General features: G+C 72.4%; 47 protein-coding genes and 1 pseudogene (1 of these 48 running past the window's edge). 17 read left to right on the top strand and 31 right to left on the bottom strand.

The annotated features are described in order from the left end of the window. A protein-coding gene (locus LG634_RS12540; RefSeq protein WP_226733832.1) for an MFS transporter crosses the window boundary here: on the bottom strand, positions 1-623 show its 5' end (the start). Its footprint begins 1,063 nt before the window's first position; only the first 623 of its 1,686 coding nucleotides appear in the window; its start codon is at positions 621-623; the stop codon falls past the left edge of the window. A 288-nt stretch (positions 624-911) separates the two neighbouring features. Between LG634_RS12540 and LG634_RS12535 the strand changes: the two genes are divergently transcribed. Next, positions 912-1,346 (top strand): enediyne antibiotic chromoprotein, encoded by a 435-nt coding sequence (locus tag LG634_RS12535; protein WP_226733831.1) that lies wholly within the window; start codon positions 912-914, stop codon positions 1,344-1,346. Between the two features lie 119 nt (positions 1,347-1,465). Here the strand turns inward: LG634_RS12535 and LG634_RS12530 are convergent, their stop codons facing one another. Next, positions 1,466-2,857, bottom strand: a complete 1,392-nt coding sequence (locus LG634_RS12530) for an FAD-binding oxidoreductase (protein ID WP_226733830.1) — start codon at positions 2,855-2,857, stop codon at positions 1,466-1,468. Further along, positions 2,854-4,407: a class I SAM-dependent methyltransferase gene (locus LG634_RS12525; RefSeq protein ID WP_226733829.1), complete on the bottom strand. Its 1,554-nt coding sequence runs from the start codon at positions 4,405-4,407 to the stop codon at positions 2,854-2,856. The genes LG634_RS12530 and LG634_RS12525 overlap by 4 nt, the downstream gene beginning before the upstream one ends. A gap of 705 nt (positions 4,408-5,112) precedes the next feature. Between LG634_RS12525 and LG634_RS12520 the strand changes: the two genes are divergently transcribed. Together LG634_RS12520 and LG634_RS12515 are read left to right on the top strand one after the other, a co-directional pair. Next, positions 5,113-6,276 carry an epoxide hydrolase family protein gene (locus LG634_RS12520; RefSeq protein ID WP_226733828.1) on the top strand — a complete coding sequence of 388 codons (1,164 nt, stop codon included), beginning with the start codon at positions 5,113-5,115 and terminating at the stop codon, positions 6,274-6,276. A gap of 28 nt (positions 6,277-6,304) precedes the next feature. Then, positions 6,305-7,711 carry an extracellular solute-binding protein gene (locus LG634_RS12515; protein ID WP_226733827.1) on the top strand — a complete coding sequence of 469 codons (1,407 nt, stop codon included), beginning with the start codon at positions 6,305-6,307 and terminating at the stop codon, positions 7,709-7,711. A 203-nt stretch (positions 7,712-7,914) separates the two neighbouring features. On the opposite strand, the gene LG634_RS12510 is transcribed toward LG634_RS12515, so the two are convergent. After that, positions 7,915-8,697: an alpha/beta fold hydrolase gene (locus LG634_RS12510; protein ID WP_226733826.1), complete on the bottom strand. Its 783-nt coding sequence runs from the start codon at positions 8,695-8,697 to the stop codon at positions 7,915-7,917. A gap of 206 nt (positions 8,698-8,903) precedes the next feature. Between LG634_RS12510 and LG634_RS12505 the strand changes: the two genes are divergently transcribed. After that, positions 8,904-9,284, top strand: coding sequence for a DUF1801 domain-containing protein (locus LG634_RS12505; RefSeq protein WP_226733825.1), 381 nt, complete (start codon positions 8,904-8,906; stop codon positions 9,282-9,284). A 79-nt stretch (positions 9,285-9,363) separates the two neighbouring features. On the opposite strand, the gene LG634_RS12500 is transcribed toward LG634_RS12505, so the two are convergent. Both LG634_RS12500 and LG634_RS12495 read right to left on the bottom strand, forming a co-directional pair. After that, a complete protein-coding gene (locus tag LG634_RS12500; RefSeq protein WP_226733824.1) occupies positions 9,364-10,665 on the bottom strand; it encodes an acyltransferase family protein in 1,302 nt (433 codons plus the stop codon). A gap of 133 nt (positions 10,666-10,798) precedes the next feature. Then, positions 10,799-11,827 carry a carboxymuconolactone decarboxylase family protein gene (locus LG634_RS12495; RefSeq protein ID WP_226733823.1) on the bottom strand — a complete coding sequence of 343 codons (1,029 nt, stop codon included), beginning with the start codon at positions 11,825-11,827 and terminating at the stop codon, positions 10,799-10,801. Between the two features lie 313 nt (positions 11,828-12,140). Here LG634_RS12495 and LG634_RS12490 point away from each other — a divergent pair, with 313 nt between their 5' ends. After that, positions 12,141-13,145 (top strand): class I SAM-dependent methyltransferase, encoded by a 1,005-nt coding sequence (locus LG634_RS12490; RefSeq protein ID WP_226733822.1) that lies wholly within the window; start codon positions 12,141-12,143, stop codon positions 13,143-13,145. 118 nt (positions 13,146-13,263) lie between these two features. Beyond that, entirely contained in the window at positions 13,264-14,925 is a 1,662-nt protein-coding gene (locus tag LG634_RS38205) for a thiamine pyrophosphate-binding protein (RefSeq protein WP_226733821.1), read from the top strand. 60 nt (positions 14,926-14,985) lie between these two features. Here the strand turns inward: LG634_RS38205 and LG634_RS12480 are convergent, their stop codons facing one another. After that, on the bottom strand, positions 14,986-16,563 hold the full coding sequence (locus LG634_RS12480) for a 4-hydroxyphenylacetate 3-hydroxylase family protein (protein ID WP_226733820.1): 1,578 nt from the start codon (positions 16,561-16,563) through the stop codon (positions 14,986-14,988). Between the two features lie 250 nt (positions 16,564-16,813). Here LG634_RS12480 and LG634_RS12475 point away from each other — a divergent pair, with 250 nt between their 5' ends. The 3 genes from LG634_RS12475 (at position 16,814) to LG634_RS12465 (ending at position 19,893) form a co-directional block, all read left to right on the top strand. Next, a complete protein-coding gene (locus tag LG634_RS12475) occupies positions 16,814-17,995 on the top strand; it encodes an acyl-CoA dehydrogenase family protein (protein ID WP_226733819.1) in 1,182 nt (393 codons plus the stop codon). Between the two features lie 79 nt (positions 17,996-18,074). Next, a complete protein-coding gene (locus LG634_RS12470) occupies positions 18,075-18,500 on the top strand; it encodes an SgcJ/EcaC family oxidoreductase (RefSeq protein WP_226733818.1) in 426 nt (141 codons plus the stop codon). A gap of 31 nt (positions 18,501-18,531) precedes the next feature. Beyond that, positions 18,532-19,893, top strand: a complete 1,362-nt coding sequence (locus tag LG634_RS12465) for an FAD-dependent oxidoreductase (protein WP_226733817.1) — start codon at positions 18,532-18,534, stop codon at positions 19,891-19,893. A gap of 64 nt (positions 19,894-19,957) precedes the next feature. On the opposite strand, the gene LG634_RS12460 is transcribed toward LG634_RS12465, so the two are convergent. The 3 genes from LG634_RS12460 to LG634_RS12450 all read right to left on the bottom strand — a co-directional run bounded on the left by LG634_RS12460 (position 19,958) and on the right by LG634_RS12450 (position 21,364). Further along, complete coding sequence (locus tag LG634_RS12460) at positions 19,958-20,140, bottom strand: NUDIX hydrolase (RefSeq protein ID WP_226733816.1); 183 nt, start codon at positions 20,138-20,140, stop codon at positions 19,958-19,960. A gap of 119 nt (positions 20,141-20,259) precedes the next feature. Further along, on the bottom strand, positions 20,260-20,679 hold the full coding sequence (locus LG634_RS12455; RefSeq protein ID WP_226733815.1) for a hypothetical protein: 420 nt from the start codon (positions 20,677-20,679) through the stop codon (positions 20,260-20,262). Beyond that, complete coding sequence (locus tag LG634_RS12450; RefSeq protein ID WP_226733814.1) at positions 20,672-21,364, bottom strand: hypothetical protein; 693 nt, start codon at positions 21,362-21,364, stop codon at positions 20,672-20,674. The genes LG634_RS12455 and LG634_RS12450 overlap by 8 nt, the downstream gene beginning before the upstream one ends. A 997-nt stretch (positions 21,365-22,361) precedes the next feature. Here LG634_RS12450 and LG634_RS12445 point away from each other — a divergent pair. Beyond that, a complete protein-coding gene (locus LG634_RS12445) occupies positions 22,362-22,811 on the top strand; it encodes a helix-turn-helix domain-containing protein (protein WP_226733813.1) in 450 nt (149 codons plus the stop codon). 42 nt (positions 22,812-22,853) lie between these two features. After that, on the top strand, positions 22,854-23,429 hold the full coding sequence (locus LG634_RS12440; RefSeq protein ID WP_226733812.1) for a VapC50 family PIN domain-containing toxin: 576 nt from the start codon (positions 22,854-22,856) through the stop codon (positions 23,427-23,429). Between the two features lie 224 nt (positions 23,430-23,653). Here the strand turns inward: LG634_RS12440 and LG634_RS12435 are convergent, their stop codons facing one another. The 9 genes from LG634_RS12435 to LG634_RS12395 form a co-directional block, all read right to left on the bottom strand. After that, a complete protein-coding gene (locus LG634_RS12435; protein WP_226733811.1) occupies positions 23,654-24,889 on the bottom strand; it encodes a cytochrome P450 family protein in 1,236 nt (411 codons plus the stop codon). A 99-nt stretch (positions 24,890-24,988) separates the two neighbouring features. Next, complete coding sequence (locus tag LG634_RS12430; RefSeq protein WP_226733810.1) at positions 24,989-26,224, bottom strand: acyl-CoA dehydrogenase family protein; 1,236 nt, start codon at positions 26,222-26,224, stop codon at positions 24,989-24,991. Positions 26,225-26,359: 135 nt separating this feature from the next. Next, positions 26,360-27,736: a condensation domain-containing protein gene (locus LG634_RS12425; protein WP_226733809.1), complete on the bottom strand. Its 1,377-nt coding sequence runs from the start codon at positions 27,734-27,736 to the stop codon at positions 26,360-26,362. Between the two features lie 86 nt (positions 27,737-27,822). After that, complete coding sequence (locus tag LG634_RS12420; protein WP_226733808.1) at positions 27,823-29,577, bottom strand: non-ribosomal peptide synthetase; 1,755 nt, start codon at positions 29,575-29,577, stop codon at positions 27,823-27,825. A gap of 103 nt (positions 29,578-29,680) precedes the next feature. Next, complete coding sequence (locus tag LG634_RS38430; RefSeq protein ID WP_226733807.1) at positions 29,681-30,877, bottom strand: prephenate dehydrogenase/arogenate dehydrogenase family protein; 1,197 nt, start codon at positions 30,875-30,877, stop codon at positions 29,681-29,683. Positions 30,878-31,031: 154 nt separating this feature from the next. Then, complete coding sequence (locus tag LG634_RS12410; protein ID WP_226733806.1) at positions 31,032-31,841, bottom strand: TIGR03084 family metal-binding protein; 810 nt, start codon at positions 31,839-31,841, stop codon at positions 31,032-31,034. A gap of 209 nt (positions 31,842-32,050) precedes the next feature. Continuing rightward, entirely contained in the window at positions 32,051-32,524 is a 474-nt protein-coding gene (locus LG634_RS12405) for an acyl-CoA thioesterase (protein WP_226733805.1), read from the bottom strand. Between the two features lie 352 nt (positions 32,525-32,876). Beyond that, entirely contained in the window at positions 32,877-34,535 is a 1,659-nt protein-coding gene (locus LG634_RS12400; protein ID WP_226733804.1) for an FAD-dependent oxidoreductase, read from the bottom strand. Further along, positions 34,532-35,062 (bottom strand): DUF5987 family protein, encoded by a 531-nt coding sequence (locus LG634_RS12395; RefSeq protein WP_226733908.1) that lies wholly within the window; start codon positions 35,060-35,062, stop codon positions 34,532-34,534. The genes LG634_RS12400 and LG634_RS12395 overlap by 4 nt, the downstream gene beginning before the upstream one ends. 322 nt (positions 35,063-35,384) lie before the next feature. On the opposite strand from LG634_RS12395, the gene LG634_RS12390 reads away from it, so the two are divergent. Next, positions 35,385-36,458 carry a ParB/RepB/Spo0J family partition protein gene (locus LG634_RS12390; RefSeq protein WP_226733803.1) on the top strand — a complete coding sequence of 358 codons (1,074 nt, stop codon included), beginning with the start codon at positions 35,385-35,387 and terminating at the stop codon, positions 36,456-36,458. Positions 36,459-36,483: 25 nt separating this feature from the next. Beyond that, a complete protein-coding gene (locus LG634_RS12385; RefSeq protein ID WP_226733802.1) occupies positions 36,484-37,254 on the top strand; it encodes a helix-turn-helix domain-containing protein in 771 nt (256 codons plus the stop codon). Between the two features lie 156 nt (positions 37,255-37,410). Here LG634_RS12385 and LG634_RS12380 read toward each other — a convergent pair whose 3' ends face one another. From LG634_RS12380 to LG634_RS12340, 9 genes are all read right to left on the bottom strand, one after another. Beyond that, on the bottom strand, positions 37,411-38,763 hold the full coding sequence (locus tag LG634_RS12380) for a cytochrome P450 (RefSeq protein ID WP_226733801.1): 1,353 nt from the start codon (positions 38,761-38,763) through the stop codon (positions 37,411-37,413). Beyond that, positions 38,760-39,308 carry a flavin reductase family protein gene (locus tag LG634_RS12375; protein WP_226733800.1) on the bottom strand — a complete coding sequence of 183 codons (549 nt, stop codon included), beginning with the start codon at positions 39,306-39,308 and terminating at the stop codon, positions 38,760-38,762. Before LG634_RS12375 ends, LG634_RS12380 begins: the two co-directional genes overlap by 4 nt. Further along, positions 39,305-39,793: an acyl-CoA thioesterase gene (locus LG634_RS12370; RefSeq protein ID WP_226733799.1), complete on the bottom strand. Its 489-nt coding sequence runs from the start codon at positions 39,791-39,793 to the stop codon at positions 39,305-39,307. Before LG634_RS12370 ends, LG634_RS12375 begins: the two co-directional genes overlap by 4 nt. After that, on the bottom strand, positions 39,790-45,594 hold the full coding sequence (locus LG634_RS12365) for a type I polyketide synthase (protein ID WP_226733798.1): 5,805 nt from the start codon (positions 45,592-45,594) through the stop codon (positions 39,790-39,792). The genes LG634_RS12370 and LG634_RS12365 overlap by 4 nt, the downstream gene beginning before the upstream one ends. Next, positions 45,591-46,808, bottom strand: coding sequence for an enediyne biosynthesis protein (locus tag LG634_RS12360; protein WP_372482415.1), 1,218 nt, complete (start codon positions 46,806-46,808; stop codon positions 45,591-45,593). The genes LG634_RS12365 and LG634_RS12360 overlap by 4 nt, the downstream gene beginning before the upstream one ends. 5 nt (positions 46,809-46,813) lie before the next feature. Beyond that, a complete protein-coding gene (locus tag LG634_RS12355; RefSeq protein ID WP_372482416.1) occupies positions 46,814-48,682 on the bottom strand; it encodes a CRTAC1 family protein in 1,869 nt (622 codons plus the stop codon). Positions 48,683-48,741: 59 nt separating this feature from the next. After that, entirely contained in the window at positions 48,742-49,722 is a 981-nt protein-coding gene (locus LG634_RS12350) for a DUF1702 family protein (RefSeq protein WP_226733796.1), read from the bottom strand. Between the two features lie 118 nt (positions 49,723-49,840). Next, positions 49,841-50,827 carry a DUF1702 family protein gene (locus tag LG634_RS12345; protein WP_226733795.1) on the bottom strand — a complete coding sequence of 329 codons (987 nt, stop codon included), beginning with the start codon at positions 50,825-50,827 and terminating at the stop codon, positions 49,841-49,843. Between the two features lie 156 nt (positions 50,828-50,983). Further along, on the bottom strand, positions 50,984-51,427 hold the full coding sequence (locus tag LG634_RS12340) for a winged helix-turn-helix transcriptional regulator (protein WP_226733794.1): 444 nt from the start codon (positions 51,425-51,427) through the stop codon (positions 50,984-50,986). Between the two features lie 142 nt (positions 51,428-51,569). On the opposite strand from LG634_RS12340, the gene LG634_RS12335 reads away from it, so the two are divergent. The 3 genes from LG634_RS12335 (at position 51,570) to LG634_RS12325 (ending at position 53,309) form a co-directional block, all read left to right on the top strand. Then, positions 51,570-52,133: a hypothetical protein gene (locus tag LG634_RS12335; protein ID WP_226733793.1), complete on the top strand. Its 564-nt coding sequence runs from the start codon at positions 51,570-51,572 to the stop codon at positions 52,131-52,133. 19 nt (positions 52,134-52,152) lie between these two features. After that, positions 52,153-52,593 (top strand): hypothetical protein, encoded by a 441-nt coding sequence (locus LG634_RS12330; protein WP_226733792.1) that lies wholly within the window; start codon positions 52,153-52,155, stop codon positions 52,591-52,593. Between the two features lie 140 nt (positions 52,594-52,733). Continuing rightward, a complete protein-coding gene (locus LG634_RS12325; protein WP_226733791.1) occupies positions 52,734-53,309 on the top strand; it encodes a dihydrofolate reductase family protein in 576 nt (191 codons plus the stop codon). Here LG634_RS12325 and LG634_RS12320 read toward each other — a convergent pair. From LG634_RS12320 to LG634_RS12310, 3 genes and pseudogenes are all read right to left on the bottom strand, one after another. Beyond that, a pseudogene (locus tag LG634_RS12320) lies at positions 53,275-54,542 on the bottom strand (RNA polymerase sigma factor). The gene LG634_RS12325 and the pseudogene LG634_RS12320 overlap by 35 nt on opposite strands. After that, the gene (locus LG634_RS12315) at positions 54,539-54,931 is read right to left on the bottom strand and encodes a YciI family protein (RefSeq protein WP_226733790.1); all 393 of its coding nucleotides are present in this window, start codon (positions 54,929-54,931) and stop codon (positions 54,539-54,541) included. Before LG634_RS12315 ends, LG634_RS12320 begins: the two are co-directional and overlap by 4 nt. Positions 54,932-55,041: 110 nt before the next feature. Continuing rightward, positions 55,042-56,241, bottom strand: coding sequence for an IS701 family transposase (locus LG634_RS12310; RefSeq protein WP_226733789.1), 1,200 nt, complete (start codon positions 56,239-56,241; stop codon positions 55,042-55,044). 208 nt (positions 56,242-56,449) lie between these two features. Here LG634_RS12310 and LG634_RS12305 point away from each other — a divergent pair, with 208 nt between their 5' ends. Further along, positions 56,450-57,283 (top strand): ScbR family autoregulator-binding transcription factor, encoded by an 834-nt coding sequence (locus tag LG634_RS12305; protein ID WP_226733788.1) that lies wholly within the window; start codon positions 56,450-56,452, stop codon positions 57,281-57,283. The last annotated feature ends 61 nt before the right edge of the window (positions 57,284-57,344 follow it).

Here is a 57,344-nt window from a genome sequence, read left to right as displayed (position 1 = left end):
AGCACGCTGACCGGGTCGAGCCGGCCGGCGTTCTCGCTCTTGAACTCGGGCAGCAGCTTGGGACCCGCGACCAGCAGGATCGCCATGGCGGGCACGCCGAGCAGGAACACCGAGCCCCACCAGAAGTGCTCCAGCATCACGCCGCCGACGATCGGGCCGAAGATGGCGCCGAGCGGGAAGACGCTGGCCCAGACGGCGATCGCGACGGAACGCTGCTTGGGGTCCTTGAAGATGACGCTGATCAGGGACAGCGTCGAGGGCGTCAGGGTGGCGCCGGCGATGCCCAGCAGCACGCGGGCGGTGATCAGCATGCCGGGGCTGGTGGAGAACGCGGCGAGCACCGAGGCCGCGCCGAAGGCGGCGGCGCCGATGAGCAGCAGTTTGCGGCGGCCGATGCGGTCGCCGAGGGTGCCCATGGTGACCAGGAAGCCGACGATCATGAACCCGTAGACGTCCATGATCCACAGCTGCTGGGTGGCGTCCGCTTGCAGGTCGACGGCCAGGTGCGGCAGCGCCAGGAGGAGAACGAAGACGTCCAGGGCCACGAGCAGGGTCGGCAGGGCAAGGACGACGAGCCCCAGCCACTCCTTCCGCCCGGCCCTCTGTCCTTCGCCAACAGTCATCTTCCTCAACTTTCCACGTGAGGTCGGCGGGCCGGCCGCCTGGCGCCCGGCACGCAGGAATGTCCGGAGCGTTCCATCCCCGCGCGCGCGAGCTCATCTCGCATCGTGCTGTCTTCCCGGAAACGGGAACTCACCAGCGCTTTGCCGGATAGCAATTTGGAAGATGATGACGACTTAGGCAAGTCGATAACGTTTCACTTGAACGAGGCCGGACTGGCTGATTCCTTTTCATCGGGGGTCGATTTCCGGCTATGTCCTCATCTAACTGACCGAAATCAGGAGTTCATCATGCTGAAGAACAAGACCCGCTTCCTCGCCCGCGCCGGTGCCACCACTGCCATGGCTGCCGGTCTGGCGTTTGCATTCGGGCCGAGCGCAATGGCCGCGCCCGGTGTGACGGTCACCCCCGGCACCGGTCTGACCGACGGTCAGACGATCACGGTGTCCGCCACGGGGCTGACCCCGGGCACCGTCTACCACGTGGGCCAGTGTGCGGTCGTCGAGCCGGGCACCATCGGCTGCAACGCCGCCACCGCGGTCAACGTGACGGCCGACGCGGCCGGCAAGGCCACCGCCCAGCTGAAGGTCAACACGTCCTTCCAGGCCGTCGTCGGCGCGAACGGCACCCCCTGGGGCACCGTGAACTGCAAGGTCGTCTCCTGCTCCGCCGGCCTCGGCGACGCCACGGGCGCCGGCGCCGCCCAGGTCATCACCTTCGCCTGAGGCGCGGGCATGGACGGCCACGGCAGAAGGCGGGCCGGCCGCATCCCCTCGGATACAGCCGGCCCGCCTGATGTCATGCACCTGACAGCACCATCCAGTGGGCCCGGAGGCCCGCGGTGTCACGCCGGAGGCAGCGCCCCCAGGGCGATGTCCCCCGCGAACCGCCCCTCCGGGTCCACGCCCGCCCGGATCCGGGCCACGGCGGCCGCATCGGCCGCGTCGAGGTGGCGCTGCGGGCGGTGGTGGTTCTCCACCAGGCTCGGCAGCGTCCGCCCCGTGTCCCACGGGGTGAGCGCCGCTCTCACCCGAGTGCAGTGCTCTTCCAGCGCCGCCACGGTGACCGGACCGAACGGCGGCCCCGAGCCCATGTACGCGTACGGGGCGTCCACCCGGCTCAGCACCCCGCCCGCCGGATCCGCCTCCGCGAAGGCCCCGCCCAGCTGCCGCAGCGAGGCCACGACCAGCGGAGAGCCCGAACCCTCGCCCACCGCGCCCAGGAAGGCCTGCGCACCGGCCCCGTCCAGGGCGCCGAGCAGCAGGTGGTCGCCGACGAACGGCACCGGATCCGCCGGGTCCATGTGGGCGTGCAGCACCGCCGCCGGCTCCGCCGCGTGCCAGGTGTCGATCAGCGGCTTGCCGATCGCCCGCAGCGGTCCCAGCAGGTCGTCGGCGTCGCGCAGGGCGCCCGCCAGACCGGTCTCGTCGGCCGCGTGCACCGCACCGTCGACGGCCAGCACCGGGCCCGCCGCCAGCTCCGCCGGCACGCCCGGCAGCGGCGGCAGGTTCATCAGCCGCAGCGAGGTCGTCGCCGACCGCGGCGCGTCCGCGCACCAGCGCAGCCAGGCTTCGAGCAGCGGCTCCGCCAGCGACGCGGGCCAGTAGGCGCCGCCGGTGACCGTCCGGTGCACCGGGAACAGGGCGACCTCGACGGCCGTGACCACGCCGAAGCCGCCGCCCCCGCCGCGCAGCGCCCAGAACAGCTCGGCGTCCTGCCCGGCGTCCGCGCGGACCACCGTGCCGTCCGCGGTGACCAGTTCGACCGCGCGCACCAGGTTGGCGGCCAGGCCGGTGGTGCGCCCGTAGAAGCCGGCACCGCCGCCGAGCGCGTAGCCGACCACGCCGACGCCGCCGGACGAGCCGTGCGGTGCGGCCAGCCCGTACGGGGCGGCCGCCTCGACGACCTCGGCCCAGCGGGTGCCGGCGGGCACCCGGGCCACCCGCCGCTGCGGGTCGATCTCGACGCCGCCCGCGAGCCGGGTGCGGATCAGCAGCGCGCCGTCCATCGGGCGGGCCGCGCCCGACGCATGGCCGGTGCCGATCACCCGGACCGGCAGGCCGGCGTCCGCGGCGTGGCGCAGCGCGGCCCGGATGCCGTCGATGCCGTCGACGGTCACCGCGGCTTCCGGGTGCGCGGGCGCCGCCAGGTTGAAGACCCGGCTGGCCTCTTCGTACGCGGGACTGCCGGGCCGGGCGATGCCCGCGGGGCCCGGGGCTCCGGTGGACGCCGTCACGAGCCGGCCCCCTCGCGGACCGCGGTGATGAAGACGAACGTGCCGGGCCCGGACTCCTCGCGGACGGTCAGGCCCGCGCCGGCCAGCCAGCCCTTGAGCTCGGCGAGGTCGAACACGTCGAGGCCGCCGGTGTGCTGCGGGAACCGGTGGGCGTGCACGAAGTACGCGTAGACCGGGTCGTCGGAGCGGCGGAACGTCAGGAAGGTGAAGGTGCCGCCCGGCTTGAGGCAGCGCCCGACCTCGGCGATGGCGGCGGCCGCGTGGTGGTAGAAGGCCTGGAGGGCGTTCCAGCAGACGACGGCGCCGAGCGAGGCGTCGGCGAACGGCAGGTCGCTCGCGCTGGCGAGGACCGACGGCACCTCGGGGAGGCGGCCGCGCAGCGCGGTCAGCATCGGCAGGCCCATGTCGAGGGCGACGAGCCGGTCGGCGCCGACGGTGTCCGCGATGACCTCGGTCCAGCGGCCGGCGCCGGCCCCGAGGTCGAGCACCGGCCCGTCGACCGGGGCGATGTTCCGGGCGAGGTAGCCGTCCTCGGTGGCGAGGCTGATGCCGGCGTCCCAGTTCTGGCCGCACAGCTGGAGGAACGCGGGCCGGGCCACGGCCTCGTAGAACAGGCCCATGCTGGGCACCTGGGAGAGCTTCTCCAGGAAGTCGGCGCTGCCGCCGGCCGCGGGTGCGGGCGCGGTCAGGTCGAGGATGCCGCCGGCGACCGGGAAGGCGCTGCCGCAGGAAGTGCAGCCGATGCCGCCGCCGTCGGCGGCGAGCGGCGCCGCGCAGGACGGGCAGCGCAGCGCGCCGAAGTGCGGGGCGAACAGGTGCGTGGCGTCGGCGCGGGCGGCCTCGGCGCCGGTGGCGGTGCGGCCCTCGACGGTGGCGGTGGGCGGGATGTCGGGGGTCCCGTTGCAGACCGCCCAGTACGCCTTCGCGCCGATGAAGCCGAGGACGGTGCGGGTGTCGTTCTCCCAGTTGGCGACGAGCTGCTCGGACGTCAGCCCCTTGATCCAGCTCTGGTCGAAGGCGAGTTCGTCGGCGTTGAGGGTCCAGGCGGCGGGCGAGGGCCAGACCCGGCCGAGGTCCGGCTCGTCCGAGTCGAGGGTGCGCAGGGCCCGGTCGAGCCGCGAGTGGTCGTCGGGGTTCAGGCCGAGGCCGTCGGCGGCCGCCAGGATCCGGTCGCGGTCGCCCGGGAAGTGCGCGAGGAGGTAGAGCGCGGCGAGGGTGAGGGGCGCATCGGCGGCGGCGCCCGGCAGCAGCCCGAGGACGAGGTCGAGGTGGGGGCGGACCGCGGTGGCCGCCGGGCCGTCGAGCGCCGGGTACTCGGCCTCGGCGAGCAGGCCGAGGAGCACCAGGAGGCGGCCGAGGTGCTCGGGTCCGGCCTTCGGCAGCTGCTCGGCGATCACCGGGACGGCGGCCGCGGCCGCGTCGGTCGGCGTGCCCGCGTCCCACAGCGCGTCCACCAACTGCCGGTACGGGGCGGCGCAGTCCTGCGGGGCGGCCTGCAGGAAGGCGCCGACCAGGTCGGCGACGCCGGGGTGAGCGGTGGGAACCTTCATGTGTGCGCGTCCTCTCCGGGGTCCTGCGGACGGGGTGCAGCGGGCGGCTGCGGCGGTCGGGTACGGCGGGTACGGCGGTCGCTGCGGCGGCGCCGGGACCGGCCCGGGCCGGCGGCCCCGGCGCCCGGCACGCCCGGACCGGATGCTGTCAGCGGCCGCCCGGCGGCTGCATCTTCTGGACTGCCCTGTGCCGGAGCGGCGGGCCCCGGCCGGTCGGAACGGGCCCGCGCAGGGCCGTTGGGGGCCCGCGCAGGCCTCGGGGAGCGCGCCCGCGCGGAACCACTCGGGACCGGTACGGGCCGGTACGAGCCCTGCGGACCGGACCGAGCCCAGGTGGCACCGGTCCGCGCCGCGCGGAACCGGCGCGTAACCCCTGCGGGACCGGAACGAACCCCCGCCGGGCCGGTGCAGGCCCAGCCCTGCCCGGCTCACGTCCCGGCTGGGGTCCCGGCTCAGGTCCCGGCTCGGCGGATCAGGCCGGACGGACCGCGGCACGCGGGGCCCCGCCCCCCACCTCACCCCGCAGGCCCGGCGCCGGCGGACGCGTACGCATGAAGCAATTCCAAAGATGCGTCCGGATCCGGTGGCGGCACAGGATGCAGCGGGGCGGGACACGTGTGTTCTCGGCCCGTTCGTCCTGGTGGGCGCCTGCCCATCCGGCCCGCCGACCTCCCCGGCCCACGGTCCGAAGCATCCGGAGTGCGCATGCAACCCTTCCGCATTGACATCCCGCAGGCCGACCTCGACGACCTGCACCGCCGGCTCGACGCAACCCGCTGGCCGGACGAGCTGCCCGGCGTCGGCGCCACCCGCGGGGTGCCGCTGGCCCAGGTCAAGGAGCTCGCCGCGTACTGGCGCAACGGCTTCGACTGGCGAGCCGCCGAGGCCCGGCTGAACGCCCACCCGCAGTTCACCGCCGAGATCGACGGTGCGGACATCCACTTCCTGCACGTGCGCTCCCCCGAGGCGGACGCCACGCCGCTGCTGCTGACGCACGGCTGGCCGGGCGCGGTCGCCGAGTTCCTCGACGTCATCGGCCCGCTGACGGACCCGCGGGCGCACGGCGGCGACCCGGCCGACGCCTTCCACCTGGTGATCCCCTCGATCCCCGGGTACGGCTTCTCGACGCTGCGCGACGCCGGCTGGGACGCGCCGCGGATCGCCCGCGCCTGGGCCGAGCTGATGAGCCGGCTCGGCTACGACAAGTACATCGCGCAGGGCGGCGACGCCGGTTCCGTGATCTCGCAGGAGCTGGGCCGGGTCGACCCCGACCACGTGCTCGGCGTGCACGTGAACATGCTGATGACGTTCCCGTCCGGGGACCCCGCGGAGCTGGCCGCGCTCGACGAGAACGACCAGGGCCGACTCGGCAAGCTGGTCCGCTTCGACGGCGAGCTGTCGGGCTACATGAAGGTGCAGGCCACCCGCCCGCAGACGCTCGCGTACGGGCTGACGGACTCGCCCGTCGGCCAGCTGGCGTGGATCGCCGAGAAGTTCATCGAGTGGACCGACCCGGACCGCAGCGAGCCGGAGCACGTGGACCGGGACCTGCTGCTGACGATCGTCTCCATCTACTGGCTGACGGCGACGGCCGGCCCCTCCGCGAACTTCTACTACGAGGGCGCCGAGGGAGTCCGCAAGGTCGCCGCCGGCATCCTGCCGCCGCCTCTGACCGTGCCGGTGGGCGTGGCGGTCTTCCCGCACGACATCTTCGTGCCGATCCGCAGCCTCGCCGACCGCGACATCCCGACCATCACGCACTGGACGGAGTTCGGGAGCGGCGGTCACTTCGCGGCGCTGGAGGAGCCGGCGCTGCTGACGCAGGACATCCGCGCGTTCGCCCGGTCGCTGAAGGCCGACGCGGCCTGACCCGCCCACGACGAGAAGGAGGACCGGCATGACCGGCAAGACCGTCATCGACGTCTGGGTCGCCGACCTGACGTTCCCGGGCTACATGGACCGCTGGCACGCGCTGGCCGCGGACTTCGAGAAGCTGCACCCCGAGTTCACCGTCAACGTCGAGGGCCGCGACTTCCGCAACCTGTCGGTGGAGATCGCCGAGGCCGCGGCGGCGGGCCGGCCGCCGGCCGTCGCCGAGTACTACTTCGCGGTGACGCGGGCCGCCCGCGACTCGCAGAACGACAAGGGCGAGCCGCTGTTCACCTCGGTGGAGCGGGCGATCGCCGGCCGCACCGAGATCCTCGGCGAGCCGGTCGTCATCGACGACATCCACCCGGCGGTGCGCGAGTACTACACGTACGGCGGCGACCTGACGTCGATGCCGACCGTGGCCACGGCCATGCTGACGTACGGGAACGCCGACGTGCTGAAGGCGGCCGGCGTCGAGGAGCTGCCCCGCACCTGGGACGAGCTGCGGCAGGCGTGCGAGAAGGTCGCGCAGCTCGACGGCGGGCCCTCGCACGGCGTGACCTGGTCCAACCACGGGCTGTTCTTCCAGCAGGCCATCGCCGTCCAGTCCGGGCAGCTGGCCGACCGGGACAACGGCCGCGCCGGGGAGGCCCGTACGGTCGACCTGTCGACGCCGGAGATGCTGGCGTTCGCCGAGTGGTGGCAGCAGCTCCACGCGGCCGGCCACTACCTGTACACGGGCCAGATCCCGGGCTGGGAGGCCAACCTCAAGGCCTGGGCCGGCCAGGACGTGGCGCTGCGCATCACCTCGTCGAACGACCTGAACTACATGGCGCAGGCGGCGGAGAACGCCGGCTTCGACATGGTCGTCGGCCGGTTCCCGCGGCGCGACGGCCTGCCGTACGGCGGGAACATCATCGCCGGCACCTCGCTGTGGCTGACCGGCGGCCTGGACACGGTCGTCGAGGACGGCGCGCTGGCCTTCCTGCAGTTCATCAACAACCCGCGCAACGCGGCCGACCGGCACAAGGCGAGCAGCTTCGTGCCGCTGACCCGGTCCGCGTTCCGTCTGCTGGAGGAGGAGGGCTGGTTCGACGAGCACCCGTGGCACCGGCTGGCCTCGGAGCAGCTGGGCTCGTACCCGGAGGACTCGCCGGGTGAGGGTGCGCCGCCGTGCGTGGGCGCCCTGTTCGGCGACTTCGCGGGCGTGCAGGACGTGATGACGCGGGCCATGGGCGACGTGATGACCGAGGGCGCCGACATCACCGGGCGTTTCGCCGAGGCGACCGCGGAGGCCCAGCGGCTCCTGGACGCCTACCATGCGGACGCCGCGGTGGCCGGTCCCCGGAACCCGGCCAGCCTGCGCGTCGAGTACTTCCGCGACGCGGAGCTGTACACGGGCGCCAACCTGGAGAACGCGGTCCGCGCCGACTGACCCACGCCCTTGGGGCTCCGCCCCAAACCCCGCTCCTCAATCGCCGGAGGGGCTGGTTTTCCCCCGCCGGGGCACTCCAGCCCCGCCGGCGTTTGAGGCGCGGGCGTCCGGGGCGGAGCCCCGGGAACGACAGAGGCCCCCGACCGCCGGTGCTTGCGCACCCGCCGGCCGGGGGCCCTTCGGTGTCCGGGGAGACGACCGGCTCAGGCGCCCAGGAAGTTCTTGAGCTCCGGAGCAAGCGCGGCCGGGTCCACCGCGATGTCCTGGCCGGGCAGGGCGTGGTGCTTGGCGTCGGTCAGGGTCTCGGCGACCTTCTGCGCCGAGTTGGCGAGCCACGGCGCGACGTTCTCGCCGTAGACGACCAGCGTGGGCACCTCGACCTTGGCCAGCTCGTCGGTGGGCAGCGAGAAGTCGCCCATGATCGCCGAGTCGTAGGGCAGGGTGTGGGCCAGGGCCTCCAGGCCCGCCCAGAACGGGGCGAAGCGCATGCCCGCGACGGCCTCGGCCGGCGCGCCCATGCCCTGCACCATGAAGAACTCCACGGCGTCACCGCGGTCCGCGGCGGCCTTCTCGCGCAGCTGCTCGGTGAAGTCGGCCGGCGGGGTCGGGCCGGTCTCGTCGGTGACGAACGGCGTGTCGTAGAGCGCCAGCTTCGTGATGGGCAGACCGCTGGCCGCGGCCTTGAGCGCCAGGACGCCGCCCGCGGAGAGCCCGAACACCTTCGCCGAGCCGCCGGCCTCGGTGATGAGCGCGGCCAGGTCCTCGATCTCGCGCTCCACCGCGTACTCGTCGGCGTCACCGCTGTCACCGCGGCCACGGCGGTCGTAGTTGTAGACGGTGAAGTGGGCCGCCAGCTCGTCCGCAAGCTGCGCCATGGTCGGGTGCGCGCGCTCGCTGAACGACCCGCCCACGAGGATGAGCGGCTCGCCCTCGCCGGACTTGGTGTAGGCGATCGTCGTACCGTCGGCGGACTGGACTGTAGTCATGGTTCTCCTGCCACTGATGAGCCGTGTGAGGTCGCAGAACGCTGTGGTTCTGCCGGAATCAGCCTGGGGCGTGCGGGTCCGGGGCGCATCTTCAGGAATGCTCGATTCTGGATACGCGGAGGTGACAGGGCAATCCTGAAGATGCTCCGGTGGTTTGGCCGTGCCAGGCTGACCGGAGGCCCGTCTACAGGAACTGAGGGAGAGACATGGGTAAGTTCGCGCCCATCGAGGAGTATGTGGCCGGTCTCGCGGACCATCCGCTGCGTGAGGTCGTCGAGAAGCTGGTCCCGGTCATCAACGCGGCGCTGCCGGAGGCTTCCACGGGCGTCTACCACCAGGCCCCGACGTGGAGCGTCGGCGACGCCCTCGGCAAGGGGAACGTCACCTACGTCCGCGCCTTCGGCAAGTACGTGACCTTCGGCTTCTGGAAGGGCCAGGAGCTGACCGACCCGTCCGGCCGCATGCAGCCCGGTGCCCGGGAGATGGGGCAGGTCAAGCTGACCTCCGTCGACGAGATCGACCCGGAGCTGTTCACGGGCTGGCTGCACCAGGCCCGCGACCTGGAGATCGCCGCCCTCGGCAAGTGATCCGGGGCGCATCGCGCACACGCCGGTGGCCCGGCCGATTCCCATCGGCCGGGCCACCGGCTTTCTGCGGTACGGGCGGTCAGCGGCCGGCCGGTGCGCCCTCGCGCACGGAGCCGGCGGTGCTGCCGGTGGTGCCGTCGGCCCCGGGGCGCGGCGGCGGGACCTGGCCGCGGGCCCGCTCCCGGCGTTCGAGCACCCGGTGCACGGCCTTGAGGATGGGCTGTTCGAACAGGTAGTGGCTGAGGGTGGAGATGACGATCGTGCCGACCATGACGGCGGTCATCAGCTCGAAGAAGCCGATCTGGCCGCGCAGCACGTTCATCAGGGCGGGCGGCTCACCGAAGATGCTGCCGCTCTCGAAGTAGAAGTACATGACGGCGAAGTGCCACAGGTAGATGCCGTACGAGATGCGGCCGAGGAACCGCGAGACCGGGTTGGCCGTGACGGCCTCCAGCAGGCGGGACTTGGTCTCGGGCACGGTCAGCGGCATGACCAGGGCGTACGAGAAGGCGAGCAGCAGGAAGTACTGGATGAGCGCGGTCTTCGACGGCTCGTAGTCGCCGTAGCCGGGACGGCCGAACGGCTGGATGCAGTTGACGATGTAGACGACGAAGGCGCCGAGCCACAGCAGGTTGGGGCGCTTGCCCGCGAGGCGGTACAGGTACGGCTTCTTCGCGGGGTCGATCTCCACCTGCACGTGCATGATCGCCATCCACATGCCGAGGGCGAAGGCACCGCCGACGGCCAGCGGCCACCAGTACTGCTTGGGGAAGGGGCCCATCTCGGCGCGGTGGATGTAGAAGGTCCAGCAGGCCGAGAAGACGACCAGCACCGCGGGGGCGACGAGCATCCGCCGCACCTTGGCCTCGGTGGTACGGGCGCCCTTGGCCAGGAAGTGCCCGATGACGGCGAGGACCGGCAGGGCGAGGTAGTACTGCATCTCGGCGGGGACGGTCCAGGCCGGGTCCATGCCGGGTATCCAGGTGTAGTCGTAGACCTGGAGCATCAGGATCGGCCGGAGCACGTACCAGGGACCGTCGATGGAGTCGTAGTTCAGCAGGAACACGCAGGTCAGCGACAGCAGGATGTACGCCGGCCAGAGCCGGGCCAGCCGCTTGACGAGGAAGGGGCCGACGGCGGGGCGGCGGCTGCCGGTCAGGGTCCAGCGGGCGAACGGGCGGTACAGCAGCATGCCCGAGAGCACGAAGAACGGCCCGAGGAAGATGGGCCGGAGGCCGGCGAGGAAGAAGGCTCCCACATCGTTGCTGGGGGCGTCCGTGTAGGCGCCCATGACACCGGCGGTGAACGAGACGTGGACGGCCGTCACCGCGATCGCGCAGATCGCCCGGATGCCGTCGAGCCCGGGGACCCGGTTTCTCACATGGGCCGGTGTCCCCGACCGGTTGGCAGTCACCACTTCGAGCTCCTTCTGTCGACGCCGAGATGGCTCGTTCAGCATCGCGATGGCTCAAATTGGCGGCATCCTCTGGATTGCGGTGTTAAAAATCAGATCATCAGTCTCCGCATATCGTGTCGGGGACGGGGAAACGCCCCGCCAGGTGCACCGCCGCGGACAGGCTCGCCCACGAGGTCAGTTCGATCAGCTCCCGGTCCCCCGCCGACCGCGCCCGCAGCTGCGCCACGTCGGCGGCGGTGACCTGGTACGGGGCGAAGGCCGTCAGCAGCGCCACGGCCGCGGCCGGCCGGTCCGCGGCCGCCACCCCCTCGCTCGCCTCGGCCAGCCAGGCCCGGCTCGGCCCGGGCGCGGTCCCGTCCCACTCCGCCAGCCGGCCCTGCACGCACTCCCGCACCCCGTCGGGGATCCAGGCCCCGGCCGCCTCGACGGCGGCGACCGCCCGGGCCACCGCTCCGGCCACCGACGGGTTCCCGGCCGCCCAGGCCAGTGCGTCCGGCAGCGGCGCCTCCGGCAGCAGCCCCAGCGAGGTGCCCGGCGCCAGCGGGCCGCGCTCGGGGCGCATGGTCCGGGCCACCGTGCGCATCACCGGACCGCGGATCGCGGCCGGCGACTGCGCGGGCATCGGCGAGTCCTCCAGGAACACCGTCACCATGCGGTTGAGGTAGTGGAAGGTGAGCGCCGTCCCGCAGATCTCGGGCGCCGCGTTGGCGCCAAACGGCACGGCGGGCGCGGCCTCCCCGGTCCGCCGGCCGGCCGCCGCGGCCCAGTCGGCCAGGCCGCGGGCCGCACTGCCGGCGCTCGGCAGCACCTCCATGGCGGCCCGGTGCACCTCCACGCAGTACGGGCAGCGGTTCGCCTCGGAGACGGCGGTGGCGACGAGTTCCTTCTCGGCGCGCGACGCCCGGCCCTCCACCAGCAGCGTCTCCCGCAGCAGCAGCCAGCCCGCCGTCAGCGGGCCCGGTGCCGGCGAGTGCAGGGCGAGCGGCGGGGCCAGCACGCCGAACTCCCGCTGCGCCTGGTCGTACACCCGGGCCACGGTGCCCTCGGCCTCGCCCGGACGCACCGCACGCACGTACCGGATCTGCCCCAGCGAACCGCGCAGCACTGCCCGCACGATCGGCCTCACGGCCACCACCTCCTCTGCCGGCGGGCCGCCGGCCGGCGGTCCCGGGCCCGTTTCCGGATCACGTCACAGCCTGTCCGGCCCGGGCCTGACCTCGCATCTTCTGGGCTGCTGGAGCGGCCCTGCGGGCATGTGGCGGGCGCCTCACCGCACTCGACAGCACGTCAGAAGATGCAAGCCCGGCGTCGCAGACACGACGATTTCGGGAAGTAGCCGGGGGCGTTCGCTCCCTCTCAAGGAAGTGCACGGCTCATACCGCCGCCCCGGCAGGCCGGGGTGACAGCCGGAAACACCCTCCAGATGGGATGGGAAAGACATGACCGTTGACCTCTCGCACGCCCCCACCGCCACCACCCACGTCGCGTCGATCTACAACTCGGCGGTCGCCGCCTGGGCGGTCTCGGCGGCCTGGGAGCTGGGTGCCCTGGATGCGCTGTACGAGGCCAGAACGCTGGATGCCGAGGAGTTCGCCGTCACGCACGGCCTCGATCCCGCGGGCACGACCGGCATGTTCCGCGCCCTGTCGGCCGTCGGCCTGGTCGAGCGCATCGGCGCCCGCGTCACCGCCAACGACGCCTTCGACGCGGTCTACCACAACAAGTCGTTCTTCCACTGGCTCAGCATCGGCAGCGCCGAGCTGTTCCGCGAGATGCCGTCCGTCCTGCGCAACGAGAACCGCAAGGGCGACTACTACCGGCGTGACGCCGCGGCCATCGCGTACGCCTGCCGGGAGATCGACCACGTCACGTACGCGCCCACCTTCTGGTCGGCGCTGGACCGCGTCGACTTCGACGTCACGCACGTCGCGGACCTGGGCTGTGGCAGCGGCGGCCGGCTGATGGACCTGATGCGCCACTTCCCCGGTGCCCGCGGCATCGGCGTGGACATCGCCCCGCCGTCCATCGAGGTCGCCAAGCAGGAGGTCGCCGCCAACGGGCTGGCCCCGCGCACCGAGTTCTTCGTCGGCGACGTGCTGCGCCTGGAGCGGCGGCCGGAGTTCGACGAGGTCGAGCTGCTGACCTGCTTCATGATGGGCCACGACTTCTGGCCGCGGGAGAACTGCATCGCCACCCTGCGCCGGCTGCGCGAGGTCTTCCCGAAGGCCAAGCGGTTCCTGATCGGCGACGCCACCCGCACCGCGCTGCCGGACACGCAGCTGCCGGTGTTCACGCTCGGCTTCGAGCTGGGCCACGACCTGATGGGCACCTTCATCCCGACCATCGAGAACTGGGAGTCGGTCTTCGCGGCCGGCGGCTGGGACCTGGTGCGCACCAACCGCATCGAGATGACCGTGGGCGAAGTCATCTTCGAACTGGCCTGACACCGGGGGCGCACCCCCTTCCGGGGGCGTTGACGGCGTTAACGGCGTTAACGCCGTCAACGCCCCCGGAAGGGGCGGGCACGGCAGGATCCGAGAACCGGTCCGAGGGAGCGACGAAGTGACAGCACTTGCCGCGGGGGTCGCCAAGGCCCTCGCCGACAGCGGTATCCGGCACGCGTTCGGCGTGGTGGGGGGCGGCAACATCCTGGCGACGGCCGCCCTGACGGAACACGGCGTGCACTACACCCCCGCCCGCCACGAGGGCGGTGCGATGGCCATGGCCGATGCCTATTACCGGGTGTCGGGCGAGGTCGCGGTGTGCACCACGACGCACGGCCCGGGGCTCGCGAACATCGCCACCCCGCTGGCCGAAGCGGTCAAGAACCGCAGCGCGGTCGTCCTGCTCTGCGGGGACGCCCCGGTGGCGGGACCCCGTCCGCACGACATCGACCAGAGCGCGTTCGCCGCCTCCCTCGGAGTGCCGGTGGTCCGGCTCACCGACCCGGCGACGGCCGTCGAGCAGGCCGCGCAGGCGGTCCGGCGGGCGGCCGCCGAGCAGCGGCCCGTCGCCGTGTTCCTGCCCGGCGACCTGCTGGCCGCGCCGCTGCCGCAGCCGCAGCCGCCCGGCACCGCGGCGGGGCAGCAGCCGCAGGCCCCGTCGCTGCGGCAGCCGGCGGACCCGGAGTCGGTGCACCAGGTGGTCGACATCCTCGCGGGCGCCCGGCGCCCGCTGCTGCTGGCCGGCCTGGGCGCGTGGCGCTCCCAGGCAGGGAAGATCATCACCGAGCTGGGCGACCGGCTCGGCGCCCTGTACGCGACGACGGTGATGGCCAGCGGCCTGTTCCACGACACCCCGTGGTCCCTGGGGGTGTGCGGCGGGTTCGCCTCGCCGCCGGCCGCGGAACTCATCGGCGAGGCCGACGCGGTGGTGGTGTTCGGCGCCCGGCTGGACACGTTCACCCTGCACGGCGGCCGGCTGCCGGCGCCGGGGGCCGTCGTCATCCAGGTGGACACCGCCGAGGCCGCGACCTCGGACCGGGTGGACGTCTGGGTGCGCGGCGACGCCGCCATGGTCGCCGCCCAGCTGCTGGACTCCCTCGACCGGGCGGAGCTGCCGCCCGCCGGCTGGCGGGCGGAGGCCGAGGCCCGGATCGCGGCCGGCGGCTGGCCCGGGCAGCCGCACGAGAACGCCGGCACCGACACCCGCATCGACCCGCGGACCCTGACCTCGGCACTGGCCCCGCTGCTGCCGGAGGAGCGCACCGTGGTCACCGACGGCGGCCACTTCATCGGCTGGCCGGCCATGTACTGGGCGGTGCCCGACCCGGCCGGACTGGTGTTCACGGGCGCCGCGTTCCAGAGCATCGGCCTGGGTTTCGCGGGTGCGGTGGGCGCGGCGGTGGGCCGGCCGGACCGGACGGCGGTGCTGGCGGTCGGCGACGGCGGCGCCCTGATGGGCCTGTCCGAGCTGGACACCCTGGTGCGCTCGGCGCGCTCGGCGCTGGTGGTGGTCTACGACGACGCCTCGTACGGGTTCGAGGAGCACATGTACCTGCCGCAGGGAGCCGATCCGCGGACCACCGGTTTCGCGGACACCGACTTCGCGGGCCTGGCCCGGGCGCTGGGCGCGCAGGCCGTGACCGTCCGTACGCCGGGCGACCTGGACGCCGTACGGCACTGGCGGGCGGACGGCTGCCGGGGCACCCTGCTGCTCGACTGCAAGATCGTCCGCGAGGTGGTGGCCCCGTACCTGGCGGACCTGCTGGGCGCCCGGCACTGAGGCGGGCCCGGGCGGGTGCCGGCCGGTGGGGTCACCGGCCGGCACCCGCGGCCCGGAAGGTCAGTTGCCGAACAGACCCGAGCGGATGTCCTTCAGGCCCTCGAACGAGGACAGGTCGGGGACCGTCCAGCCGTCGAGGTCGTACTCGCCCAGGCACTGGTCGACGAAGGCCTTGTAGTCGTCGATCTGCCCGGACGCCGACTGGGCGAACAGCAGCTCGGCGCGGACCGCCTCGTGGTTGCCGGCGTAGTTGCGCTCGTACAGCTCGTGGCGGCCGCCGAACTCGGTGCCGACGGCGTCCCACAGCAGCTTGAGGACCTTGACCCGCTCGACGGCCGTGATCCCGTTGGAGCCGCGGACGTACTTGTCGAGGTACGGGCGGATCTCCGGGTTCTTGAAGTCCTCGGCGCTGGAGTTCAGGTAGATGAGGCCGCTGGCGACGTCCTGCTGCACGATCTCCTTGACCCGCGGGTAGCCGACCTGCATGAACCAGCGGTACGCCATCCCGTACTGCGGGTTGGGCAGCACCGCGCCGTTCTTCCACGGCACCGGGTTGCGGGCGGCGGCGTCCGACAGCCCCCAGAACAGGTTGCGCCAGGCCAGCACCTCGCCGATGCGGGTCTGCACGCCGCGGAAGTCCTGGGTGCCGGTGATCTCCAGCGCCTTGGCCAGCGCGCCGGCGATGAACTCCAGCTTCACGGCGAGCCGGGTGCAGCCGTGGAAGGTGAACCGCTCCATGAAGCCGGACTGCCCGGAGAACATCTGGATCTTGCCGATGTCCCCGTAGATGAAGACGTCCTCCCAGGGGATGAGGACCTTGTCGAGGACGAGGATGGTGTCGTTCTCGTCGAGCCGGGAGGACAGCGGGTAGTCGAACGGGCTGCCCATGACGGCGGAGGTCGCCGTGTACGACGGCCGGCAGATCAGCTTCACGCCCTTGGCGCCGGTGGGGATGGTCGCGACGAGGGCGAACTCCTTGTTCTTCACCGGCAGCCCGTAGTGCGCGATGAAGTTGTGGTGGGTGAGCGCCGAGCCGGTGGCGACCACCTTCGCGCCGCTGACCACGAGGCCGGCGTCGGTCTCCTTCTCGACGTGCACGAACACGTCCTTGACCTGGTCCGGCGGCAGGCTGCGGTCCACCGGCGGGTGGACGATGGCGTGGTTCCAGTAGAGGACCTTCTCCTGCGACTCGCGGTACCAGCGGCGCGCGTTGTCGGAGTACGGGGCGTAGAAGTCGGCGTTGGCGCCGAGGGTGCCGAGGAACGCTGCCTTGTAGTCGGGGCTGCGGCCCATCCAGCCGTAGCTCATCCGCGACCAGGCGGCGATGGCCTGCTGGTCGGCGACCAGGTCCTCGGCGCTGCGGGGGGTGGTGAAGAAGCGGTGGGTGTAGCCGTTGCCGCCGTCGGTCGCGGTGGTGAGCACCGGCCGCGTCTCGGGGGCGTGGAGTGCGTCGTAGAGGCGGGCGGTCATCGCGACCGGGTTGGCGAACGCCGGGTGGGTGGTGAGGTCCTTGACCCGATCCCCGTAGATGTAGACCTCGCGGTCGTCGCGCAGGCTCTCCACGTACTCCCGGCCGGTCAGGGGCCGGGTCGACGGCGCCTCGTGGGGTGCGGCTCCGGGACGGTTCTGGTCGGTCATGGACGGGTTCCCTCTCGGCCGCCGGCATGGACAGGGAGCGCCCGCGGAGCCGGCGCGCCGGGTCCTCATCGTGGCAGTCGGCCCCGCCCCGGGCTTCTCTCTGATTGCGGGCCTGGTCCGGCGGCGTGCTGCGCAGCAGGCCGGGGTCCCCGCGCGGGCCAACAGCGCAATCCAGAAGGTGACCTTCCCACCACGTCGGTGTGACGGTCTGGCGGTACCCCATCCGCACGCCCCGGTCCTGGAGGACGCGATGCCCACCGCCGACATTCCGACTCGTGCCCAGCTCGTGCAGCGTGCCACCGAACTGGCGCCGCTGCTGAAGAAGTTCGCCGCCCAGCACGAGGCGGACCGCCGGCTCGCCGACGAGACGGTCGAGGCGCTGGCCGAGGCCGGCTTCTTCAAGCTGCGGGTGCCCAAGCGCTACGGCGGCTACGAGGCCGACACCCGCACCCTCGTCGACGTGGCGGCCGAGCTCGGCCGGGCGGACGGCGCGGCCGCGTGGGTCACCTCCGTGTACTGGATCCCCACCTGGATGACCTGCCTGTTCCCGGACGCCGTCCAGGACGAGGTGTTCGCCACCCCCGACGTGCGGATCGTCGGCACCCTCAGCCCGTCCGCGATGGCCGCGCCGGCCGACGGCGGTGTCGTCGTCAACGGCAAGTGGAGCTTCGTCAGCGGCGCCCACCACGCCCAGTGGCAGGAGATCGTGGCGGTGCTGGTGGGCCCCGACGGCCCGCCGCAGCCCATCATGGCGCTGGTGCCGCTGTCGGACCTGCAGATCGTCGACGACTGGCACACCTCGGGGCTGCGCGGCACGGGCTCCGTCAGCACGGTCGCGCAGGACCTGTTCATCCCGCAGGAGCGGGTGCTGCCGCTGGGCGCCGTCCTGACCGGCCAGTACGCCTCGGAGCTGAACCGGGACGTGCCGATCTACCGGACCCCGCTGCTGCCCGTCGCGTCGGCCTCCTCCGTGGGCACGGTCGTGGGCCTCGCGCGGGCCGCGAAGGACGCGTTCCTGGAGCGTGTGAACGAGCGCGGCATCACGTACACCGGCTACACCAAGCAGTCGGAGGCCCCGCTCACCCACCTCCAGTTCGCGGAGGCCACCCTCAAGGGCGACCAGGCCGAGTTCCACGCGCACCGGCTGGCCTCGCTGGTCGACGCCAAGGGCGAGTCGGGCGCGGACTGGACGCTGGAGGAGCGGGCCCGGGCGCGCGCCGACATGGGCGCGGTGTGCCGTCTCGCCAAGGAGGCCGTGGACATCCTCGCGGGCGCCAGCGGCGGCTCGTCCATCTACTCCGACGTGGCGATCCAGCGGATCACGCGGGACATCCAGGCGGTCAACCTGCACGCGCTGATGAACCCGGACACCAACAGCGAGCTCTACGGCCGGATCCTGCTCGGCCAGGAGCCGAACACCCTCTACATCTGACCGCCCGGGGCCGCCCGCACCGGCGGGCGGCCGCCCCTCCCGTCCCGACCCGCGTCGAAGCAGAAGGAGTACGTCCGCCATGAGCACCGACATCAACGCCAGCCTGGCCGAGCCGAGCGACGAGGACAAGGCGGCCATCGCCGCGATCCCGCAGCGCATCGTCGCCGCCTGGGAGAAGTACGACGCCGACGCGTTCGCCGAGGTGTTCACCCCCGAGGGCACGCTGATCCTGCCGGGCGTGTTCGAGCAGGGCCGCGAGGCCATCCGCGCGTTCGTCGCCGCCGCCTGGGACGGCCCGTTCAAGGGCACCCGGGTGACCGGCGCTCCGGTCAGCATCCGCTTCGCGGGCCCCGAGGCCGGGATCGTCATCACGCAGGGCGGCATCCTCAACCCGGGTGCCGACGAGCTGACCCCCGAGCGTTCCGTGAACGCGTCCTGGGTGGTCGTCAAGCGCGAGGGCCAGTGGTACCTCGGCGCGTACCAGAACACCCCGCGCTTCGCGTGACCGGCAGACGGACTTCCAGGAGGTGGTCGGGATGACCGGCCAGGTAGGCGACCGCGCCATCGTGCTCGGCGGGAGCATGGCGGGCCTCATCGCGGCGCGGGTGCTCGCCGACGCGTACGGCGAGGTCCTGATCGTCGAGCGCGACGCGCTCACCGGCAGGGACGCCCGGCGCGGCGTCCCGCAGGGGCAGCACGTGCACGGGCTGCTCGCCCGCGGCCAGCAGATCCTGGAGGAGCTGTTCCCCGGCTTCACCCAGGGCGCCATCGACTCCGGCATACCCACCGGGGACCTCGGCGAGCTGCGCTGGTACTTCAACGGCAAGCGGCTGAAGCCGGCCACCACCGGCTGCATCTGCGTGTCGGCGGCCCGGCCGGTGCTGGAGAACCACGTCCGCACGTACGTGCTGGACACGCCGGGCATCAAGGTGCTCGACCGGCACTCCATCGACCGGCTGGTCACCGACGGCGGCGGGACCCGGGTCACCGGGGTCGACGTCACGCCGCTGGACGGCGGTGCGGCATCGTACCCGCTCACGGCCGACCTGGTGGTGGACACCACCGGCCGCGGCTCGCGCACCCCGGTGTGGCTGGAGGAGCTCGGCTACCGGCGGCCCGCCGAGGACCGCATCAAGATCGATCTCAGCTACACCACCCGGAAGTTCCGGCTTCCGGACGAGTCGATCCTGAACGGCGACCTGTCCATCAACCCGGTCTCGGGGCCGGCGCACCCGCGCGGTGCGTTCTTCTCCCGGATCGAGGACGGGCTGTGCGCGGTCTCCCTCACGGGCGTCCTGGGCGACAGCGCCCCGGCCGATCTGGAGGGCTTCCTCGCCTGGACCCGTACGCTGCCGGTCACCGACGTGTACGACGTCCTCAAGGACGCCGAGCCCGTCGACGACGGCGCGACGTTCCGCTACCCGGCGAGCGTGCGGCGCCGGTACGAGCGGCTCGACCGGTTCCCGGCCGGGTACCTCGTCCTCGGCGACGCGGTGTGCAGCTTCAACCCGGTGTACGGGCAGGGGATGACGGTGGCCGCGCAGGAGGCGATGGTGCTCCGCGACCACCTGTCCCGGGGCCCGGTGGACGCGCTGCGGTTCTTCAAGGACATCAACAGCGTGATCGACGTGGCCTGGGACTTCTCGGCCGGCGGCGACCTCGGCTTCCCGGAGGTCGAGGGCGAGCGCAACGCCAAGGTGAAGATAGGCGGCGCGTTCATGGCCAAGCTCCAGGCGGCCGCGACCGTCGACGGCTTCGTCACGGGCACCTTCATGCGCGTGGCCGGCTTCGTCGAGCCCCCCCAGGCCCTGATGAGCCCGAAGATGGTCTACCGAGTCCTCCGCGGCGCCCGCCAGGCCGCCGCCCAGAACTCCACGACCACCAAGTCGGCGGCCTGACCCCCACCGCCCGTCAGAGGCCCCCCGCCCCGGCGGGGGGCCTTCGGCCGTTGCCCTGACTGCCTCAGCGGACCACGGGCCCGTTCCCGGCCCGCCAGTCGTCGAGCCGCTTGCGGATGCTCGGGACCATCGGCAGCCGGTCCGTGTCCTCCGGCGCGAACCACGCCACCTCGAAGGACTCGTCCGAGGCCCGGAGGGTGCCGCCGGTGGGCCGGGCCAGCAGGCAGACGGAGAACTCCTGCCGCACCGAATCGCCCGCAGGGGGCGACGCAACCCCGCCCAACACCGGCCCGTCATGATCGCGCGCGACCCCGTGACTGGCCCGCACGGGGGGCGTCTTGATACTGCTGGCCCCGCCCTTCCGGCTCACGCGATCTGCAGTTTCGGGCGACGACCCGTCGGGGCGGGCGGGGCCTGCTGGTAGGCCGGAAGCCTCAGGCTCGGAAGATCCCCTGCACGGATACGGTCGAGGGCTGCGCGGAACGCCTCGTCCATGACCTCGGGAGTCTCGTACTTCGCGGCAAGCGGATGGAGCCGGTACGAGTTGCCGTTGCGTTCCTCACTGCGAGGCCTCAGCACGAGGTTCAGTTCGCACAGGGGTGTCATGAGGATGCTGACCGCCTGAGGCGTCACCCCGTACTCGACAGCCATGTCCTTCTGCCGTACCGGCAGTGCTCCGCCGAATTCGCTGCGGAAGACGAGGTACTGGAGGAACTTGACGGCGGATGCCGACAGCGGCAGCGCCCAGATGCGCTCCGCGACGATCGGGGACATGACGTTAGCCATGGGACTGCCTTCCTGTGGAGCGCTCACCGGCGCACTGGTGGGGAATCCCGGCCCCTCGGCTTCGTGCCCTACCGCTGAAGCCGTCCTTGACCGCCGGGTCGGCGCTGCGTTCCTCCTCGTGGACCCCAGCCGGCCCCACACCGTACGGAAAGGCGCCGGGTGTGCAGCCGTGTCGCTTGGCGATCCCTGCGAGCACTTCCTGCTGGGCTGCGCTGCTGCCCTGGAACCACAGCCGGACGTTGATCTGGATCCGGCCGTTGCCCACCCGTTCCACCCAGTTGTAGCCGCAGAGCGCCTGAACGGCACGGTTGACCGTGGAGCGGGTGGTCTTCTTGCCGCCCTTCTGTACCGCAATACGGTTCAGCCCGTCGGTGATCTCCTGCTGTGTGTACTGAGCGATGCCGGTTCCCGGCAGCTGCCCGCCGGCCACGTAGAGGAACACGCACAGCTGGGACTTCGTGATGCTGTTCGCGACGGCCAGTTGTGCCAGTAGCTGGGTGAACCAGTTGCTCGCCAAGCTGTAGCCGGCACCGCCGGCCATCTCGTGGACCGACTTGGGTTCTTCGGCGTACTCGAAGTGCACTCCGGTGAGGCGGGAGCGCCGTCCGGCGTCGGTGGCCTGCTCTCCGAGCTGCCGGCCGAGGACCGCCAAGATGTCCCCGTACGCGGCTTCGTCCCCCGCCACCACGGGCAAGGGTGCCGGCTGACGCCCACGCTGCCGGGACCGGGCGGGCGGCTCGGATGACACAGAACCTCCTCGGGTGCTCATGCCGCCGACGCTAGCCAGAAAATCAACCGCTGTTTGATTTTTGGCCGAAGAGCACTCGGACGGGCACTTGGGGAGGCAGGCCGGAAGTCAAGGAGACATGGACTTCTCCCGGACGCGCGGGTCCAAAAATCAACTGCCACTTGTCTTTTCCCGACCACGGATCCTGCCCTCCTCGCCGACAGGTCGTCGCGCTCACCCACGATGACCTGGTCGAATGCCATGTCGGGGCACTTCGCCAGAAAATCAACTGCAGCTTGATTTTCCGACGAAATGTGCTCGCCGCATTAACATTTAGGGACCCGAAACGTGCTCTGGGCGACACATTCCCAAGAGCAAACCAGCAGGTCAGAGCCCGATTCAGGGCGGCGCCCTCTTATAAAGAAGAGCACCCCCCGGCAAGGTGCCGCCGCACCGACGTCCACCGACCACCGTGCCCCAGCTCACCACTCTGTCCTGCCCCCACCACCTCTTGTCACCTGCACCACAGAATGCGCGCCCCCACGGCGGGCGAGCCGAAGGACCACGTCCAGTGGCCACCCGCACCACCCACCGGCCCCGGCCACGCTTCCCGATTCCCCGGGCGCACGGCCCGCAGCCGCCGACGGCGCCCCACAGCCCCGGCGGGGCACCGCAGGCCCCCCGGGCCGAGGAGCTGCCGACCCACCGCGCACCCGCCGCCACAGCCCGACCGACCGGGCCCCGAAACTCTCCGGGCCTGGCACGTGGGGGCCTCTCCCACGGCTTCCGCAACAGACCACCGGTTCCGTGAGATTCACGCAGCAGCCCGGGCGTCCGGCTGCCAGGGCATTGCCGACATGGTCGGGATGGCTCTCCTCCGTGGTTGCCCGCCCGGGACTCCACGGTTACAGTTATTTCAGATGTAGTCTGCGGGGGTCAGTGATGGGAGGCGGCCATGGCTCGTTCCAGCGTTCTCGCCCGTGCCGAGAAGGTCGAACCGGATCCCTCTCACCAGCGCACGCTCGCCGCGACTGCCCGGATGGCGCCGGAGTCGGTCGAGGTACTGGTGCGCACCCCGGATGGCGGCGAGCTGGCACTGCCGAGGGAACTGGTCCGTCTTCTGCTTGCCTCGGCCGGTGAGCTGGCCCGGGGGCATGCGGTGACGGTCCTGGCGTCCGAGGTGCAGTTGTCGCCTGCTGAGGCCGCCGAGCTTCTGGGTCTGTCTCGACCGTTCATCGCCCGCCTGCTCGACTCCGGTGACATCCCCTCGACGAATCTTCCCGGTAGCAGCCATCGAGTGGTCCGCCTCGCGGACGTTCTCGCGTTCCAGCAGCGGCGTGAGCGCCGCAAGGAGGGTCGGCGCCAGATCGCCGAGGTCTTGGCGGATGCCGGCCTGTCTGATTGATGCAGGTGTCACCGGCGGCAGTGAGGCGGGAAGAGGGGGAGCGTGGCGACGCGGGTCTTCGTGGACACCAACGTCCTGTTTCCGTTCTCGGCGATGGACGTGATGCTGGCCCTCACCGAGGACTCGGTCCACGACATCGTGTGGTCCGAGCGGCTGCTCGCCGAGTGGGAGCGGGTCATCGTCCGGGAAGGAAGACGTTCGGCGGAGTCCGCTGCCGCAGTTGCCCAGGCCGTTCGACGCTTCTTCGCCGACTGCGAGATCCCGGCGGCAGCCTATGAGCACCTCGTCGACGAGATGCCGGGCGATGACCCTGATGATCGGCACCATGCGGCGGCAGCGGTGGCTGCAGGAGCGCACGCGCTGATCACGTGGAATCTGGCCGACTTCCCCGCTGGTGACTTGGCTGAGCGCGGAGTGCGGGTGACCGACCCGGACTCCTACCTGTGCGGGCTGTACGCCGAGTTGCCACAGGAGGTGGCGGAGACGGTGGTCAGGCTTGCCCGAGAGAAGCGCAACCCACCCGTGACGACTGCCGACGCCGTCGCCCGACTGGCGAAAGCCGGCCTGCCGCGCTTCGCGGACCGCCTGATGCGGCACCTCGAACACCGCGCCAGGTGATTCAGGCACGGATGGTGCGCAGGTGGTAAGGACCCCGGGTCGCTGACCTGGTGCCGGGCGCACGGCCCGCAGCCGCCGACGGCGCCCCGCAGCCCCGGCGGGGCACCGCAGGCCCCAGGGCCGAGGAGCTGCCGACCCACCGCGCACCCAGGTGAACCCTGACGGGCCGGACCCCGGAGGAAGTCTCCGGAGCCCGGCCCGTGGCCGGGACGGCGGCGGCGGTGTCAGGCCGTCGGGGTCCCGTGGAGGTGGACCGGGAGGGCGCGGTGGCCGTTCATGATGAAGGTGGGCAGGGGCTGGAGGTCCTCCGGCGCAGTGGCCAGGGCCAGGTCGGGGAAGCGCTCGAAGAGGCGGGAGAGGCCGGTGCGGGCGACCAGGCGGGCGATGCCGGCGCCCAGGCAGTAGTGCGGACCGAAGCCGAAGGACAGGTGCTCCTTGTCCTCGCGGGTCAGGTCGAACGTGCCGGGCGCGTCCGCGTGCAGCTCGGGATCGCGGCCCACCGCGCTGTAGTTGACCAGGATGACGTCGCCCTTGGGGATGAGCACCCCGTCGACCTCGATGTCCTCGGCGGCGTACCGCAGCGGCAGGTGCGCCAGCGGGGACTCGACGCGCAGGGTCTCGTCGATGACGTCGTCCCAGTCGGCCTGCCCGGTGCGGATCAGGTGCAGGTGCTTGGGGTCGCCGAGCAGCGCCGTGATGGCGTTGTCGAAGAAGTTGATGGTGGTCTCGGAACCGGCGCCGAGGATCGCGAAGATGGTGTCGGTCAGCTCGTCCTCGCTGAGCTTCGAGCCGTCCTCGTCGTCGCGGGCCGCGACCAGGTCGCTGGTGATGTCCTCGCCGGGCCGGGCCCGCTTCTCGGCTATCAGCTCGGCCATCGCCCCGCGCCACCCCGACAGCACGGCCCCGGCCTGCTCGGGGGTGACGGTGGTGTCGACCATCGCGTCGATGACCTTGGCGGTCTTGGCGCGGGCCTCCTCCTCCATGCCGATCAGGTCGGCGACGAGGCGGGCCGGCAGCGGGTAGGCAAATCGTTCCCGCAGGTCGACGACCTCACCGGGCGGAGCGGCCTCCAGCGCGTCGAGCAGCTGGTCGGTCAGCTCCTCGATGCGCGGCCGGAAGGCCTCCGTACGGCGCGGGGTGAACGCCTTGCCGACGAGCTTGCGCAGCCGCACGTGGTTCTTCCCGTACGCGGTGACCATGTTGTCCATGGCCACCCAGCTGATCAGCTCCCAGTCCGGCGGCACCTCGTGGTTGACGAACGCCGGCCAGTGGTTGCGGGCGCTCTTGGTGACGCGCGGGTCGGTGAGGACCTTCCTGATCGCGCTGTTGCTGTTCAGCGACCAGGCGACGACGTTGCCGGGCAGCTCCACCTGGGTGGGGCCGAGGGCCCGCAGGGCGTCGGCCTCGCCGTGGATGTCCCGGCCGGTGGTGTCGAGGGCGAACGGGCAGCGTTGCTCCATGGACTCATCCGTTATCTGTGCGGGGAGGGGCGGGGGCGGGAAGAACGGAAGGGACGGGCGGGGCTGGAGGGACGGGGCGGGGTCGCTGATGCGGACCGGTCACTGCCCGATGCCGAAGTGGGCGCGGGCGAGCTCGCGGTTGGCGTGGGTGGCGAGGAAGATGCCGTTGCCGGCGTGGCTGTGCAGCATGGACAGGTCGCGCCAGACGCGCTCGATGCGCTCGCCGTGCTTGACCGAGCTGGAGCCGGCGGTCGGGAACAGCTGGCCCTCGACGGCCCGCCAGCACAGCCGGACGGCTTCCCGGCTGATGGTGGCCAGCCGCAGCTCCTCCTCACGGGTGAAGGCGGCCGCCTCCTTCCCGCACAGCTCGACCCACTGGCCGGTGGCGTGCAGCACGGCGGCCTCGGCGGCGCCGATCATGCCGGTGGCCTCGCCGTAGCGGAACTGGTAGTCGGGGTCCTCGGTGCGCGGCACGATCGGGAAGAACGTGGTGGTGCGGGCCCGCATCAGCTCCTCGTACGCGTCGAGCGCGCCCTTGGCGATGCCGACGGCGAGCGCGCCGAGTTCGAGGAGCATGAAGCTGAGCGGGCCGCCGCCGTACTCGGGGCCGTGCAGCACCCGGCCGGGCGTCTCCTCGGTGATGGGGAACTGGCTCAGGTGGCCCGTCAGCGCGAACCTCGCGGGGATCTTGCCGTTCTCCACGCGGATGCTGTGCGAGCCGCTGCCCTTGAGCCCGAGCTGGTCCCCCCAGTCGTCCAGCCGCGTCCACTGGCTCCGGGGGGCGATGAACATCAGGGGGGCCGGCGGCAGGCCCTCGCCCTGGGCGACCATCGTGTGGCCGATGAAGTGGGTCGCGTACGGGGAGCCCGAGCAGTAGCCCCAGGTGCCGTCGAGGATCCAGTCGCCGTCGTCCGTCCGCTCCGCCGTGCCCGCCGGGGCGACCGTGGCGGGGCAGATGAACTCGCCGGTGCCGAACAGCTCGGCCTGCGTCTTCTCGTCGAAGAGGGTCCCGACGACCAGCGCGTGCGCGGCGCCGAACAGGTACATCCAGCCCGTGGACGGGCAGCCGCGGGCCAGTTCCATGGCCACGCGGACGAACGTCTCGGGCCCGAACTCGTAGCCGCCGAACCGGCGCGGTACGAGGATCCGGTAGAAGCCGGCCTGCGAGAACGCCTCGTGGGTGTCCTCGGCGTACTGCCCGCGCGCCTCGGTCTCGGCCTGGCGCGGGGTGAGGGACGGGGCCAGGGCGCGGGCCCGGGCCACGATCTCCTCGGGGGTGAGGTCGGGCTCGGGGGGCGCCACGGCGGCGGTGGTGTAGGCCACGGTCGTAGTCATCGTCGATGCGTTCCTCTGGTGTCGCCGGCGTGGTGTCGCTGCCGTGGTGTCACTGAAACGGGGATAACGGGACTGACGGGACTCGCGGGACGGGCCGGACCGACGGGACTCGCGGGACGGGCCGGACCGACGGGCCTACAACGCGGACAGCTCGGTGCCCGGCGCCTCGGCGATCGTCTGCAGCAGCCGCCGGAAGTCCTCGACGAGGGCGCGCGCGGTGGCCTCGTCGAACCGGTTGTGGTCGAACTTGAGGCTGCCGGCCAGCTCGCCCGACGGCAGGACGTCCATCGCCCACAGACCGCCGTCCGGGATCGCCGAGCTGACGTCCTGGGACAGCTCCCGGCGCCGGATCTCGGACAGCTCCAGGCCGCCGACGGCGGTGGCGTCCATCGGGAACGGGGCCTGCAACACCTCGAAGGCGACCACGGCCAGGTTGTCGTCGGCGAACGGCGCGAGCAGCTCCGGAGTGTCGCCCGCGATGAAGGCGAACGGGATCTCGTGCTGGTACGCGCCCACGCACGCGGCCCGCGCCTGCTCGACCACGTCGCCGAGGGTGGTGCAGCCGGTGGTGTCGATGCGGATCGGCACGAAGTTGAAGAACGGGCCGACCGCGTCCATGAACCGCTCCTCGTAGCGGCCCGCGGAGAAGGTCGGGAAGACCACGTCGGTCGTGCCGGTGCGGGTGCGCAGCAGGGCCGCGTACGCCGCCGACATGATCATGAACGGGGTGCTGCGCACGGTGCGGGAGTACGCGAGCACCGCGGCGGACAGCTCGGCGCCGAACACGAAGCGGTGCACGCCGTAGGCGGTCGGCGCGTCCGTCCGCGGCCGGTCGGTGGCCACGCCGGTGATCCGGGCGCCGGCCAGCCGCTCGTTCCAGTAGCCGCGGGCCGACTTCACCTTCTCGCTGTCGGCGCTCTCGTGCTGCCAGCGGGCGAAGTCCTGGTACTGGGCGACCGGCGCGGGCTCGTCCGCGGAGCCGCCGGTGCGGGCCGCGTACCGGTCGGCGAGGTCGCGCATGATCACCTGGAGGGACCAGGCGTCGGTGGAGGTGTGGTGGGTGACGAGCACCAGCACCCCGTCCTCGGCGTCGAAGCGGCCGAGCACGGCCCGCAGGTGCGGGTACTCGCGGACGCTGTACGTGCCGCCGTCGAGCTCGTTGAGGAACCGCTCGGCGCGCACCTCGCGGGGCTCGTCGCCGGCCCGGCCCAGTTCGCGGACCTCCAGCGGCACCCGGGAGGCCGGCAGGACGTCCTGGCGGCCCTCGCCCTCGCCGCGGCTGACCTCGGTGCGCAGCACCTCGTGCCGGGCGACCACGTCGTCCAGGGCGTCCTGGAGGGCGGCGGTGTCCACCGCGCCGGCGACCCGCCAGCCGCCCACCAGGGTGTGCCGGTGGCCGAAGGCGCCGTCGGTGTCGCCCTTGTCGAATCCGCGCAGGAACTCCTGGTTGAAGGAGAGCGGGATCGGCTGTGCGAGTCCGTCGGCCTGGGCCGGTGCGGGGGTAATGCTCAAGGTGACCAGTCCTCTCTGGAGCCGGGGGCGCGCGCCCCGGGTCCGGCGGCGCGGCGCCGCCGGGCGGTGTGGGTGGGGCCCGCCGTTCAGGCAGCGGTGCCGATCTCCTGCAGGTGGGTGTCGAGTTCGGCCACGGTGGGGCAGTTGAAGATGTCGCCGACGGTCACCTCGGCACCGAGCCGGGCGCCGATCCGGCCGGCCAGCCGGACCGCCTGGAGCGACTGGCCGCCGAGGTCGATGAAGCTGTCGTCGAGGCCGACCGACGGCAGGCCGAGCACCTCGGCGAACAGGGCGCACAGGGTTTCCTGGCGCGGGGTACGGGGGGCGGAGTCCGCGCCGGCGGCGGGCGCGGGGGCGGCCGCGGGCTCGGGCAGGGCGGCCCGGTCGAGCTTGCCGTTCGGGGTCAGCGGCAGCTCGTCCAGCTCGACGAACGCGGCGGGGACCATGTAGTCGGGCAGGGTGCGGGCGAGGCCGGCGCGCAGGGCGTCGGGGTCGGCGGAGGTGCCGGCGGCGGGGACGACGTATCCGGTCAGGCGGCCGGTGCCGTCCGCCTGTTCACGGGCGACGACGGCGGCGTGCACGATGCCGGGCAGCTGGGCGAGGGCGTGCTCGACCTCGGCGGGCTCCACCAGATAGCCGTTGATCTTGAACTGGTCGCCGGCCCGGCCGGCGAACTCCAGCAGACCGTCGGAGCGCCGCCGCATCAGGTCGCCGGTGCGGTACATGCGGGCGCCGGGCGGGCCGTACGGGTCGTCGACGAACCGCTCGGCGGTGAGGTCGGGGCGCTGCCAGTAGCCCTGGGCCAGGCGGTCGCCGTGGATGAACAGCTCGCCGGTCGCGCCGTCTTCGACCTCGGCGAGCGCGTCGTCGAGGAGCCGGACGCCGACCGTGTCCATCGGGCGGCCGACGGGCACGGCCCCGGCGGGCGGGTTGGCCGCGGTCATCGTCGTGTACGCGGCGAACGAGGACACCTCGGTGGCCCCGTACATGCCGCGGACCACGACGTCCGGGCAGGCGGCCAGGACGCGGCGGACGGCGGTGGGGGCGATCACGTCGCCGCCGGTGAGGACCTCGCGGACGCCGGCGAAGGTGTCGGGGGCCTCCTCGGCGATGACCCGGAACAGGCCGGCCGTCACATGCAGGGCGGTGATGCCCTCGGCGGCGATCAGGCGGCGCAGGGTGGGCACGTCCGGCACGCCGGGCGGCGCGAGGACGACGGTGCCGCCGCGCAGCAGCGGGATCCACAGCTCGTACGTGGAGACCCCGAAGGCGTACGGGGCGAGGGCGAGCACGGTCTGCTGCGCCCCGCCGTTCCAGCTGGAGTCGGCGGCGAACTGCACGACGCCGCGGTGGGTGACGGCGACGCCCTTGGGTTCGCCGGTGGATCCGGAGGTGTGGATGACGTACGCGATGTCGTCGGGGCCGGCGGCGGCGTCGGCCGGGGCCTCGGGGCCGTCGCCGGCGGCCGGGTCGAGCACCCGGACTCCGGCGGGCAGCGGGTCGGTGCCCGGCGAGCGGTCCGTCAGCAGCACCGGCGAGCCGGCCCGGTCGGTGATCGTCTGCATCCGCTCCAGCGGGTACGCGGAGTGCAGCGGGAGGTAGAAGGCGCCGGCCTTGAGGATGGCGAGGGTGGCGACGACCAGCTCCGGGGAGCGTTCGACGAGCACGGCCACCGGGTCCTGCGGCCGTACGCCGAGCCCGGCGAGGCGGCGGGCGACCCGGTCGGACCGCTCGTCCAGCTCGCGGTACGTGAGCCGGGTGCCGCCCGCCGACACGGCGACGGCGTCGGGCGTGCGGCGCGTCTGCTCGGCGAAGCGCGCGTGAATCGAGGTGGAGACCATGCGGTGTCGTCCAATCAGCTCGTTCCCTGCCGACGGAGCCGGCCCGCCGGCTCTGGGAGACAGTCACACGCGCCACCCACCCCCTGCATCTCCTGAATTGCCCTCACCCCCACCCCAAACGCCCCCGCCCCCGCGACGTCGCGGGGGCGGGGGCGAAGGCGGAGGCACATCTCAGCCCCGCCCACACCGGAGGCCCGGGACCCGGGGCACCCACCAGCCCCGCCGGCGCTCGAGGCCCGGGACCCGGCGCACCTTCCAGCCCCGCCAACGCTCGAGGCGCGGGACCCGGGGCACCTTCCAGCCCCGCCGGCGCTTGAGGCGCGGGACCCGGGGCACCTTCCAGCCCCGTCGGCGTTTGAGGCGCGGGGTCGGGGGCGGAGCCCCGGTCTTTGAGCCGCACAGGGCCACCTTCCGGCCCCACCGCGCCACCCACCAGCCCCGCCCGCGCTCGAGGCCCGGGACCCGGCGCATCTACCAGCCCCGCCAACGCTCGAGGCGCGGGACCCGGGGCACCTTCCAGCCCCGCCGGCGCTTGAGGCGCGGGGTCGGGGGCGGAGCCCCGGTCTTTGAGCCGCACAGGGCCACCTTCCGTCCCCACCGCGCCACCCACCAGCCCCGCCCGCGCTCGAGGCCCGGAACCCGGCGCATCTACCAGCCCCGCCAACGCTCGAGGCCCGGGACCCGGCGCACCTTCCAGCCCCGCCGGCGCTTGAGGCGCGGGGTCGGGGGCGGAGCCCCGGTCTTTGAGCCGCGCCGGCGACGACACCGGCACGACACCCGGCCCGGCAGCGGCCACGTCCCGCCGCGACGCCCCGCAGAGGGCGATCAGAGCGGCAAGGGCCCCCAGCGCGACCGGCTCGGCTGTGGCGAACGGGTAGACGAGCCAGGGCCGCCCGTCGAACCGGTCCGCCCGGATCCCGCCGAGCCCTCCGAGCCCCGGCACCGGCCGCGACGGCACGTACCCGCGTACGTCGCAGCCCCGCAGCTCCGCCTCCGCCCAGATCTCCGCCGTACCGCCCGCCACATCCGTGTACGCGTACCCGAGCCCCCTCGCCTGCGCTTCGTACAGCACGTCCACGACCGTCTCCGCCGGAGTGGCGACCACCACGAGGTCGGCGGGCGGGGTGTCGGCCCCGAGCGGGCTGCCGGCTCCCAGCAGCATCGCCCGGGCCACCGCGTCGGGGTCGTGGTCCTCCACGAAGACCTCGACGCCGGCCCGGCTCAGCGCCAGGGCGAGGGACGTGCCGACGGTTCCGCAACCGATCACGGTCACGCGGTGCAGGAGGGGGCTGGCCGGCATGGTGTCGTTCTCCTCGGTGGTGGGCTTCGGGCCCTGGCGCCGGCCATACCGGCAGCGGTGGGGGTGGGGGTGGGGGTGCGGGGGGACCGGGCCGCCCGGCGGCCGGGCTCCGGGGGGCGCCGCTCAAGCCGGCGGCGCCCCCGTGAAGCCGCCGTCACCGGCGGGCGTCCGCGAGCTCGGCGAACTGACCCGGCTGCCGGCCCTCCCCCGCCGGCCCCCGGTACGCCTGGGCGATGCCCAGCCACTGCTCGGCCTGTTCGCCGGTGGCCGTCAGGTCGAGGTCGTCGCGGTGCCGGCGCCGGGTGACCAGCAGGCAGAAGTCGTGCGCGGAGCCGCTGATCCGCTGCGTGGCGTCCTCCGGCCCGACCGTCCACACGTCGCCCGACGGCCCGGTCAGCTCGAACCGGAACGGCCCGTCCGGCGGCGTCAGGCCGTGCGACTCGTAGCCGAAGTCCCGCGTCAGGAAGGCGAAGTTGACGAGGTGGCGCAGCCGGTCGGTCGGCTCGCGGCGCACTCCGCGGGCGTCCGCGATGTCCTGGCCGTGACCGAACAGCTCCATGATCCCGGCGCAGGCGAGCACGACCGGCGGGAGTGGATTGACCAGCCACGGCACGACCTGGCCTTCCGGCACCGCGGCCAGCGCGGCCACCGACGCCTCGCCCTCGGCGCGGAACCGGGCGAGCAGCTCCTTCGGCGGGAACTTGTTGTACTGCTGGAGCGCCGCGTTCACCGCCCCGTCGAAGTCGCCGGCCGCCGCCGCGGTGATCTGCTTGAACGTCTCGGGGGCCGCCGCGGCCGTCTTGGCCAGCGTGAAGATGAAGGTCAGGTGGGCGATCTGGTCGGCGATGCTCCAGCCGGTGGCCGGCGTCGGCCCGTGCCAGGCACTGTCGTCGAGGTCTTCGACCAGGCGGGCGACCTCGTCGATGTCGGCGGTGAGGTCCTTGAGAACGACGCTGATGCTCATGTCCGGCTCCTTCGGAGAGAGGGGTTCGAGGGGGTGTGTTGCTTCATGCAACTCACCGGGCGGGGTGGTGCACTTTCCAGGTCTGGGGGCGCCCCGGAGGGCGGTGGTGCGTACTGCGCTGCGTTCCGTGCCGAGCAGGTCTCTTGATGCAACTCACCGGGCGGGTACGACGGGGGCGAGGAGGCGGGCGCCGGGCCCGCGCGGCCGGCTCAGGCGGCCCGGCCGATCAGGGAGCGCACGTTCGAGGCGTACGGGGCGAGCGCCTGGGCCAGTGCGTCCGGGATGAGCGAGGGCACGGTGGCGGTGTTGGGGCCGCGCATGCAGGCGATGCGCTGCCGGCCGCGGGCCACGAGGGTCTCGGTGCCGTCCTCGGAGAGCTTGACGTAGTCGAAGGTGAACTCCAGCTGGGTCTGCGCCTGCTCGGTCAGCCGCATCCGGATCGACAGCTCGTCGAAGGCGGTGATCTCGGCGAAGAACTCGCAGTCCACCTTGAGGGTGAAGAGCTTCAGGTCGTCCTGGACGTCGGCCAGGACCGCGGGCGCCTTCTGCTTCAGGAACAGCTCCCGGCAGCGGCCCTGCCAGCGGAGGTAGTTCACGTAGTACACGTTGCCGACGAGGTTGGTCTCCTCGAAGCCGACGGTGTGACGGTACTCGAAGTAGTCGGTGGTGGCGGTCGCGGTCATGGCAGGTGTCCTTCGTGTCGTCGTATGGGTTCCGGTGGGTGCGTCGAGGTCCGGTGAGACCAGGTGGTACGGGGTGCAGTCGTGCAGCGGGGCGGGTGGTGCGGACGTTCGAGGGGGAGTTGCTTGAAACAACTCACCTGGCGGACACATCCGCCCGGAGCGATCTCTCGCCGCGGACGGGACGTGCCGAGAAGCGGTGCCGTGTGCCGTGGTCCAGCGGTGCTATGGAGCAGGTGCGGTGCATCGAGCAGGTGCGGTGCATCGAGCGGGTGCGTGCGTCGAGCAGGTGCGGTGCGTCAGGCCGTGCGGTGCGTCGGGCCGGTGCGTGGCGCCGGCCGGCCCGTCCGCTGCGTCAGCGGTTCGTGAGCCCGTCCACCAGCGGCAGTACGCCCCTGCGGCCGGCCTTGCCGCCGCTCGGCGCGGGGGCGCCGTAGGTGACGTCGACGCCCTTCTCCCGGGCCGCGGCCACGATGCCGGGGACGGCCCGTTCCGCGAGGGCGGAGATGGTCATCGCCGGGTTCACCGTCAGCGCGCCGGGGACGGACGAGCCGTCGGTGACGAAGATCCCGGGGTGGCCGCGCAGTTCGTTGCGGTCGTCGAGGGCGGACGTGTGCGGGTCGTCACCCATCCGGCAGGAGGCGAGCGGGTGCACCGTATAGGCGCCGACCAGGTCGTTCGTCCAGGGCATCACCTTGGCCAGGCCGTCCTTCTCGAGGATCTCCTTGACCTCGGCGTCGGACATGTCCCAGGCCTTCTGGGTGTTGCCGGTCGGTTGGTAGCTGAGGTTTCCACGGCCCAGCATCTGCTGGGATATCCGGTGGGCGTTGCCGGTGGCGGGCGGCGGCCCGAAGACTCCTTCGTTGTCGTCCTCGATCATCGTGAAGATGGTCAGCCACGAGGTCCAGCGCTTGAGGATCTCCTTCTTCTCGGCACCGAACCAGGTCGGGCCGGTCGCATCGGGCACCTGGGCGAGGATCGTGCCCAGGCCGGGCGGGAAGTACAGCTGCTCCAGCGAGTAGCGGGTGTATTCGGGCAGGGATCCGTCGAGGCGGTCCCAGTTGGCCACGGTGGGGCCCTTGCCGATCGCGTTGGCCGCGTAGGCCAGGCCGTTGCCGCGGTCGAGGCCGAGCAGGGCGGCGGCCTTCTCCTCGTCGATGATCGCCGTGTTGAGCCGCTCCCCGTTGCCGGAGAAGTAGCGGCCGACCGCGTGCGGCATCGTGCCGAGGTGGGCTTCGCTGCGCTGCAGGATCACCGGCGTGGCGCCGGCTCCGGCCGCGATGACGACGATCTTCGCGTCGATCGTGCCGCTGCCGGCCTGGAGGCGGTAGTCCTCGTCGTGGACGATGTTGAAGTGGACCCGGTAGTCGCCGTCGGGGGTCCGCGAGATGTACTGCACCTCGTGCAGCGGGCGGACCTCGGCGCCGTGGGCGAGTGCCGCCGGCAGGTAGTTGAGCAGCAGCGACTGCTTCGCCTCGAAGCGGCAGCCGGCCATCATGAAGTTGCAGTTGACGCACTTCGTGTTGTCGACGGCGGCGGGCAGCGGGTTGGCGGTGCGTCCGGAGTGGTTGCAGGCCGCGGCCCACAGGCCGCCGGCGTAGCTGACGTCGCTCCAATCCTGCTTCTCGATGGACAGGGACTCCTCGACGCGGTCGTACCAGGGGTCGAGGGTGTCGCGGCTGACCGCCTCCGGCCACATCCGGCGGCCGATGGAGCCGTGCCGGTCGAAGACGAAGCGCGGGGCCCGCGGCATCGCGGCGAAGTAGACGACGCTGCCGCCGCCGACGCAGTTGCCGCCGAGGACGCTCATCCCGTCGCCGACCGTGAAGTCGAAGGCGCGGGTGTAGGACGAGCCGAGCTTGTAGTCGTGCTCGAACTCACTGCTCTGCAGCCAGGGGCCGCGCTCCAGCACGGTGACCTTCGCACCGCCTGCAGCCAGGTGGTACGCGGTGATCGCACCGCCGAAGCCGCTTCCGATGACCAGGACGTCCGTGCGCTCGACGGCGTTGCTCATGCGGGGCTCCCAGAGGCGGTGGTGTCCGGGTGGAGGCGGGCGAATGCGCGGCCGTAGCCGTAGTCCTCGAACTGCACCAGGCCGTCGGCGCCGGGGCGCGGCAGGCCCATCGCGAGGAGGCCGGGGTGGCCGGCGGCCATCGCCTCCGCGGTGTGCAGGTGGGCGGCCGAGTCGTAGGCCATGTTGCAGAAGAGCGAGAGCATCACCCAGAAGTCCTTCTCCGGGTGGCCGGGGGTGGTCAGCCGCTGGATGAGGGCGACCCGGTGCCCGTAGTCGAGGGCCACGAAGGGCGGTACGTCCTCGTCGAGGGCGAGCCCGAGTTCCGCGGCGTAGGCCTCGGCGTGGGTGTTGGCGAGGTCCGCCAGGTCGTCCACTCCGTCGTGGATGCCGGTGGCATCCCAGCGGAGGAGCTCCAGCGCGCCGGCCTCGACCGCGCCGCCGTCGGTGCTGACACCGGCGATCGCGCGGTCTTCGGCCGTTCGCTTCCGCCCCGGGACAATAGTGTCGGCATAGGCCTCCAGGGTCATCGTCCGGTCTTCTTCGCCGTTCGGCGCCACTCGTGCGTTTTCCTCTCGCAAGTCGATCTCCTTCCGTGAGTGCTTCTGAGTGGGTGCCTTGCGGCGTAAATAAAAGCTAGGACTCGCTCCTGCGTTCAAGCAACAAGCCAAAGTCGCACCGAAGGCGGGAGCGACTCACCAGAGTTGCGCCGTCACGGCGGGCCGAGTCCGCGCCCCGAGCGAGCTCAGGGCTAGGCTTCAACCCCGGATGCATTCCTCACCCGCACGTGACATTCCTTCTGCGGCGAGACGTCAGACAGAAGCGCGCCTAGGTCTCATGCTTGGGGGAAACGTGAAAACCGATGACGACGGCTCGGTGCGGCCCGGGACCCCCGTGCACCGCGTGCGGATAGACGAATTGACTCCCGCCGATTCCCCGCGCCTCGGCGGAATCGACAAATCTCATGTACGGCGCCTCGCAGCGGTCTTCTCCTCGCTGCCGCCGGTCCTCGTGCACCGCCCGACCATGCGGGTCGTCGACGGCATGCACCGCATCCGGGCGGCCGGCCTCAAGGGCCTCGACACGGTCGAGGTCCGCTACTTCGAAGGCACCGAGGACCAGGTGTTCCTGCGGTCGGTGGCCGCGAACATCGCCAACGGGCTGCCGCTGTCGGTGGCCGACCGCAAGACGGCGGCCGCCCGGATCCTGGCGTCCGACCCCAGCCTGTCCGACCGGGCGGTGGCCGCGCACGTGGGCCTCGACGCGAAGACGGTGGCGGGGGTGCGGGTGTGTTCAGCCGCGGGATCTCCGCCCTTGAACACCCGGACCGGGGCGGACGGCCGCGCCCATCCGCTGGACCGCACCGCCGAACGGATGCACGCCGCCGAGCTGCTCGCGCAGGACCCGGCGCTGCCGCTGCGCACGGTGGTGGAGAAGACCGGCCTGTCCCTGGGCACGGCGCACGACGTGCGGCGGCGGCTGCTGCGCGGCGAGGACCCGGTGCCGCAGAACCGGCAGGCCGGCGCGCCGGCCACGAAGCGGACGGCCGGGCCCCAGGCGGAACCGGGGGACGCCGAGCGGGCCGCGCAGGCCGCCTACCGGGTGCAGCCGCCCCCGGGGGCCGGCTCGCCGCGCTCCCGCCCGCCGCTGGACACCCTGCGCCGGCTCGCCAACGACCCGTCCCTGCGCCACTCCGACACCGGCCGCGAATTCATCCGCTGGCTGCACGCCCACTTCATCGTCGACGAGGCCTGGCGCAAGCGCCTGGAGGCCGTCCCGCCGCACAGCGTCGATGCCGTCGCCGACCTGGCGCGGCACTGCTCGGACACCTGGCAGCGCTTCGCCGACGAGCTGGCCGTACGCCGGCACGCGAACCTGACGGCGAAGCTCCCGGAACTCCACGCGACTCAGCCAACTCGGCGTTGACGCGCCGTACCGACAGGGAGATACGGTGACCACGACGACCATTGAGCAGGCCGTCCGCCGGGTGATCGGCTTCATGCACGTCAATCTCGGCCAGGATCTGACCATCGACGACATGGCGCGCACCGCGATGTTCAGCAAATTCCATTTCACTCGCATCTTCCGAGATGCGACGGGAACGTCGCCGGGCCGTTTCCTTTCCGCACTCCGCATTCAGGAGGCAAAGCGTCTCCTGACCCATACGGATTTCAGTGTGGCGGACATCAGCAGCCAGGTCGGATACAGCAGCGTCGGTACTTTCAGTTCCCGTTTCAAAGCCTGCGTGGGCCTTTCGCCCAGCGCCTACCGGGAACTCGGCGGAGTCCTGCCGAAATTACCCGCGGCAGCCGTCCGCAACACCTCGGTGGCCCACAGTCTTTCGCTGCGCGGCCGGATCGTGCTGCCGCCCGGCGAGGAGCCGGGCACCATTTTCGTCGGGCTGTTCCCGAGCCGGGTGCGGCAGGGCCGGCCGGTCCGCTGGCTGGTGCTGGACGGACCGGGCGCCTTCGAGCTGCGCGACGTCCCCGGCGGCGTCTGGCACATCCTGGTGCACTCGACCGCGTACGGCCAGGGCGGCGCTCCGGGCCGTGAGGACTCCGGCGTGCTGTCGGTGGGCTCGTACGGGCCCGTGACGGTCCGTCCGGGCGCCCTGCTGCGCCCCACCGAGATCGTGCTGCGCCCGCTGGACGTCCTGGACCCGCCCGTCCTGCTGGCCCGCATCGACCAGGACCCGCCCCGCCCGGGACGCCTGGCGCAGTGACGGGGGCCGCCGCGGCGGCGTTCCGGGCCCACGGGCGCAGTGCCTGGACGCACGGCCCGCAGGGACCGCCCACGACGAGGAGAGCGCCCACGACGAAGGGGCCGGCCGCGGTGGATCCGCAGCCGGCCCCTTCGTCGTGGGCGCTCCCGGGAGGGCTCAGCGCACCGGGTGCACCGTCATCTGCAGTCCGCCGCGCAGCCGCAGCGACAGCATCGCCTCGGCGACCGCCGGGCCGCGCCGTACGCCGCGCAGCTCCAGGTCGCGGGTGAGCAGCGCGGTGACGAACACGGCCTCCATCATTCCGAGGTTGCTGCCGATGCAGAACCGCGGTCCGGCGCCGAACGGGATGTACGCGTACCGGTCCCGGCCGGCCGTGTGCCGGGGGTCGAACCGCTCCGGGTCGAAGCGCTCCGGGTCCTCCCACAGCCGCGGGTTGCGGTGCATGACGTACGGGCAGACCAGCACGTCGGCCTTCTTGGAGACGTGGTAGCCGCCGACCTCGTCGTCCTGCTGGGCGACCCGGGGCAGCACCCAGACCGGCGGGTACAGCCGCATGGCCTCCTGGATGACCTTGGTCGTGTAGACGAGCTTGTGGAGGTCGCCGGCTTCCGGGGTGCGGTCGCCGAGCACGTTGCGGGCCTCGGCGCGCACCTCCTCGCGGACCTCGGGGTGGGTGTCCAGCAGGTGCAGGACCCAGCCGAGGGTGCTGGCGGTGGTCTCGTGGCCGGCGAGGAGCAGGGTGACGAGTTCCTCGCGCAGCCGCTGCCGGACCCGGTCGGGGTGGGGCTCCTGGGACTGGGCGGCGATGATGATGCGGGAGAGCGCGTCGTCGGCGGGTTCCCCGTACGCCATCCGCTCCTGCCGGTCGGCGACGAGGGCGTCGGCGACCCGGTTGAGTTCGCGGCGGGCCCGGCGGAACCTGGCCTGGGCGGGGAACGGCAGCCAGCCCGGGGTCATGCCCTGGGTGACCATCTCCAGCATGGCCTGGTCCTGGACCTCCTCGAAGGCGTGCGCGATCGAGTCGTACTTGCTGACGTCGGTGTCGAGGAGGGTGCGGCCGAGGACGCCGAGGGTGAGGCCGGTGACCTCGTGCAGGACGTCGACGGGCCCCTGGCCCTCGTGGCGGCGCAGCAGGGCGACCAGCTTGACCGCCTCTTCCGCGACGGCGTCGGCCTGGCGGGTGATGCGACCGGGCTTGAAGGCGGGCTGCACCGCCCGCCGCTGGGTCTTCCAGACCTCCCCGTCGCTGGTGAGCAGGCCGTCGCCGAGGACCCGGCGGGCCTGCACCAGGCCGATGCCCTTGTGGTAGTTGTCGGCGTTGTCGGCCAGCACGTGCTTGGCGAGGTCGGGCCGGTTGAAGATGTACAGCTTCTTCGGGCCCATGTTCACGCGGACGGCGTCGCCGAGGGCGGCGGCGTCGCCCATCATGGCCAGCCGGTCCACCGCGAGCTTCTTCAGGAGCCCGGGCAGCGCCCATACGGGTGGGCCCGGTGGGTGCTTCCGGCTCATGCCGCCCTGCCTTCGCTCCGCTCGGCCACGACCTGCCGGAACCGGCCGCCGGCGAAGAGCAGGGCCTCGCTGCCGGCCCGGCGGCCGGCGGTGAGGACCTCGCCGAGGTAGATCGTGTGGTCGCCGCCGTCGTAGACGCGCCACTTCTCGCACTCGAGGTGCGCGACGGCGCCCGCGATCAGCGGCGCAGTGCCGGCCCGGCCCGGCACCCAGTCGACGGCCTCGAACTGGCCGGTGCCGGCGGGCCGGGAGTGGTTGGCGAAGTGCCGGGCCACGTCCTCCTGCCCGGCGCTGAGCACCGAGACGGAGAAGGTGGAGGCCTCCGCGAGCTTCTGGTGCATGACGGCGTCGTTGTTGACGCAGATCAGGACCAGCGGCGGCGCGAGCGAGACGGACGTGAAGGAATTGGCCGTCATGCCCCGGGGCTGCTCCCCGCCGACGGTCACCACGGTGACGCCGGTGGGGAAGGCCCCGAGGACCCCGCGCAACTGCTTTCTGTCATCGATGTCGACGAGCTCCGCGGACGGAGCGGCCATGAGACTCATATCTGCCTCCCTGCCAACGACCGGGGTCCGGCCGCGTAGGGCGCCAGCGCTTGGGCCAGCGCGTCGGGGATCAGGGCGGGGACGGGGGCGCCCGCCGGCCCGCGCAGGCAGACGATGCGCTGCCTGCCGCGGGCCACCGTGACGCCGCCCTGACCTGCCCCCTTGACGTAGTCGAACGTCAAGTCGAACTGCGTGTGGCCGATGTCGGCCACCCGCATGCGGACGGACAGGCGGTCGAGTGCCGCCACCGCCTCGAAGAGCTCGCACTCGACGTGCTGCGTGAACAGCCGCAGACCGCTGCGTCCGGTGTCGAGGTCGTCCCCGACCGCCGTCCCGAACTCCGTTCCGCGCAGGAACAGCTGCCGGCAGCGCGCCTGCCAGCGCAGGTGCTGCACGAAGTCGGCCGTGCCGCCGAGGTCGGTCTCCGCGAAGGCGACCGTGTGCCGGTACTCGAAGTAGCCCGGTCCGTCCGCGTGGCCGGTCATGACGAGGAGGATCCCGTCGTGCCGGCGGACGTGTCGGTGAGGAAGGCGAAGACGCCCGGGTCGAGCGCCCCGCGCAGTGCGGTGACGAAGGTCGCGATGCGCAGCCCGCCGGCGGTGAAGACGACCCAGTTGGGCCGTGCCCCGGGTGCCAGCGTGAGCGGCGCCCCCGCCAGTACCCCCGCCTTCTTCAGGCATTCGACGGCGCTCCACACCCGGGTGGCCGCGGTGTCCGGCGCCTCGCCCGTCTCGGCGGCCACGAGGGCGGCCAGCGGGGCGTGCTCGCCGAGCAGGCCCGCCCACTCCTCCCGGGAGCGGACGTTGACGGCCTCCACGTCGGTGGCCACGGTGCGGTCCGCGACCACGCCGACGGTGACGCCGAGGCCGTGGGCCGCGGAGATCTCCCGGCCGCCGTCGGTCTCGGGCCGGCCGTCGGGCCGGTAGCGGATGTCGGTGGTGTCGCCGAGCGCGCGCTGGACGGCGATCGCCGTCTGCGCCCGCCGGGACTCCACCGAGCCGTCGGTGTCGGGCCCGTCGGGCTCCACCGCGACCGCGATGTGCGTGCCGAGCACCTCCTCCAGGGTGCGTTCCAGGTACGAGCCGAGGAGCGGCTCGACCCAGGGTCCGGCGCCGTCGTTCTTCCGTACGGCGTGCAGGGTGAGGCCGTCCCAGCGTTCGACGACCGTGCCGGCTGCGTCGCGGACCGCGATGTCGTACACGTACGTGTCACCGTCGCGGTAGCGCTCGGTCGCGCAGTAGCGGACCTGTGCCGGTACGTCCACCCCGGCGGCCAGCGGGTACAGTCGCTCGATGCCGGAGGGCAGCAGGGTCGCGTCGGGGACGCAGACCTGGTTGCCGTGCATGAGGGCGTCGCGCATGCCCGGGTCGGCCAGCAGCAGCTGCGCCGGCAGGTACGGGGCGAACCAGCCGTGCGGGGCGCCGAGCGCCACGTCGGCGTCGACGTGCCGGGCGGCGGCCCGGTGGAAGTGCCGCAGCCGCTGGAAGCGGTCGCCCTGGAAGAGGACTCCGCTGCGGTACAGGTCCGCGACGGGCTCCAGCGGGGCGGCCGGCACCCCGGCGGGGACCTGCTCGGGCTTGCCCTCGGGTGCGGGCAGTTCGCCGTAGAGCAGCCGGGCGCGGAAGTGCTCGGCGATGTAGCCGGTGTCCTCCGCGTGGATGGCGACGTCCACGGTGTCGGCGCCGGTCACGGTGGCCGCGATCCGGATCCGGGTGGAGCCGTTGGGCGGCACCACGATGGGCCGCAGGAACTTGGCGCCCTCGATGACGGGGACCTTCTCCCAGCCGGTGGCGGCGTGCGCGACCTGGACCATGGCCTCCATGCCGAGGACGGCGGGGAGCAGCAGGTTCCCGTCGAGGAGGTGGTCGGCCAGGTAGGCGTCGGTGCCGGCGTTGAGTTCGACCTCGGTGACCAGCTCGACGCCGTGGTAGCGCACCAGCGGGGTGCCGGTGAAGCGGAGCAGCGGCAGCTGCGGCAGGTCCTTGCGGACGGTGCCGATGCCTTCGGTGCGGCCGCTGATGACGGTGACGACCGGGGCGTCGGGGTCGCCGATCAGCCGGAGCATGATCTCGACGCCGGCGTCCGGGGAGACCGGGACGATGCCCTCGCGGGACAGCGTCTCGACGACGGAGAGCTTCTCGCCCATGCCGACGCCGGACCAGACCGACCACTCCATGCACAGCGCCCGGCAGCCGGGCTGGTTGCGGGCCACTTCCTCGGTGATGTCGGCCAGCCACTCGTTGGCGGTGGCGTAGTGGGCCTCGCCGCGCAGGCCGGCCCGGCCGATGATGCTGCCGAAAGTGACGAGCAGCTTCAGGTTGCCCTCGCCGACGGCGTCGAGCACGGCCCGCAGGCCGTCGACCTTCGGCGCGAAGGTGCGCCGGAAGTCCTCGATGCCCAGGGAGGTCAGGGCGCCGGGTTCGTTGCGGCCGGCGCCGTGCAGCAGCGCGGTGACCGGGCCGAGCTTGCCGGCGAGTTCGGCGACGGCGGCCGCGACCCGGGCCGGGTCGGTGACGTCGGCGCTGGCGTAGGCGACGGTGACGCCGCTGTCGGCCATCCGGGCGAGGTTGCCGGCGAGGTCCTGGTCCTGCGCCGGGTCGGAGCGGCCGAGGACGGCCAGCCTGGCGCCGGTCTCCTTGGCCACGGCGAGGGCGCACTCGGCGGTGATGCCCTTGCCGCCGCCGGTGACGAGCAGGACGTCGTCGGAGCCGATGACGTGCTCGGTACGGGCGGCCGCCGCGGGCAGGGCCCGCAGGGTCGGGACCCGGCGCACCCCGTCGGCGTCGTAGTGGACCTCGGTGAAGCGGCCGGTGGCCGCGACCTCGGCGACGACGGCGGCGACGGTGTCCGGGCCGGGCTCGGGGGTGTGGACGACGGTGGTCCGCAGGTGGCCTTCCTGGTGGAGGGTCTTGGCGAGGCCGGCGGCGCCGCGGCCGTGCTGCACGAGCACGAACCGCCGCTGCCGGTCGCCGGCCAGCGCCGACTTGGCGGCGTCGAGGGCCTGCTCGATGTGGGCGGCGGGGCAGGCCGGCGGCAGCCAGACCACCACGCCGGCGCCGACGCCGGCGTGCTCCAGGGCTTCCTTGAGCTGCTGCCCGAAGGTGCCCTCGCCGGCGGTGAACAGCTCCCAGTGGCCGTTGTCGCCCGCGGCGCCCGGCACCAGCTCCACCTCGTCGAGGTCCACCGCGAACGGGCGGGCCCACACGGCGGAGCCGGTGACCAGCGGGCCGCTGCCCGAGCCGCTGCCGGCGCCGACCAGTTCCTCCAGGGCCTGGGCCAGCTGCGCCACGGTGGCCGTGGCGAAGTTGGTCGGCACGTGCGCGGCGCCGATCCCGAGCCTGGTGGCGGCCTGGTTGACGATCTGGCCGACGGTGATGGAGCTCATGTGGAGGTCGTCGAGGAGGCTGCTGTCGTCGGCGACGAGCTCCGGCGGCAGTTCGGCGCGCTCGGCGACGAGCGCCCGCAGGACGTCGAGGGCGGACTCGCCCTCGACGGCCGCGGTCCCGTCCGCGGTGTCCTCGCCGGCGGCGTCCGCGCGCGGGGCGCGGCCTGCCGGCAGGCTGATCTCGGGTGCCTGCTCGCAGGGGCTGGTGAGGAAGCTGAACTCGGCGCCGATCTCCAGCGGCCGGGTGAGCCGGTCGCGGAAGAGCCGTTCCAGGATCAGGGGGGCGCCCGCCACGTAGGCGGCGCCGACGACCGACAGCAGGGCCTTGAGCGACTCGTCGTCGGTGTTGAGGGCGACGGCGGGCACGTCCACGGTGGCCGCGGCCATGGAGGAGAGCACCCGGCCGGGGCCGACCTCGACGAAGAGGTCGACGTCCGCGGCGGCCTCCTCGACGGCCTGGGTGAAGCGGACCGGGTCGGTGATCTGGCGGCGCAGCAGCCCGGCGAGGTCTTCGTCCTCGTCGAGGTCGGTGCCGGTGATGGTGGAGACGATCCGCCGGTCGACGGCGCCGAAGTCCGCCTCGTCCAGCCAGGCCCCGAAGGACTCGGCGGCCGGGGCGACCAGCGGCGAGTGGAAGGCGTGCGAGACGGCGAGGCGGGTGCACGTGACGCCGGCCTGCGCGGCCCGCGCGGCGACCGCCTCGACGGCGTCGACGGTGCCGGCGACCACGGTCTGCGCGGGGCCGTTGTAGCCGGAGACGACCACGTCGAGCCCGTCGGTCAGCGGGGCGACCGCCTCGGGGGCGGCGGCGAGCGAGGCCATGGTGCCCGAGGCGCTGTGCTCGGCCATCGCAGCGCCCCGTACCCGGGCGGCTTCCAGCACGCCGGCCGCGTCGAAGGCGCCCGCCCAGTGCAGGGCGGACAGTTCGCCGAGGCTGTGGCCGACGGCGACGTCGGCCTCGATGCCGAGGGCGTCCAGGACCCGCAGGCCCGCGGTGGAGCCGGTGACGATCCGCGGCTGGGCGACGTCGGTGGCGACCATGTCGCCGGACGTGGGCAGGCCCGCCTTGTCGAAGACCTCGGCGGCCTCGGTGAAGCGGCGGCGCAGCGCCCCGCCGCCGGTGCCCTTGCCGGAGCCCTGGCCGGGGAAGAGGAACCCGATCCGGGCGTCGCCCTCGGCGGCCTTGCCGAGGAAGGTCCGGCCGTCCTGGGAGAACAGCGAGGTGGTGCCCTGCCCGACGGCGTCGGCGAGCGACTGCAGCCGCTGCTCGGCGTCCTGCGGGGAGGTGACCACGGCGGCCGCCCGGTAGGGGAGTTCACGCAGGTCCCGCTGGAGGGTGGCGGCGAGGTCGCCGATCTGCCCGTACGAGAGCTGCGCGGCGAAGCCGGCCACCTCGGTGAGGCGGGCGGCCAGCGCGGCCGGGGACTCGCCGTCGACCAGGAGCAGTTCGGCGTCCTGGAGGGAGGCGGCGAGGGTGGTGGCGCGGCGGCTGGGGGCCGGGCGCCGCTTGGGGACGGCCTTGTCGACGACGACGTGGGTGTTGATGCCGCCGAAGCCCATGGCGGTGACGGCGGCGCGCAGCGGGGCGTCCTTGGGCCAGGCCTCGGCCTTGCGCAGCACCCGCAGGTTGGCCTGCTCGTCGGTGAGCAGGTCGTGCGGGTCGACGCAGCCGATGGCAGGCGGCAGCATGGCCGCGTCCACGGCCATGGCGGCCTTGATGAGTCCGGCGACGCCGGCGGCGGCCTTGGTGTGGCCGATCATGCCCTTGATGGAGCTGATCGCGGCGGTCGGTGCCTTGGGGTCCGCCTCGCGGCGGGCGCCCATGATGGCGGTGAGTTCGGTGGCGTCGCCGACTTCGGTGCCGGTGCCGTGGCCCTCGAAGAGGGGCACGGTGTCGGCGCCGAACCCGGCCCGCTCGTAGGCGCGGCGCATGGCGAGCTGGTAGCCGCTGACCTCGGGGCGGGTGATGCCGCCCTGGCCGTCGGAGGCGATGCCCCAGCCGGCGACGGAGGCGTAGATGCGGTGGCCGGCGGCGAGGGCGTCCTCTTCGCGCATGAGGACGACCATGCCGCAGCCCTCGCCGGGCCAGAAGCCGTTGGAGCCGCGGTCGTAGAGCCGCATCTCGCGCTTGGCGAGGGCGCCGGTCTTGGCGAAGCCGATGATCTCGAACGGGTCGATGGACAGGTCCACGCCGCCCGCGATCGCCACGTCGAGGTCGCCGTTGACCAGGCCGGTGGCGGCCGTCGTCACCGACAGCAGCGAGGAGGAGCAGGCGCCGTCGACGGTGTAGCCGCCGCCGTTGAGGTCGAAGTAGTTGCAGATCCGGCCGGCGATGGTGTTGGAGAGGCCGCCGGCGAGGGTGTCCTCGTCGATGGCGGGGAAGGGCTGCTTGTAGGCCTCTTCCACGCCGGCGAGGAAGTCGGCGGTCTTCTCGTCCTCCCAGTCCTCGGCCTTCAGGGCGGCCGCGAGCACCCGGCGTACGTACGGCCAGCGCAGCCGCATCACGTTGGCGCGGGAGAACTCGCCGGTGAGCGTGTTGCCGACGATGACGCCGGTGCGCTCCTTCGGCAGGCCCTCGCCGGCTGCGAACCCGGCGTCGGCCAGGGCGTGCGAGGCGGTCTCCAGGGCCAGCCAGTGGGTGAGGTCGGTGGACCGGTAGGTGCTGCCGGCGATCCGGTGGGCGATGCGGTCGAAGGAGTAGCCCTCCAGGACGGCCGCGTTGCGGGCGTAGAAGCGGTCCGGTGCGGCCGGGTCCGCGTCCCAGTAGTCGGCGAGGTTCATGCGGACGTCGGGCAGGCGGCGGAAGGCCCGCCGGCCGGCGACCGCGTTCTCCCACAGCTCGCGGTGGGTGCTCGCGTCGGGATAGCGGCCTGCCATCCCGACGATGGCGATTCTCGTCACAGGGTCACGCTCACCTTCTCGTTCTTCGCGGCCTCGGCCCGCATGGCCGCGCACTTGCCGTGCTGGCAGGTGCCGGCGGTGCACGGGTCGGTGACCGCGGAGACCGGGGCGGCCGCGACGACCGAGACGGGGATGGTGTCGTCGACGGCGGGCAGCTTGACCGGGGCCTCGACGGACGCCGCGGCGGCGGGCACGGCGGCCGGCGCGGGCGCCGGGACGACGGCGAGCGGCTCGACGGGGCGCAGCGTCGTGGCCTTGGCGGCGGCCGTGCGCTGCTTCTCCTGGAAGTGCAGGCCCCACAGGTACAGGCCGCGGATCAGGCAGACGATCGCGGTGGCGAAGAAGATGCCGTACGTGATGTTGACGGCCATCAGCAGGCCGTAGACGGCTGCGACGCCGGCGCCGAAGGCGATCTGCGAGGACTTCTTCGAGGGCGAGGTGCCCGGGTCGGTGACCATGTAGTTGGTGAAGAGCACGAAGGCGGTGCCCGTCATCATGCCGAGGGCGGCGGGGATGGAGGTGTCGAACATCCAGCCGCGGATGATCGCCTGGAGCGCGAAGCCGACGAGCCAGCCCATGATCAGCGGCATGCGTCCGGTGAGCTTGCCGTTGAGCATGGTGCCGAGGGTGATGATGACCGCCGGGAGGATCCAGTCACCGGGGGCGGTGGTGCCCGTCAGGTACTCGGTGAAGTGGTACGGCGGGGCGATGCTGGCCCACGGGAACAGCACCAGGATGATCATGATGCCGAAGTTCGACGGGTTCATGTAGTGCCGCATCCGGCCCTTGAGCGGGGCGCGCAGCACGTGCTTGGTGCCGACGGCGACGACGACGCCGAACATCATGACCCAGTAGCGGTCGTTGACGTACGTCAGCATGTTCACTGCGAGGCTGGTGATGTGCGCGGGGTACAGGAACTCCACGAGCCCCTTGAACCCGCCGCCGCCGAAGCGCGGCGCGCGGCCCTCGCCCTTGGCGCTGATCCATTCGAGGACGATCTCGGTGGTGTAGCCGGTGGCCACGGCGATGAACGGCCACAGCCAGCCCTGCTCGAAGCCGAGCACGGTGTAGCCGAGGATGTTCAGCACCGAGATGGAGATGGCGAACCGCTTGAGGGCGATGATCACCTTGGGGTCGTGCCGCGGTGCCGCGGCGGGCTTGGCTGGGCTGCCGGCGGCAGCGGCGGGCGCTGCGGTGGGGGTCGTCGTCGACACGGTCGTCACTTCTCCTTGGCCTCGGTGCCGAGCTGGACCGAGTGCCAGCCGGGGCTCAGCGAAAGAGCCTGCTTGCGGACCTGGCCGGTCGCGTCCCGCCAGGAGATGTTGGCCTGGACGGGCCCGCTGACCTTGCCGAGGCCGATGTGGACGTCGGTGCTGCGCTTTCCGGAGTGGCCGCTGCCGCCGTCGACGCGGCCGAGCAGCTTCTTCCCGTCGGGGAAGGCGACCGTCACCTGGGCGCCGACCACCGGGGAACCCTTCTCGTCGACCAGCTTCAGGCCGAGGAAGTCGTTCTGGGCGGGGCTCAGGTTGCAGTAGAAGACCGGGGCGTCCCACTGGCGGGCCACCACCATGTCCAGGCGCCCGTCGCCGTCGGCGTCACCGGTGGCGATGCCGCGGGTGGGGACGGGCACGTCCAGCCCGAGCTCCTTGGAGATCGAGTCGTACTTGTCCCCGTTGCGGGTCCAGAAGCGCAGGAACTGGTCGCCGGCGAGGTCGTCGCCCGCTTCCACCTTCGGCCACCAGTACGGGTGCCGCAGCAGCTGGTCGTTGGCGGTGGCGAGCTCCTGGAGCTGCGCCCAGCGGCTGCGCTTGCCCTTCACGAAGCCGGTGGCCTGGGTGATCTCCGGACGGCCGTCGTTGTCGAAGTCGGCCATCTTGGCGTCCCAGCCCCAGCCGGACCAGGCGGTGTTGAGGGAGGCGCTGTCGTCCTTCCAGGGCGCCTTGCCGTCGCTCATCTTGCTGTGCAGGTCGTCGATGCTCTTCGCCTTGCTGATGAAGGTGTAGTTCGACTCCTGGATGCCGAAGGAGGTCGTGATGTTCGACAGGAAGGCGTCGAGGATGCCGTCGCCGTTCAGGTCGGCCCAGTCGATGCCCATGCCCTTGAACGAGCTGCGGCCGATCTCCTTCGACTTCGGCATCAGGCCGTTGTGGGCGGCCTTGACCTCCTTGAACTTGAGGTTGCCGGGCGTGGAGCGGTTGTGCAGCAGCGTGGTGGAACCGAAGTCGAGGCCGAGGTACAGCTCGGGCAGCAGGTCGCCGTCGACGTCGGTGGCGGAGGCGGCCAGGGTCCAGCCCTTGGCGCGGCCCTTGGGGACGACGTCGGTGCCGGGGATCTGCTTGTAGCCGCCGGCGGCGGTCCGCAGGAAGAAGTGCCCGCCGCCGCCGTTCTGGGCGTGCGACATGGAGTCGTTCATCGTGACCCCGCCGTCCTTCGTCCAGTCCAGGACGGGGCTCTCGGGGAAGTAGTTGCCGATGTAGATGTCCTTGCGGCCGTCGCCGTCGAAGTCGGCGACCGCGGCCGCGTTGGAGTTCCACAGCGGGCCGGTGTAGATGCTGCCGCCGTTGCCCGGGACCAGCTCGACCGGCTCGAAGCACTCGGCCTTGGGCGCCATCTTCTTGTCCCAGGCCTCCTTCTTCTGCTGGAAGATCACCGGGGTGCGGCCCCAGTAGTAGACGAGCAGGTCGGTGGCGCCGTCCTCGTTGTAGTCACCGGGGACGCAGCCGATGGGGGCGCTGTACTTGCTCTTCGGCAGCGGCGCCGGGTCGAGCACGAACGGCTCGTACGAGGCGCTCTTGCGGCCGGGGACCGGCGCCGGGGTGACGACCGCCTGGTCGATGCGCGGGTCGGTGATGCACAGGTCGTTGGGGAGCCCGTCGTTGTCGATGTCGTTCATGGCGACGCCGGCGCCGACCGAGGAGATCCACGCCTCGATGTGCTTGTACGCCTTGTTCACCTTGCGGACCGTCTGCTGCTTGTAGCCGGCCGGCATGGCGATGGACATCGGCTCGAATGCGAAGGACTTCGCGAGGTCGCGCTTTTCCGCGGCCGAGGACTCGTCCGGCTGCACCGCGTAGAAGACGCTCACCATGAGGGCGAGTGCGACGATTCCCGCGGACTGCTTGCGCAGCCAGGAGACTGGTTGCTGTGTCATGCGCTCGCGCCCTTCTGGGAATACGCGGGAACGGAAATACGCTCGGCGATCTGCTGCCGCCACGTTTCGAAGGCGGGGATTTCACCGCCGGAGCAGCTTTCGGGACGGGTGTCCAGGCAGACCTGCGCGGCCTCCTCGGGGGTGCGGCCGCCGCACAGCACGCGGGCCGCCATCCGGGTGTGGTCGATCGTCGTACCGGCCTTGACCCGGGCCTCGGAGGCGAAGGCGGAGCCCTGCGCGAGGTTGGGGAGGTGCTTGCCGGCGTGCTCGGCGAAACGCTTCAGCTCCTGCTCGTCGGCGCTGCCCGCGTAGGTGCAGGCGAGGCCGGAGCCGGCGTACAGGTCGCCGTGCCGGTGCTCGGGGTACGCGGCGATCAGCCCGGCCACGACGTCGGGGTCGGTGCCGCCGACGAACCACAGTGCCCGGCCGATGCCCTGGTCGAGCGCCCGCCGGCTGTAGGCGTCCGGGCCGCCCGCCCAGCTGAACTTGTGCTCCAGGTGCGGCTTGCGCACGTAGGCCTCGGTCTTGAAGTACGCCTGGTGGAAGCCGTATCCGTCGAGGATCAGCCAGCGCAGCACGGGGTCGGTCTTCGCGATGTCCGGCCACAGGAACTTCGGCAGCCGGGCCATCGCCCAGCCCACCCCGACCCAGATCATGTAGTCGTGGTTGCGGCCCTCGCCCTCCAGGAGGCCGGTCAGGCGCTTGTCGCTGCCGGAGAGCGAGTCGAGCATGACGGCGCCCATGCCGGCGCCCTCGTACGCGAACCCTCGGTAGGCGACCGGGACGGTCTCCAGCCATTCCTCGGCCTCCGCCGCGGAACGGGCCTCGACGGCATAGGCATAGCCCTGGAGGAACGTGCACCCCACGGTTTCCAGCTGGTTCTTCGCTTCCGGGTTCTTCACGTGGAATCCACGTCGGTCCAGGTGTGTTTCCCGGACATTTGGTGTGAGAACTCGGCGCCTCAGCGCTCGCAACATGGACACGTTCCAAACCGCCCCTCGTGTATTTTTCTCTTTCCCTGAATTTCCCGTGCGAATTACAGAATTCCGATCCAACGATCACGTTCGGCCGACGGGCCGTCCACTCCAGGAATGCTCAAACGGCATTCACGAGGAGCTGCTCGCGCACGGCGGTGCGCCACTGCTCGTACACCGGCACCGGGCCCTGGGAGCCGAGGTCGGGGGTGGCGTCGTCGGCGAGCGCGGCGGCCTGCTCGACGGTCAGTCCGGCCAGCGCGTGCACGGCCGTGCGGGTGTGCTCGGGGACGGTCCGCGAGAAGTGCCGGGCCTTGGCGGCGAACACCGAGCCCTGCCCCAGGTGCCCGCGGTGCTCGCCGCTGGCGGAGTACAGCGCGGCCAGGTCCTCCGGAGTGGAGCAGCCGGCGAAGGTGGCGGCCAGCCCGACGCCGGCCCACAGGTCGGCCCGCCGCTCGGAGGCGAACCGCAGCACGGCCGCGGTCACGTTGTCGACGTGCGCGCCGTGGATGAACCACAGCGCGCGCCCGACCCCCTGGTCGAACGCGCGCTGGAAGTAGCCGGGGTGGCCGTCCCACGGGTACGGACTGTCCAGGCGCTGCTCGTCGATCCAGCGGCGGGTGTCGAAGTACGCCCGGTCGAAGCCGTAGCCGTCGACGGCGAGCCAGCTCATCGGCGGGTAGAACTCGTCGCCGTGCAGCTCCGGCATGATCTTCTTCCACAGCGGACGGGGCAGCTTGGCCATGGCGAAGCCGATGCCGATGTAGTTGAGGAAGATGTGGCGGCGCCCGTTGGCGCCTTCCATCAGCTCCTGGGTGCGGGGGCCGCGGCCCGGGCCCATCACGTCCCGGATGGTGGCGGCCATGGTCGCACCCTCGTACGCGAACCCCTGGAGCTCGGGGTCGACGAGGGAGAGCCGGCGCTCGGTCTCCCACAGGTTGCGGGACTCGATGCCCCACTCGAAGCCGGTGACGACCGCCTGCGGGATGCTCTCCAGCTGGGCGGTGGCCGCCGTCGCCGTGACCGGGAACCCCCGGCCGGCGAAGCTCACGTCGTACAGGGACGGTGCCATGAGGAGCTTGCGGAGAGCTCCCGTTGCCGTTGCCACGTCGCGCCTCCTACGCGGGGCCACCTGGGTTGGTGGCGGGAGGCCCAATCGTCCTCAGCCGCTATAGCACGAGGCATCTTCGGAAGTGCGTAACTCGTTCCGCACTTCAGCCCATTAAGCGGGTCCCGCAGCGACTTTCGGCACTACTTCGGCAAGTCAGCGAATACGCCGAACCGCTACTTCTTCCCCTGCGACATCCCGGTCACACCTTTCACAGTCGAGGCGCACGTGCACATGGCCGTCGCAGCCGATGTGTTCGGCCCGCCGCGGCGGCCCCTCTTCCAACGGCAGATTGCGGTCACCCCACTGCATCAGGGCGATGACGGCGGTGGCGAGATCGCGCCCCATGGGAGTCAACGGGTACTCGTGCCGCACCGGCTTGTCCTGATAGGGCACCTTCTCCATGATCCCGAGCTCCACGAGCCGGGCGAGCCGGGCCGTCAGGACATTACGGGCGATCGGGAATTGCCCCATAAAGCCGTCGAAACGCTTCACGCCGAGCAGCGCGGAACGGACGATCAGCAGGCTCCAGCGCTCGCCGATCACCTCCAGCGAGCGCGCGAGATTGCAGTCCTGGCCTTCATAGGTCCTCTTCAGCATGCTGCCCAAAATAGCGGGTGAGTTGCTTGAAAGGACCCTCTGATTTTCGGCTGACCGAAAGTCCGCAATCCGAAAGAAGCCGCTTCGGGCCGTCCGCTGCTGAGATAGCCTCCGGAAAAATACCGAGGCTGGAGGCCCCCCGATGGCAACCGGAACGCATGCACCGTCCGCCGCGAAGACCGGTTTCATGGAGACGCTCAACAGCAGGTTCCACAAGGTGGGCCTGCGGATCTTCCTGGTCATCGTGCTGGCCCACTGGGCCGAGCACCTCGCCCAGGCCATCCAGATCTACATGCTCGGCTGGAAGGTTCCGGAAGCCCGCGGCGTGCTCGGCGTGCCGTTCCCGTGGCTGGTGAAGTCCGAGTGGATGCACTACGGGTACGCGGTCGTCATGCTCGTCGGCTTCATCCTCTTCCGCCGCGGCTTCACCGGTGCCTCCCGCAAGTGGTGGAACGTCACCCTGGGCATCCAGGTCTGGCACCACTTCGAGCACCTGCTGCTGCTGTGCCAGGCACTGGCCGGCGCGTACATCGCGGGCAAGGCCGTCCCCACCAGCATCCTCCAGCTCGCGTTCCCCCGTGTGGAGCTGCACCTCTTCTACAACGCGATCGTCACCCTCCCGATGATCGTCGCGATGTGGCTGCACACCCGCCGGGACCGGGCGGACAACGCCACCGCCAAGTGCGACTGCGCCCTGACGGCCTGACGGAACGGCAGACCAGGCCATGAGCACCCGCCGCCCCTCCGCATTCGCCGGCTCCCTCCTGCTGGCCTTCGCCTGCCTGCTGGTCTACGTGGCGCTGCCCAACGTGGGCAACGCGGCGCGGGCCGCGATGGCGGACGGGGTGGCGGGCTCGTTCACGGCAAGCCGGCTCACCTGCATCGCCCACCCCGGCCACGAGACCTGCGAGTGGTCCGGCACGTTCAAGTCCGCCGACGGGTCGGTCGAACGCGAGGACATCACCCTGTACGGCAGCGGCCGCGGCTCCCTGGCCGTCGGCCGCTCCGCCGAAGCGGTGGACGTGGGCAACCCGGGCCGGGTCTACCGGCCCGGGGGCTCCCGCGAATGGATCTTCACCGCGGCCCTCCTCCTGGTCGGCTACGGCCTCCTGGCCCTCCTGGCCCACCGCCACCTGATGCCACCGCGCACCCGCGCCCGCGCCTGAGGCGCCCCGGCCCCGGCCCCGGCCCCGGAAAAGATCCCCGGATTTCCCTCCACCACCGTGTAGAGACCCCGGCCCCGGCTCCGACTTACGGGTGACAGCGCGCCACAACGGCGCCGCACCCGCACCGACAGGAGCCAGCCATGGGCCGCCTCATCCACTTCGTCCACCAGTCCCTCGACGGCTTCATCGAGGGCCCCGGCGGCGAGTTCGACTGGCCGGCCATGGGCCCGGAGCTCTCCGCGTACTCCCACGAGCTGACCTCGGGCGAGAACACGGTGTTCCTGTACGGCCGGAAGGTCTGGGATCTGATGTCGGGCTTCTGGCCGAAGGCCGAGGAGTACTCGACCCACGAGCACGACCTCGCGTTCGCCCCGCTCTGGCGCAAGGCCCCCAAGGTCGTCGTGTCCCGCACCCTGGAGAAGGCCGACTGGAACACCCGGGTGATCGGCACGGACGTCGTCGCGCAGCTGACCGCCCTCAAGGAGTCCGGCGCCGACCTGGTCCTGTTCGGCGGCTCCGAACTGGCCACGTTCCTCACCGGGCACGGCCTGGTCGACGAGTTCCGGATCTGCGTGCACCCGGTGGTCCTGGGCGGTGGCAAGCCCGTCTTCCGCGAGCAGGACCGGCGCACCGGCCTGGAGCTCGTCGAGACCCGCACGTTCGACTCGCGGGTCGTCCTGCTCAGGCACCTGCGGCAGGCTGACGCGCAGGCGTGAGCCGTGCCGCCCGGCCCTCCAGGTGCCGGCGCTCCGGCGCACTGGCCGTGCCCCGGGCCGCCGCCCGGAAGGCGTCCGCGGCCGCCGCGTCCCGGCCGAGGAGTTCCAGCAGGTGACCCCGGGTGGCCGCGAGCCGGTGGTGGGCCGCGACCCGCGGGTCCCCGGCCAGCTCGTCGAGCACCCCGAGCCCGGCGGCCGGGCCGTGCACCATGGCCACGGCGACCGCCTTGTTGAGCGTGGCCACCGGGTTCGGCTCCACCCGTTCCAGCAGCTCGTACAGGGCGAGGACCTGCGGCCAGTCGGTGTCCCCGACGCTCTCCGCCTCGTCGTGGACGGCGGCGACGGCCGCCTGCAGCTGGTACGGGCCGACCCGGCCGCGCGGCAGGGTCCGGCCGATCAGCTCCGTGCCCTCCTCGACCAGCGCCCGGTTCCACCGCGTCCGGTCCTGTTCGGCCAGGGGCACCAGGTCCCCGCCGGGCCCGGTCCGGGCCGGCCGGCGCGCCTCGGTGAGCAGCATCAGGGCCAGCAGTCCGGCGGTCTCGCAGTCGTCGGGCACCAGCCGGTGCAGCAGCCGGGCGAGCCGGATCGCCTCGGCGGACAGCTCCGGCGCGGTCAGGTCCGCCCCGCCCGCCGCCGTGTAGCCCTCGTTGAACACCAGGTAGAGGACGTGCTGCACCTCGGCCAGCCGGGCCGTGGCCGCATCCCCCTCGGGCACCGCGAACCGCAGGCCGGAGTTCTTCACGGTCTGCTTGGCCCGGCTGATCCGCTGGGCCATGGTCGCCTCGGGCACCAGGAAGGCGGCGGCGATCTGCGTGGTCGTCAGGCCGCCGACGGCGCGCAGGGTGAGCGCGACCCGGCTCGGCGAGGACAGCGCGGGATGGCAGCACAGGAACAGCAGGGCGAGCGAGTCGTCCCGGTCGGTCTCCGGCATGCGTCGGCCTCCGGGCCGGGCAGCGCGGACGGCGGCCGGGCCTGCGCCAGGGCGTCCTCGCGCCGCCGCCGGGCCGACTCCCGGCGCAGCTCGTCGACGAGGCGGCGGGTGGCGACGGTGTACAGCCAGCCCCGCGGGTTGCCGGGGACGCCCTCGGCGGGCCACTGCCGTGCGGCCGCCAGCAGCGCCTCCTGCACGGCGTCCTCGCACGCGTCGAAGTTCCCGTACCGCCGCACCAGGGCGCCGAGGACCGGCGGCGCCGCCTCCCGCAGCAGCTCCTCGTACCCCTGCGGTCCGCTCACGCGCCGCCGCCGTCCGCGTCCCCGTCCCCGCCCGCATCCCCGTCCGCGTGCAGCACGGGCCACAGCTCCACCGGCCGGACGTCGGCGAACGGCAGGTCGGCGGCGATCTCCTGGGCCCGCTGCGGCCCCGCGCAGTCCAGCAGGTAGAAGCTCGCGAGGTACTCCTTGGTCTCCAGGTAGGGGCCGTCGGTGACCGCCGGCAGCCCGCCCTCGCGGCGCACCAGGCGGGCCGCGGACGCGTCCGCCAGGCCGTAGGCGCCGAGCAGTTCGCCGCTCTCCCGGTACTTCCGGTTGAACGCCTCCTGCCGGGCGAGCGCAGCGGGCCACTCCTCGGCGGGGACCGTGTCCCACAGCTCCTGGTTCCCGTAGATCATCGCGACGTACTTCAACGCCGGCTTCCTTCCGTGGTGCTCGTGCAGTACTTCCGTGCGGACGTGCAAAAGGCCCCGCTCCTGCGTTACGGGGGGATGGAGAACGCAGGAGCGGGGCGGTCGGGCGTTCAGGCGGTGCGGACCGCGGCCATCGCGGCGTCACCGGGCAGCTCCAGGCGGCTGTACGCGTAGGCCACCGACACCAGCGTCATGTGGTGGTGCCACCCCGGGTACGACCGGCCTTCGAAGTCGAGCAGGCCGAAGTCCTGCTCCAGGGTCTGCACGGTCGCCCCGGCACGCCGGTGCAGCTGCGCCAGCGCCACCAGTTCCTCGGTGCGCCGGTGCACCATGTTCGTCAGCCACATCCGGGTCGAGCGCCGGCCCGCGTACTGCCGGACCGCGAACAGCCGGTACGTGTGCTGCTGCGCCTGCCGGCCGAGCCGCGCCTCCGGCAGCCGCACCAGGCCCGTCATCACGGACGCCCGGCCCGGCCGGCCCTCGCGGCCGGCCACCCCGATGGAGTCCATCCGCAGGTGGCTGCCGGTCTTCAGCTCGAAGAACCGCTGCGCCTCGACGGCCGCCGGCATGTCCCCGGCGTACGCCTGGTTCGCCATCAGGTGCGAGCCCGGCACCACCGGCGTACGGCCGGACACCGCGACGACGAAGTCGCGGCCCCGCGCGCTCAGCCCCCGCACCAGGGAGGCGGCGCCCGCGTGCGAGCTGAGGTCGGCGACGATCGGCGGCGCGCTCAGGTGCGTCCCGGCGCCCATGCCGTCGACGAGGTCCAGCGCGTGCTGCTCGATGGCCCGGTGCGCGACGCCGGCCGGCACCCGGGCGCGGGACCGGCGCGCCTCGTCGGTGGCCCAGCTGCCGGGCAGCAGCAGCCCCCAGTCGGTGGGCACCGAGTCGGTGCCGTTGGTGAGGAACGCCCCCACACCGACCTGGCAGTTCACCGAGCGGCCGGTCTCCGGCACGAAGCGCCGGTGCACCCCGCAGGAGTGGTCGCCGCGCTTGCGCAGCACCGCGGCCTCCAGCACCCAGGCCTTCGGCGCCAGCCGCCGCTCGACCCAGCGCATCAGCTCGGTGCGCGCCGGCGCCCACTCCCAGGGGCTGGCGTTGACGAACTGGTGCATCGACTGCGAGGCGGTCGGGGAGTCGGACACGGTCGCCGCGATGCGGCGTACGGACTTCTTGCCCTCCGTCGTCAGCAGGCCCTGGAGGTACGCCTGGGCCCAGTGCCGCTGATCGGCGCGCGGCAGGTGCCCGAAGATCTGCTCGGTTATCACGGACACCGGCACCCGAGCACGGGTCAGGTCGTTGGCTGCCATGGCACGTTCCCCTTCTCCATCAACCGTCCAGGCGAACACGCTGATTAGCATAGCGATCGTTCTCTTTTTTTCCAGCGGTCGGCACAGTGGGGTTCCCGGCGCGGGCCGTTCGCCGCCACTTCGCCAAGTCGGAGGCACTTCGGCAACTCTGCGTTGCCTTCGGCCCGCGGATCCGCGCACGCTGGGACGAATCCCCCCCGGAGTGATCATGGTGAAGCAGGAAAGGGCCGCGAGGAGCCGCAGTTCCCTCGTCCGCGCCGCAGCCGAGCAGTTCGACCGCGACGGCTATGCCGGTGCGTCCCTGTCGCGGATCTGCAGAGCGGCCGGCATCTCCAGCGGCGGCCTGACGTTCCACTTCTCGTCGAAGGAGGAGCTCGCACGCGCAGTGGAGGAGGTCGGGAACGCAGCGGTCGGGACGGCCGTCGAGCGGATCCGCACCCGCCGCACGCCCCCGCTGCGCCGGCTGGTGGCCCTCACCCTGGAGCTGACCCGGCTGGTCGAGAACGACCCGGCGGTACGGGCCCTCGTACGCCTGGAGCGGGAGCGCCCCGGTGCCCCGCAGTGGTCGGACCTGTGGGTGCCTGCCGCCCGCGATCTGGTCCGGCAGGCGCGTGACGAAGGCCGGTTGCGGCCGAGCGCGCACCCCGAGACGGTGGCGGCGCTGGCCGCGCACCTGGTGACGGGCGCGGAGATCCTGGCCCGCCGGCAGCGCGACACCGGCGCGCCCGCGCCGGCGGAGGGCAGCGGCGAACTGCTGGAGCGGATCTGGCGGCTGGTCCTCACCGGCATCCTGGCCCCCGCCGAGGACGCCGAGGACGTCCTCGTGCCCGACCCTGCGGACCACGCCGCCGACGGCGGTCCGGCGCCGGCCTCCCCCGACGGTTCCGCATCCGCCGCCCCGGCCAACGGCACCGGTCCCGCGGGCGCCACCACCGGCGGCACGGGCGCCGCGGCCTTCTCCGCGCCCCGCCCCGGCCGGGGCCGGCGCCCGGACACCACCCGCAAGGGCCGCCCGGCGCCGACCGCGGCACCGGGCTCCTGAACCCCGCGTGGGGGGGGGGGGGGGGGGGGGGGGCGCCCCCGCCCCCCCCCCCCCCCCCCGG

The organism is Streptomyces bambusae, assembly GCF_020532645.1.
GTDB lineage: Bacteria > Actinomycetota > Actinomycetes > Streptomycetales > Streptomycetaceae > Streptomyces > Streptomyces bambusae.
The sequence above is the reverse complement of the archived record's forward strand: the minus strand, read 5'-3'. Positions and strand labels throughout refer to the sequence as shown.

Coding starts and splice junctions, on each gene's coding strand:
- LG634_RS12535 (WP_226733831.1), top strand. CDS start 912: ATGCTGAAGAACAAGACCCGCTTCCTCGCCCGCGCCGGTGCCACCACT.
- LG634_RS12525 (WP_226733829.1), bottom strand. CDS start 4,407: ATGAAGGTTCCCACCGCTCACCCCGGCGTCGCCGACCTGGTCGGCGCC.
- LG634_RS12520 (WP_226733828.1), top strand. CDS start 5,113: ATGCAACCCTTCCGCATTGACATCCCGCAGGCCGACCTCGACGACCTG.
- LG634_RS12515 (WP_226733827.1), top strand. CDS start 6,305: ATGACCGGCAAGACCGTCATCGACGTCTGGGTCGCCGACCTGACGTTC.
- LG634_RS12510 (WP_226733826.1), bottom strand. CDS start 8,697: ATGACTACAGTCCAGTCCGCCGACGGTACGACGATCGCCTACACCAAG.
- LG634_RS12505 (WP_226733825.1), top strand. CDS start 8,904: ATGGGTAAGTTCGCGCCCATCGAGGAGTATGTGGCCGGTCTCGCGGAC.
- LG634_RS12490 (WP_226733822.1), top strand. CDS start 12,141: ATGACCGTTGACCTCTCGCACGCCCCCACCGCCACCACCCACGTCGCG.
- LG634_RS12480 (WP_226733820.1), bottom strand. CDS start 16,563: ATGACCGACCAGAACCGTCCCGGAGCCGCACCCCACGAGGCGCCGTCG.
- LG634_RS12475 (WP_226733819.1), top strand. CDS start 16,814: ATGCCCACCGCCGACATTCCGACTCGTGCCCAGCTCGTGCAGCGTGCC.
- LG634_RS12470 (WP_226733818.1), top strand. CDS start 18,075: ATGAGCACCGACATCAACGCCAGCCTGGCCGAGCCGAGCGACGAGGAC.
- LG634_RS12465 (WP_226733817.1), top strand. CDS start 18,532: ATGACCGGCCAGGTAGGCGACCGCGCCATCGTGCTCGGCGGGAGCATG.
- LG634_RS12455 (WP_226733815.1), bottom strand. CDS start 20,679: ATGGCTAACGTCATGTCCCCGATCGTCGCGGAGCGCATCTGGGCGCTG.
- LG634_RS12445 (WP_226733813.1), top strand. CDS start 22,362: ATGGCTCGTTCCAGCGTTCTCGCCCGTGCCGAGAAGGTCGAACCGGAT.
- LG634_RS12435 (WP_226733811.1), bottom strand. CDS start 24,889: ATGGAGCAACGCTGCCCGTTCGCCCTCGACACCACCGGCCGGGACATC.
- LG634_RS12430 (WP_226733810.1), bottom strand. CDS start 26,224: ATGACTACGACCGTGGCCTACACCACCGCCGCCGTGGCGCCCCCCGAG.
- LG634_RS12420 (WP_226733808.1), bottom strand. CDS start 29,577: ATGGTCTCCACCTCGATTCACGCGCGCTTCGCCGAGCAGACGCGCCGC.
- LG634_RS38430 (WP_226733807.1), bottom strand. CDS start 30,877: ATGCCGGCCAGCCCCCTCCTGCACCGCGTGACCGTGATCGGTTGCGGA.
- LG634_RS12410 (WP_226733806.1), bottom strand. CDS start 31,841: ATGAGCATCAGCGTCGTTCTCAAGGACCTCACCGCCGACATCGACGAG.
- LG634_RS12405 (WP_226733805.1), bottom strand. CDS start 32,524: ATGACCGCGACCGCCACCACCGACTACTTCGAGTACCGTCACACCGTC.
- LG634_RS12400 (WP_226733804.1), bottom strand. CDS start 34,535: ATGAGCAACGCCGTCGAGCGCACGGACGTCCTGGTCATCGGAAGCGGC.
- LG634_RS12395 (WP_226733908.1), bottom strand. CDS start 35,062: ATGACCCTGGAGGCCTATGCCGACACTATTGTCCCGGGGCGGAAGCGA.
- LG634_RS12380 (WP_226733801.1), bottom strand. CDS start 38,763: ATGAGCCGGAAGCACCCACCGGGCCCACCCGTATGGGCGCTGCCCGGG.
- LG634_RS12375 (WP_226733800.1), bottom strand. CDS start 39,308: ATGAGTCTCATGGCCGCTCCGTCCGCGGAGCTCGTCGACATCGATGAC.
- LG634_RS12370 (WP_226733799.1), bottom strand. CDS start 39,793: ATGACCGGCCACGCGGACGGACCGGGCTACTTCGAGTACCGGCACACG.
- LG634_RS12355 (WP_372482416.1), bottom strand. CDS start 48,682: ATGGTGAGCGTCTTCTACGCGGTGCAGCCGGACGAGTCCTCGGCCGCG.
- LG634_RS12350 (WP_226733796.1), bottom strand. CDS start 49,722: ATGTTGCGAGCGCTGAGGCGCCGAGTTCTCACACCAAATGTCCGGGAA.
- LG634_RS12340 (WP_226733794.1), bottom strand. CDS start 51,427: ATGCTGAAGAGGACCTATGAAGGCCAGGACTGCAATCTCGCGCGCTCG.
- LG634_RS12335 (WP_226733793.1), top strand. CDS start 51,570: ATGGCAACCGGAACGCATGCACCGTCCGCCGCGAAGACCGGTTTCATG.
- LG634_RS12330 (WP_226733792.1), top strand. CDS start 52,153: ATGAGCACCCGCCGCCCCTCCGCATTCGCCGGCTCCCTCCTGCTGGCC.
- LG634_RS12325 (WP_226733791.1), top strand. CDS start 52,734: ATGGGCCGCCTCATCCACTTCGTCCACCAGTCCCTCGACGGCTTCATC.
- LG634_RS12310 (WP_226733789.1), bottom strand. CDS start 56,241: ATGGCAGCCAACGACCTGACCCGTGCTCGGGTGCCGGTGTCCGTGATA.
- LG634_RS12305 (WP_226733788.1), top strand. CDS start 56,450: ATGGTGAAGCAGGAAAGGGCCGCGAGGAGCCGCAGTTCCCTCGTCCGC.